Origin of the sequence: Akkermansia sp. KLE1798, from assembly GCF_001580195.1 — a bacterium.
Classification (GTDB): domain Bacteria; phylum Verrucomicrobiota; class Verrucomicrobiia; order Verrucomicrobiales; family Akkermansiaceae; genus Akkermansia; species Akkermansia biwaensis.
Genome location: NZ_KQ971088.1, coordinates 115702 through 173372 on the forward strand (window position 1 = coordinate 115702; position 57671 = coordinate 173372).

Here is a 57671-nt window from a genome sequence, read left to right on the forward strand (position 1 = left end):
GGTGCGCCCCCAAGTCCAACAGCGCCTACACCGCGTGGGGAGCCGCCCAAAAAGCCGCCAGGGAGCACGGTTCCCTGATGCCGCCCGCGCACATCCTGAACGCCCCCACCAGGCTGATGAAGGAACTGGGCTACGGCAAGGACTATGCCTACGACCACGATGCGCCGGACGCCTTCTCCGGACAGAACTACTTCCCGGACAAGATGCCCCGCCGCCAGTTCTACAAGCCGCCGGAACGGGGATTTGAACGGGAAATCAACAAGCGGCTGGCCTACTGGGACAAACTCCGCCGCCAGAGGAAAAATCAAAAGCCGGACTCCGCCGACGCCGGGGAAGCGTGAAACTCCCCGCATCCCGTACTGCGGTAATCCGTCACCTGCCGCCGGCAGGCCGCACGGACACTTCCGCCACTCCCTGCCCCGGAGCCGTCTGAATGCGGATATACCTGGCCCTGGAACCGGGCGGACAGTTCACGGCTGCGCCCGTTCCTGCCGGGTGGGGCTCCGCCTGAAGAACCTTCCAGTTTTTGCCGTCCAGGCTGGCCTGAACGGCGGGAATGTTGCCCTTCCAGTCTCCGGCGCCCTTCACTTCGATCCGGGAAAGCGGGAATTCGAACTCCATGTCCAGCCGCCACCACGGCGCCTTGTCGGCAGAGGACGGCATCCAGAAGGAGGAATCGTCCCCGTCGGAAGCTTTCATGGCGTCCTGAGCGTTGGAAGACGCGGCACAGGGGCGAAACGCGGCCAGATTCGGTTCTTCCCCGCCCTTTTCTTTCCCTCCGCGGGCCTGAAGCCGGGCATCCCTGTCCTGCACGGTAAAGCGTTTGTAAGGCCGTTCCCTCGTTTCCGCACTCTTTCCGGACACGTAGGCCGGAGCATTCCTGGAAACAATCCGGATAGCATCCCCCCTCAACCCGGGGGAAGAGGCGCGGATCACCGTTTCCCCCGCGTAATAGGACCTGAATTCAATGGCCGCACAGCCGTCAACGATATCGATATCCGTTCCGGGCTCAAACGTGATGCTCTTCCCGGTGGGAAACTCTCCGGGGCCGGACTCCACCGCCAGCGTCACGGGAACGGAATTGGAAAGCTGCCGCCCGGAGGCATCCGCCACCTTCACCATGACATGCACGTCGTCCGTGCCGTCCGCCGGGCTGATCACCTTCTTGTCCGCGGACAGCTTCAACTGCGCCGGCGTTCCCTTTTCCGGCCATTCGGGCGGGGGCACATTCCTGAACTCGTTCCTGTACCAGTACCAGGCGCGCTTGGGAATGCGGAAATAATCCACAATCCCCATGCGTCCGCCGGACGCCCAGATGCTGCCGTGGTCAAAGCCGCACCAGACGGCTTCCCCGATGCGCCAGGGGTGCGTGATTCCGGCCTCCTTGTCCTTCTGCATGTCTCCCCACCCGGGAGAACAGGCGCCGGGCCTCCGGCAGCTCACGGAACCGTACTCCGTCACCATGCTGGGCCGTCCCGGGGTCTTTTGGCGGGCGCCGTCCCCATTGAAGGCGGCCAGATCGCCCAGCCCGTCAAACCCGCTCCGCTGGCCGCCTCCGGCGCACACCGGGCGGGAGGGGTCCAGTTCCTTTACCAGAGCGATCAGCCTGGAACACAGGGCCCTGGATTCTTCCGTGTGCCTGGTGAAAAACGGCTCGTTGCTGATGCTCCAGATCACGACGGAAGGATGGTTCCTGAACTCCAGAACCATTTCCCTCACCTGGCGCACACAGCTCTCCTCAAAGGCGTCGCGGTTCTTTTCATCGGAGGGATAGGCATCGCAGTTCCAGTACCTGTCCTGCTCCTTGAACCCTCCCATGCCCCAGAAAATGCCTTCGTTCAGCATGCACATGCCCTCCCGGTCGCAGGCGTCCAGAAAGGCACGGGAATGGGGATAATGGGAACCGCGGATGAAATTGAACCCGGCCTCCTTCATCAGCAGAACGTCCCTGCGGGCCCCGGCATCCGTCACGGCGTCCCCCCACCCCGCATGATCCTGGTGCACGTTGGCCCCCTGCAGGTAAACGGGCTTCCCGTTGATGAGCATCCCCCGGTCCGCCGTAAGCTCCAGAGTGCGGAACCCGAGCGGATTCTCGGCACGGTCCAGGACGTTTCCCCGGTCGTCCGCCAATTCCGTCACCACGCGGTATAAATTGGGAGAAGACGGACTCCACAACTTCGGATTCACCAGGGGAGGAAGGTCCACCGACACCTGCACCGCCTCCCCGGAGGAAAGTTCCACTCCTTTTTCTCCGTTCAGCACGGTGCGGCCGCTCTTCCCTTCCCGCACGGTATGGCGCACCGTCACCTTCCTCACCCTCCCGGAATCGTTCTTCACATCCGTCAGGATGCGCACCCTTCCCCGCCCGGCGCCCGCCTCCGGAGTCTGCACCCAGACGCCGTGCAGGGGAATGTGCACGGGAGAAGCCGCATGCAGCCAGACGTTCCGGTACAGCCCCCCGGAAAAGGTGTGTTCCCCGGCTCTCGGGGCAATGCGGGGACTCCAGGTGTTGTCCACCCTTACCGCGATTTCATTCCGCCCGGCTTTCAGGAACGGAGTCAAATCCGTCCTGAATGACGTATAACCGCCTTCATGCCGCCCGGCGGCCCGGCCGTTAACCATCACCTCCGCCACCTGAAAGGCGGCTCCGCAATCCAGAAAAACCTTGTTCTCTTTCCATTCCTCCGGCATCACCAGCGTCTTGCGGTAGGTTCCGCGGCCCGTGTAAAAGGCGTCGGACATGAAATAGGGCAGGCTGAACGTATGGGGCAGATGCACCGTCCGCCACTCCTCCTTCCCCGGTTCATCCTCCAGACGGAACTCCCAGCCGCGGTTCCAGACCATTCTCCTGCCGACAAGCGGAACCTCTTCCGCAGAGGCGGCAAATGCTCCCGCCACGCCCGCCTGCAGGCACAGGGCGGCCACTCCCAGCATGAATGCAACAGTCTTCAGCATGGAAAGGCTACCCTGCCGCGCTTCCTTTTCTTTCAAACAAAAAACATTTCCGCCTCCAGGATATTCTTTACAAAGGAACTCCGGAAAGAAATGGAAACCGTTGATGGATAGACACCGCTTTTCAGCAAATTTCAGCCAATCCGGTATTCGCCTTTCATGAAATTCCCTGGCGGCGGGGATGCCTCCTCCGGCAGGGGCCATCAAGCCGCCCTGCCGGGAGAAACGCCCGCCTGCATCCCTCCGGGTCCGTCCCGGATGACGAAGCCATACCCTGGAACGGCAAGCCGCGCACCCCTTCCGGGATGCGCGGCAGGAAAACGCCTTTATCCAGAATCACGGCGCGCCGGGTACACCGGGCAACCCGTCACTGGGTAATGATATTCAGTTCGGCCACGGTGGCGCTCTGTTCCCCGCTTCTGACGGGAGACTTGGCATCCAGCTTGAAGTAGCGCGCCTCCACGGGCTTCCCGAAGTCAATGCGCTGTACGGCCGGATCCTTGCGGATATAATGGTAGGTGAACTGCCCCTTCTTGACTTCCTTCCAGTTCTTCCCGTCGTCGGAAATGGAGAAGGCGTACTGGCTGATGAGCCCCTTGTCCTTGTCCATTCTGGGCATGTAGATAAAGCCGGTGAACTTCATCCTGGTACCCATGTCCACGGCGATGGAGTGGGGGAAGCCCGGCAGGCCGTTGGTGTAGGAAGTGTGCCAGTAGGTGTCCGGCTTTCCGTCAATGGCGAAGTGGGCGAACCCGGTATCCGGCTCTTCCGAGGAAGCGCTGAGTATCTTCCATTCGGCCTGCCCCTTGATGAGGGGGAACTGCCGTTCGTCGGGAGACGTGGGAGCCGCACCGCCGGGTTTTCCGGCTGCGGCCCATGCCCTGACATTGCCCTCCGGAAGCTTGAAAGGCTTTTCATAAACCTTTTCCGGCCCCTTGTTGACGGAATACTTCATTTCCACGCCGGGCGTGGAGGAAGACAGGCTCACCATGCCGTCCCCGTCACGCTCGATCACGGGGGAATGGGGCACCAGCAGGCCGGAGCGGGCCAGGCTCAGCAGGCCGGACGTGGGAGCCAGCACAAAGCCCAGAGGCGTCGCCTCGCTCAATGTCTGGTACTTCACCAGCGGGCGCGGACCGCAGGAAGAGCCGCCCAGCCCCATCTGGAAGGCATCCAGATTCACGATCACCTTGTTCTTTTCCGGCAGCTTGTCCAGGCTCTTCGCATTGTTCAGTTCCCTGGGAGTATAGCGCAGAATGGAAACTTCCAGAGGAGCTCCAGGAGAGGCGGACCCCACCCACAGGGCCGGGGCGGACTTGGCCTTCGACAGGGCCACCCAGTCCGTTTCCATGCGGTTGCCCATGTCCTGCGGGCGGGAATAGGCAAAGAACATGGCGTCCACGGAAGTGCGGAACAGGTCCTTCCAGCAGCTGGTGCGGCGGTCCCTGTAATTGTCCCACGGCCCCAGTCCCAGATATTCCACCTGGTCGTACGCCGCGGGCATGCCGAAGGTGAAGCCCAGCCTGAGCAGTTCCTCCCCCTTGGCGGAAGGATAAATTCTGGCGGAGGCATTGATGATGCCGTTGCCGAAAACGGTCCAGGCGATCTGTCCGGACAGGGAGAGCTCGGAGCCCTTCGTCTTGAACTCCGCCGTCACGCGGGCCACGCCGGGGGAAATGACGGAAGCCTGGACATCGGAGCATTCCACCTTCATGTTCTGCATCTTCATCTTCCCCTCCACCTTGCTTCTGATCCAGGAATCGTTGTCCACGGGGGAGCGGTACGCCTGGAGCGTCACCGGGTAATCCGGCAGGATCAGGTCCTGGCTGCCGTACCGGAGTGCGGAAAGCATGCCGTCCTTGAAAGTGGCGGTAAAGCCCTTCCCCTGCACCACCACGGGATTCCCCTTCCTGACGGAAACGGCGGGGAGGGAAGCCGGAGCCTTGACGGCGGGAGCCTTGTCCGCCGGAGCCGGGAACCATTCATAGGCTTCACATTCGTCCACCACGTGTTCCAGCTGCTTGGCCGACAGTTCCTTCACGTCTTCCGGCAGCTTGAACCGGGCGTCCGCCAGAACCATCAGAGAACCGGACTTCATGGCGGCCGACGGCAGGCCGACCGTCACGGACTTGCCGGGAGCCACTTCCGGCAGGGGCATGCGCTCCACGGCATGGCCGCCGCCGGGTGTCAGGGAGACCAGGTAAAGCGTATAGCCCTTCAGCGGCTTGTGGAAATACTTGTTGCGCACGGCCAGCTTGCCGTCCCGGCGGTCAAAGGCCATGTACTGGTACACTTTCTTGACCTCCTTCGTCTTGGCCGTGGTGTTCCGGTTGCCCAGAATAATGCCGTTGTCGCAGAAATTGGCCTGGTTGGGCCTGTCTCCGAACATGCCGCCGTACGCCTGGGTCACGCCCTTGAACGGAGCGGGCTTGTAAATGCCGCTTCCTGCGGGATTGGCGCGGAGGGACTGGTCCACAAAGTCCCAGATGGCTCCGCCCACCATGCGGGGGGAGGACTCGAAAGCCTCCATGTACTCCTTGAAATTGCCCAGGGCGTTCCCCATGGAATGGGCGTATTCGCACACGAAGAAGGGGCGGGAGGTTTTCTCTTTCCCCCAGTTTTCCACCCGGTCCACGGGCGGGTACATGGCGGAATCCATGTCCACGGCCTTGTGGCCGTGCGGGAATTCGCAGTAATGCAGGGGGCGCGTGTCGTCGTAGGCCCTGATGGCCTCGGAGGCCGCTACAAAGTTGGGACCGTTGCCGGATTCGTTGCCCAGGGACCAGAAGACGATGGAGGGATGGTTCTTGGAGCGGTGCACCATGCTCATGTTGCGTTCCACGTGCGCCTTCTTCCAGGAGGGTTTTCTGGAAATGTCCATGCCGCTGTTGCGGATGCCGTGGGCCTCGCAGTTGGCTTCATCCATCACGTACAGGCCGTAGCGGTCGCACAGGTCGTAGAAATAGGGATGGTTGGGATAGTGGGAACAGCGCACAGTGTTGATGTTGTGCGCCTTAATGATCTGCACATCCTTCTCCATCACCTCCCGCGGAATGGCGCGGCCATAGTCCGGATGGGATTCATGGCGGTTGACCCCCTTGAACTTGACGGCCTTGCCGTTGACCAGCACGGCTCCGTCGTCAGCGATTTCCACGGTGCGGAACCCGATGTTGACGGAACGGGAATCCTTGCCGTTCAGGGAATAGGTCACCTTGTACAGGTTGGGCGTTTCCGCCGTCCACGGCTTCACGCCGGGATACTCCTTTTTCAGGGAAACCTGCACTTCCCCTCCGGCGGGAATGGCGGGCACCGTGAGCGTGCCGGAATCCAGCCTGCCCTTGTTGTCCGTCTTCACGCTGCCGGAACCGCTTTTGCCTTCCCAGTTCAGATTGGTGGAAACCCCGTCGATGGAATATTCCAGCTTCATCCCGGCGGGAATGTCCTTTTTCCCGGAATTGCGGATGGTGAAGGTTCCGTCCAGGGCGCCCGTGGTGTAATTCTTCTTGTCCAGCCCCGCTTTCAGGAACAGGTCGCGCACGTGCGCCTGCGGCTGGGCGAACAGGGTCACGTCCCGGAAAATGCCGGAAAGGCGGAGGAAATCCTGGTCCTCCAGATAGGAGCCGTCGCTCCAGCGGTACACTTCCACAGCGATGGTGTTCCTGCCGGGCTTCACATACGGCGTCAGGTCAAATTCCCCGCCCGTATAGGAATCCTGGGAATATCCCACCTTCCGGCCGTTCACCCAGACATAAAAGGCGGATTCCACCCCGTCAAACCGGATCATCACCTGCTCGCCCTTCCACGTGGCGGGCAGATTGAAATCCCGACGGTAGGAGCCCACGGAATTGCGCTCCTTGTACGCCGGCCAGTTCTTGGGCGGCTCTCCCATCACCTTGGGCGGATTCGGCTTGAAGGGATAGGGAACGTTCGTGTAAATGGCGGTTCCATACCCGGAAAGCTGCCAGTTGGAAGGCACCTTGATCGTGTCCCAGGAGGAGACGGAATAGGAAGGCTTGTAAAAATCGGCAGGGCGCTCGTCCGGCTTCATGGAAAACTTGAATTTCCAGTCGCCGTTCAAACTCATTGTCTTGTCTGCCGCCGGGAGAACGGCGGCGCGGGGCGCCTCCTTGTTGATTCCCGTTACCTCTTCATTTTCCCAGTCCGGAGCCTCCCCCAGCAGGGGAAGGGCCGGAGCCAGGCACAGCATGGAGAACAAAAAAGCTCGTGCCGATTTCATATGGATGCAGTGTTGCAAGCTGAATGCTTATTTATATTTTTTGATGGACGGGTCCTGATAGCGTTCCGAGCCTTTTTCCCCCTCCTTGCCGGGTTTCAGCGTCCACTTGCAGGAATCCGTGTAAGTCTTGCCGCCAATCGTGGCCGTGGCCGTAATGGTGTTGACGCCCGGCTTGAGAGCCACCTCGGGCCAGACGGCGCGCCTGAGTTCATCCGGTTTGGCGCTGCCCACGGCCTTGCCGTTGACGCTCAATTTCACGGAGGAGGCGTTGCTGTACACCTTCACGGGCACTGTTTTTTCCGTACGCTCCGCAAACCTGCGGGACGTGATGTAAACCGTGGGTTTGGGGCTCCAGTTGGCCCTGTAGAAGAAGTAGGCGTCCTTGGGCGTCTTGCGGTCGTAAGTCACCAGCCCCTTGTCGTTGATGCCGGGATTTTCCCCCTCAAAACGTCCGGCGGACCCGAAGTCGAACATGTTCCAGACAAAGGAGCCCCATACTTCCGGGCGTTCCTTGATGCACTTGTAGTTGATTTCATGCGCATGGGTCTGCCATTCCTCCGGATGCCAGAACCCCGTGGGAGAGGGGCGCTTGGGAGGATTCTCGTGCATGCCCGTGCTGGCGCCGTGGCCGTACTCGCTGATGGCGACGCCCTTGGAGGCATGGTCGCGGATGAATCCGTTCAGGTTCCCCTTCATGGTTTCCGGGCCGCCTCCGTACCAGCCGGGGTAGGAATTAAAGGCGATGTGGTCCGGAATATTGTTCAGCTTTTTGCGGCCGGGCTGGTTGCTGGCTCCCACCGTCATGCGGGTGGGGTCCGTTTCCTTCACGAATTTGTTCAGTTCGATCAACTCCGCCTCCATGTCCACCCCCTTGGTGGAAGCCTCCGCCTGGTGGCCGATTTCATTGAAAATGCCCCACATGCAGATGGAAGGGTGGTTCCAGTGCTGGTAAATCATCTCCCTTGCCTGAAGGCGGTTGTTTTCCCGGAATTCGGGGGTATCCCGCACCAGGTTGACGTTGGAAACCTCAGACCAGACGACCAGCCCCGTCTTGTCGCACAAGTCATAAATGTTCGTGGAAGCGGGATAATGCGCGGTTCTCAGGCCGTCCGCCCCCATGTCCGCAATCATCTTGATGTCCTGGGCTTCATCTTCCGGAGACAGGGCCCAGCCCTTGCCCTTACGGTCCTGGTGGCGGCTGACGCCCTTGATCTGCATGGTTTTGCCGTTCAGGACGAAGCCTTGCTGCGGGTCAATGGAAACGGTTCTGAGCCCCAGCGGCTGCACCATTTCATCCGTCTGGCCGTCCGCCGTCCGGATGGAAACCTTCACCTGGTACAGATACGGGTTTTTGGTGGCGTTCCACGGCACGGGATTGGAAATGGTCAGCACCACGGGAACCTCCAGGCTCTTCTTTTCCTCCGCGGAGGCCTTCACCGTCTTCCCGGCCACTTTCTTTCCCTGCTTGTCCAGAATTTCCACGGCAACGGCCACATCGCCCTTGGCTTCGGCGGCATTCAGCAGCGTTTTCACTTCCACCTCCGCCCTGGACTTGTCCAGGGACCGGGTGGTGATGAACACTCCCGGAGAAGCGTAAAAGAGCGGGTCTATGCAGACCTGGTCCGTCTCAATCAGCTCGATGGGGCGGTATAGGCCGCCGAACATGGAAAAATCCCCTCGCTGGGGCGCGATGTGGTCCCGCTGCGTATTGTCCACCATAACGGAAACGGTATTGCCCCCCTTTTTCAGCAGGGGCGTGATTTCATGGCAGAACGCGGTAAACGCCCCTTCATGCCTGCCGGCAGGCTTTCCGTTGACGGAAACCTCGGAAACGATGCTTGCCCCCTCTCCGCGGATAAAATACCTCTTGCCCGGCTTGGGAGTCACGGGCAGCGTGCGGGTGTAAACGGCGGCGCCGCGCTTGTAAACTCCGCTGTCCACGGATTTGGCATCCCCGCGCTTCCCTTTCACGCCATCCGCCGCATCCGACGCATTCCAGGTATGCGGCACGGTAACTTTTTCAGAAGGGCCTCCGTCAAAACGGTAATCCCAGGAACCGGTCAGGGGATACACTTCACGCGCATCCGCCATTGCCAGGAGAGAACCCAGAGCGCAGCACAGCCCCGCGCATGGCACAGTGAGAGAATGAATTCGGATAACCATGGTATGGATAATGAGTCTACTGCATACGTTCCCTGCCGTCAATATCTTTCATGATACCGGGCCGGCATTCCGCCAGGGGAAGCTTTTTACCGGAATAAGCGTTCCGGCGGCTTTACGCACGGAATTAAGGAAGGCCGCCGGCTTCCAACATTTTTCCCACTGCTTCTCTGGAACCTTGATTTTTCCGATCGGATCAAAGAAATCGGAAGTAACAACATAACCTTGATGGTTATGCGTTTTCCGATAGAAAACATAATTTTTCTTTACTATAAGAAATGCCTTTTTCGTTAAACCCGTGTTTGTGACAACACGTGAACCAATATGAGAAAAACACCGAAAACGAATAAATTGCGATATGTTGGAGCCGCGCTCCTGGAGGGTGAATCCGTCACTCTGATTCAGGCAGCCAGGCTGGTACTGGAAATCAAGGAGGCCCTGGGTGACGAAATTTGCACCATCAACAGATGCCGGGAAGTCGTTTCCCTGGGGCTGAACGCCATCAAGAACAAACATCATACGGTCAGCTTCGGGACAGCGGCGGTGGAATGCCTGCGCTCCAAAAGCCACCGCAGGCCCCGCACGCTGACGGACATCAGGAGCATCATCCAGAAGCTCAAGAAAAGCAATCCGGAGCTGGAACAGACACCCCTGCGGAACATCAGCGTGGAGGACTGCCAGAGCATCCTGATGAATACCTTCACCACCTCCCGCCAGAGGCACAAGGCAAGACTGATCCTGAGCGGCATCTTTTCCTTCTCCGTCAAACGCGGCTGGTGCGACGAAAACCCGATCCTGAGGGTGGACACGCCGTTCCTGAAGGAGCAGGAAATTCCCGCTCTGACGCTGAAGGAAGTGACACTCCTGCTCAAGACATGCATGGACGAATTCAACGGAACCTGCGTTGCCGGCGCGGCCCTGATGATTTTTGCGGGCATCCGTCCGCAGGAAGTGGAGCGCCTGCTCTGGGAAAACATCGCCATCCGGGACGGCTGCGTGATCCTGAATTCCAAACATACCAAGACGGGCGGCGCGCGCCACGTCACCATTCTGCCCGTGCTGGCCAAATGGCTCAAATTCTGCCGCGACAGGACAAAGCCGGGCCCGCTCACGCCCATCTGCCCGAAGGGATGGACGATCAAATGGCGCAAAATCCGCAGAAGAGCCGGATGGGGCAGCAGAAAAAGATCATGGGTGCCGGACTGCCTGCGGCATACCTACGCCAGCTATCACGCCAAGCATTTCAAGGACTACAACCTGCTGCAAATGGAAATGGGGCACCGCTCCTCCTCCCTGCTCCGCACCCGGTACCTGAACATGAAGGGAATTTCCGTCCAGACGGCCAACCGCTTCTGGGCCCTGACTCCGGCAAAGGTGATCGAGGAAATGGAGGCCCCTGCGGAAATGCCCCAGTAACCGTTGTTCCGGCAGGGTTCGGAAGAGTACGCCGCGCCGGAGCGGGGCTTTTCCCTACAGTTCGTAATAGGTATAGCCATTCAGCCCGGAACGGAATACTTCCAGGGCGCGGCGGCGTTCGGACGGCGTGATTTTTCCGGAAGCTACGGCCTGTTCCGCAAAAATGCGGAACTTGTTGACGAGTTCCTTGGGGTCATATTCCACGTAGGAAAGCACGTCCGCCACCGTATCTCCCTCCACCTCATGCGTGTACACGGGGCGGCCGCCTTCCAGGTGCACGCCGACGACGTTCGTGTCCCCCAGCAGGTTGTGCAGGTCCCCCAGGGTCTCCTGATAGGCTCCCACCAGGAACACGCCGATGTAGTAGTCTTCCTCGCCGGGCTTGATGGCGTGCAGGGGAAGGGCCGTGGCTACGTCTTCGCGGTCGATGAAATGGTCGATCTTCCCGTCGCAGTCGCACGTGATGTCCGCCAGCACGGCCTTGTTCGTGGGCCGCTCGTTCAGGCGGTGAAGAGGCATGACCGGGAAAAGCTGGCGGATGGCCCAGGAATCCGGCAGGGACTGGAACAGGGAAAAATTGCCGTAATAGAAGTCCACCATGGAGCAGGAAAGCTCCCGGAGGTCTTCCGGAATGGTTTCCATCTCCGCCAGCATCCGGGAAATGCGGCTGAGGATGTGCCAGTAATACGCCTCTCCCAGCCCGCGTTCCCGCAGGGTGGCGTTTCCGTAAAAGAACTGGGCCCGGAGCTGGTCCCGGTAATAACAGGCGTCATTGTAGCATTCCTGCATGTTTTTCCGGGCCAGGGTCCTGTCCGTGTCCGCAAAGGCCTTGAGCAGTTCGGGCGCGTTTTCCGGCAGTTCCGGGGGCGGTTCCTCCCCCGGGGCGCTGGTTACGTCCAGCACGTTGAACACCAGCACGGAATAATAGGCCACCACCGCGCGGCCGGATTCCGTCACTAGCGTGGGGTGCGGAACCTCGTATTTGGTGCACATGTCCCCCACCACTTCCACCACGTCGCGGGCAAACTCCGCAATGGAATAGTTGCAGGAGGAATGGAAGTTGGTCTTGGAGCCGTCGTAATCCACGGCCAGGCCGCCGCCCATGTCCAGCGTGCCCAGCGGAGCCCCTTCCCTGACCAGGTCCACGTAAATACGGGCGGCTTCCGTCAGCCCCTCGCGCACCACGGAAATATTCGGAATCTGGGAACCCTGGTGGTAATGGAGCAGTTTCAGGCAGTCCAGGGCCTCCATTTGCTTGAGCTTGTCCACCACGTCCAGCACCTGGGCCGCGTTCAGGCCGAAGACGGATTTGTCCCCGGCGGATTCATGCCACAGGCCGGATCCCTTGGCCGCCAACTTCACGCGGAGGCCCAGATTGGGGCGGATGTCCATCTTTTTGGCGCGGGCGAAGATGGCATCCAGTTCTGAAGGCATCTCCAGCACGATGAAAATATTCAGCCCCATCTTCTGGGCCGTCAGGGCCAGGTCGATGAACTCGTCGTCCTTGTACCCGTTGCAGATCAGGTAGGCGTTCGGGTTATGCATGTGCGCCATGGCCGCAATCAGTTCCGGCTTGGAGCCGGCCTCCAGCCCATAGTCGTACTTGGTGCCGTATTCCGCGATCTCCTCCACCACCTGGCGCTGCTGGTTCACCTTGATGGGGTAAACGCCCTGGTAATGGCCCTGGTAATCCGCCTCCTTGATCGCCTTGCGGAAACTTTCGTTCAGTTCCGCAATGCGGCTGCGCAGCAGGTCGCGGAAGCGGAACAGGACGGGAACGGTCGTGCCGCGCTCGTTCAGCCCTTCCAGCAGGTCGCACAGGCTGATGTCCTTCTTGCCGCCGTCTTCATCATTCAGGCGGACGGTCACCTCCCCTTTCTTGCTGATCCGGAAATAGCCGTTACCCCAGTCGTTGATGCCGTACAAATCCGCGGAATCATGATGGCTCCACCCCCGGACTTTCTGTTTAATGCCTTCTTTAGCTGCTGCCATGTCAATAGGTCTGGTCAAATGTTTCAGCCCAGGCGGGCTTCAAAATCCTCGTAGGAAAAACGGCGCACCGTCTCCACGGAGCCGTCGTGCTTCTGCACGGCTATGTCCGGATGGCGCACGCCGTTGAAAAAGGTGGTCTTCACCATCGTGTAATGGGCCATGTCGTCAAACACAAGCTCGTCTCCCGGAGAAAGGGGCTCCGCAAAGGAATAATCCCCCAGGCGGTCCCCGGCCAGGCACGTCGGCGCCCCCAGGCGGTAGGCGAAGGGCCCTTCACCCGGCTCCCCGGCCACGGCATAGCTTTCCCCTTCCATCACGACGGCGGGCTGCTGCCCGGACCGCAGGGAGGGGTTTTTCAAAATCTGGAACACATCCGGCCTGTAGGGCATTTCCAGCGTGTCCGGCATGTGGGCGGACGCGGAAACGTCCAGAATGGCGTGTTCCACCCCATCGGAGGAAAAAACGTCCAGCACCCGGCAGCGCAGCACGCCGGAATGGATGGCGACCGCCTCCCCCGGCTCCAGCCATACGTCCACGCCGTAGCGGGAGCGGATGCCGCGCACCAGGTCCGCCAGCAGTTCCCGGTTGTAGCCGGGCTTGGTGATCCAGTGGCCGCCGCCCATGTTCAGCCAGGTGATCTCCGGCCGGGACAGGATGGAGCCGAAATACTGTTCCACGGCTTCCAACGTATCCGCCAGGTCCTCCGCGCTCTGCTCGCACAGGGTATGGAAGTGAAGCCCGGAAATTCCGGACAGGTCCGCGCCCCGCATCAACTCCGGCGTCACACCCAGACGGGAGCCGGGCGCGCAGGGATCGTAAAGGGGCGTATGGCCCGTGGAAAATTTGGGATTGATGCGCAGGCCGCACTTCAGTTCCCCGGACAGGAAGCGGGGACGCGCCGTCACCTCCTCCCGGAAGCGGTTCCACTGGGTCAGGCTGTTGAAATCAAGGTGGTCGGAAATCTCCGCCAGTTCCGCAATCTCCTCCGGGGCGTACGCGGGGGAATAAGTCAGCACATGCTTGCCGAACCTGCGCCGGGCCAGAAGGGCCTCCCACAGTCCGGACGCGCAGCAGCCGTCCAGCAGGGGGCGCAGGCCCTCAAAACAGGGCCAGGTGGAAAAACCCTTCAGAGCCAGCACGACCCGGCACCCCGCGGCATCCGCTACTTCCCTGAGGATGCGGGCGTTGCGTTCCAATGCTGGCTGGCTGACGATAAAGGCGGACATGAAGCAACGACAACCTAAGCGATCTGCAACTATTTGCGAGAAAAATTTTAGTAATTTCCCATCATACCTCCAATTTAAGATATACCAAAGACTTCCGGCCCCGGCGCCCCGTTTCTCCAGCAAGCGGAACCGTAAAAAAACGCCATAAAACGGCACAACCCGCATTCTTTTCCTTGAAATGGGGTGGATTTTCCTCTTTTATAACACAACCATTGCGATTGCCATGACTAACATTCATCCCTTCACCACAGCAGCAGCCTGCATCCTGACCGCAGGGACAGCGCTCTTCACCAGCTCTTGCCAACCTACCTCTCCCGAGAGCTACGCCCGCCAGTTCGCCACCGCGCAGAACGTATCCGTGCACGGGTACAACGGCCGCGAAACGCTGACCAGCAGAGTATATGCGGACTGGGGCGGCATGCCGGCCAACGCGCGCCGGGCCATGACGGAATACATCAAGGGAGCGGAATGGAAAAAGGCCGACTATATCCGGCCGCAGTACTTCGTCCAGGTGGACCGTTCCTTCTGGGTCATCTGCATGGACAACGACGGCAACCTCGCAGGCATCATTCCCTTCCGCAACGGCAAGGACGCGCGCAAGATTTCCGTCAACAACCACTTCAACATGCTGGTCAACACCACGGACAAGGCTCCGGCCCTGGGCTACGCCATCCTGAAGAACCTGGCCTATGCCGACGGACTGCGCGTCAGCACCCGCAAGGCTGACGGCCTGACCACCCCCATCCCGGCGCCTCCCGCCGTCAAAGTAGTCGTTCCGCCCAAGGAAGCCGCCCCGGCAGCTCCTGCCGGCAAACCTGCCGCCGCTCCGCCGGCCGCTAATGCCGATGTCAATACGGATGTGGAAGATGCCGACAACGCGGCTGAAACGCCCGCCGACGACGCCACGGCAACCGACACGGAAGATACTACCGCCACGGATACTCCGGCTGCGGACAATGCCGCCGAAGGAGACGCCCCCGCTGCGGACGCTCCCGCCGACGACTTTTAAGACAGCCGTCCCGCCGGGAAATCATCCCTGAACAGGCACTTTGCATCAACAGCCCCGCCCGGTTTTCCGGAGCGGGGCTGTTTCCTATCCTCCGGACGGGGATAAAAACACCGCACGGAGACGAAACACCGAAGAGAAACCGGCAGTGGAAACCAGAGGGAAACCTGTTCTACTCTGGGCAGAAAATCTCCACGGCTCCACGGAACCATGGAGCTGCGCAAGAAAAACAGCTTGCGAGGACAGCGGCGGAACACTGCACTTCCACACAGGAAATACGGAAGCGGAAGCACAGCAACCCGGGAAAACTACCGCTTCATCCGCATGAACAACGGCATGTCCTCCGACTCCGCTGCCGGAGACCGGAAAACATGCCGCCTAGCGTCTAAAGCGGATATGGCACTCTCCGCGCAACAACGCCGGAGAAACCTCCATGCCTGGACTACTTCACATGGTCAGGCCACGGCACCGGGGTGCCCTCGGCCACTCCCAGGGAATTCCCTTTCTTGTAAGTGGGCATCAGGGCCTTCCTCTCCCGGAGCAGCTTGCCCATCATGGAAGCCATTTCCTTCACTTTCTTAGGTTCCGTGGAAGCCAGGTTGTTCTTTTCGCTGATATCCTTCCTCAGATTGTACAATTCAAAACTCTGGTCCGCATGGCGGTAAATCAACTTCCAGTCTCCACGGCGCAGTGCGGTGGAAGCGCCGTACTGCCGCGCGGAGTTGCTGCCTTCCCCCCAGTTGTTGGGCTGGTGGAACAGAAGGGGCCGGTCGGCGGGGAACTGCGCGCCTTTCAGCAGGGGCACCAGACTGAGGCCGTCCAGCTTCTGCGGCGTTTTCAAATTCCTGCACCCCGCCATATCCAGCAGAGTCGGCAGAAAATCGTCAATGATGACCGGCACGGAGCACCGGGAACCTCCCCTGGTGACACCCGGCCAGGAAACGATCATCGGCTCGCGGATGCCGCCCTCCATGCAGCCTCCCTTGCCGAAGGCAAGCGGATAATTGGAATCCACATTGCCAAGCCTTCCGGAGAGGGCCAGCCCCCCGTTGTCAGACATGAACACCAGCACCGTATTTTTATCCAGGTTGTTGTCCTTCAGGTACTTCATAACATCCCCCAGGCTCTTGTCCATCCCTTCGATCAGGCCGGAGTAATGTTTTTCCTTCTGGGACCATGCGTGGCCGTCATGCGGATCCTTGTAGGCATCCGCAAACCTCTTGTCATAGGCGCGTTCATCCAGCGGGGAATGAAGGGCATACTGGGCCAGGTACAGGTAAAAGGGCTTGCCCGCTTCCCTGGGATTGTTCCTGATGGCGTCCAGCCTCTTGATGGCCTCCTGGGTCAGCGCCTCCGTCAGGAACACGTCGTCCTGGTAATAATTATTTTCATCCAGCCCGCGCACATGGTTGAAGCCCGTTCCGTAATGCTTGGCGCCGCGGTAATCCGCCGGATGCCCGATTTCCGTGCCGGCGATATTGTAGTCAAACCCCATGTTCAGCGGGTTGGAGCCCGGCGTTCCCTGCGTACCGAAATGGGCCTTTCCGCAGTGCACGGTCACGTAGCCGCACTTTTTCAGCAACTGGGGCAGCGTGGCCGCCGTGGCGAAGGGGCGGGTCATGTTGTAGTGCATGTCCTCCCCGGAAATGGGGCGCTTCGTCACTCCCTTGGCGGGAGTTCCGACCGGCTGAAGGCCGTTGAGGGCCCAGTCCGGAGGCTGGAGGTTCTTGTTATTCTGGTCTGTCGTCTGGTTTTGCTGCCTGACCCAGTTGGTCACCCGGTGGCGGCTCGGATTCATGCCGGACATCAGGCTCACGCGCGACGGCGTGCAGAGGGGGTGTGCATAGGCATCCGTAAACGTCATGCCCTGGGCGGCCAGCTTCTCCATGTTCGGCGTCCGGTAGCGCTTGTTCAGGAATGTTTTGATCGGCTGGCCCTTTTCATCCGTCCAGAACGGCAGGGACGTATCCTGCCACCCCATGTCATCCACCAGGAAGACGATGATATTGGGCTTTTTTCCGGAAACGGCACGGGAGGAATCCTGGGCGGACGCCCCCGCAAGCAGGGAGACGGCGCCGCAGGCGGCGGAGAGGAGGCAGGCTGTGAACTTCATGGTTTTCTAGTTAATAACGTCAGGAAAAACCTTTCAATGTCAAAATACGCCTCATGCGTCCCTGATCTTTCTTTTTTTCCGAAAAAAGGGATTCATCCACCTGAAAGGTCCGGAAACGCCTGACGCCGCCGGGGTTTAGGCTTGATCGCCCCCCGACCGGAGTATACATTTCTCCGCATCATGTCCGAGCGCAAGAAACCATATCCTTTTGACGTCTTTGAGCCCAAATGGCAGCAGATCTGGGACGAACGGAAGACCTTCAAGACAGGCAACCCCGGAGACGAGGGATTTGACGCTTCCCGGCCCAAGTGCTACGTGCTGGACATGTTCCCCTACCCCAGCGGCGCGGGCCTCCATGTGGGCCATCCGGAAGGGTACACCGCCACGGACATTGTGGCGCGCTTCAAGCGCATGAACGGCTTCAACGTGCTTCACCCCATGGGCTGGGATTCCTTCGGCCTTCCTGCGGAGCAATACGCCATCAAGACCGGGCAGCATCCGGCCATCACCACCTTCCGGAACATTGACAACTTCCGCCGCCAGCTCAAGATGCTGGGCTTTTCCTATGACTGGGACCGGGAAATCGCCACGACGGACCACGAATACGTGCGCTGGACCCAGTGGATCTTTCTCCGTCTTTACAACTCCTACTACAACAGGGAACTGAAAAAGGCGCGCCCCGTCTCCGAACTGGAGGCCCAGGGCCTCACCCGCGAGGAAATCGACCAGCGACGCCTGGCCTACGTAGCGGAAGTGGCCGTAAACTGGTCCCCGGACCTGGGCACCGTGCTTGCCAATGAGGAAGTGGAGGAATGGAAAGCCAAGGGCCACCACGTGGAACGCCGCCCGCTGCGCCAGTGGATGCTGCGCATCACGGACTATGCCGAACGCCTGATTGACGAACTGGAGCCCCTGGACTGGCCGGAATCCATCAAGCTGCTCCAGCGCAACTGGATAGGCAAGTCGGAAGGGGCGGAAGTGGACTTTGAGCTGGGCGGGGAAACCATCACCGTTTACACCACGAGGCCGGACACCCTCTTCGGCGCCACCTACATGGTCCTTTCCCCGGAACACCCGCTGGTGGACGCCGTCACCACGCCGGAACGGAAAGAAGCCGTGGAGCAGTACCGCGCCCAGTGCGCCTCCAAGAGCGATCTGGAACGCACGGACCTTTCCAAGGAAAAAACGGGCGTTTTCACCGGCGCGCATGCCGTGAACCCGGTCAACGGAGAGCAGATTCCCGTCTGGATTGCGGACTATGTGCTGATGGGCTACGGAACCGGAGCCATCATGGCCGTTCCCGCCCACGACGAACGCGACTTTGAATTTGCCGGAGTATTCGGCCTTCCGGTCCTCCAGGTGGTGCAGCCACCCGCCGAAGATACCGACTGGCGCGGCTACTGCGGATATGAGGGCACCAGCGTGAACTCCGGCTTCCTGACCGGGCTGCCCACGCCGGAGGCCAAGGAAAAAATGATCCTGTGGCTGGAAGAGCGCGGAAAGGGACGCCGCAAGGTGAACTACAAGCTGCGCGACTGGCTCTTCTCCCGCCAGCGCTACTGGGGGGAACCCTTCCCCATCGTCTGGGAGGACGGCCGCCACCGCGCCATTCCGGAAAACGAACTCCCCCTGCTCCAGCCCGCCCTGGACGACTTCGCCCCCACGGGAGACCCCCGCGGACCGCTGGTCAAGGCCACGGAATGGATCGCCTACACGCCCACGGCGCACCGGGAAACCAACACCATGCCCCAGTGGGCCGGCTCCTGCTGGTACTACCTGCGTTATCTGGACCCGAAAAACAACGAACGCTTTGTCAGCCGCGAAGCGGAACAATACTGGATGGGCTCCGCAGGCACGCCCGGCGGCGTGGACCTGTACGTGGGCGGCACGGAACACGCCGTGCTCCACCTGCTTTACGCCCGCTTCTGGCACAAGGTCCTCTTTGACCTGGGCTACCTCAGCACCAACGAGCCGTTCCAGAAACTCGTCAACCAGGGCCTGATCCTGGGCGAAGACGGGCAGAAAATGTCCAAGTCCCGCGGCAACGTCGTCAACCCGGACGACATCGTGCGCGAATACGGAGCGGACGCCCTGCGCCTGTATGAAATGTTCATGGGCCCGCTGAAAGACGTAAAACCCTGGGCCACCAAGGGTGTGGAAGGCATCTCCCGCTTCCTGGCCCGCGTCTGGCGCGTGGCCTTCCAGGAAAATCAGGAAGGGGAATGGGAAATCAATCCCAAGCTCGTCTCCGGAGCGCCGGAAGCCTCCGTGCTGCCCGTCCGCAAGGAACTGCACAAGACAATCAAAAAGGTGACGGACGACATTGAAAGCATGTCCTTCAACACCGCCATCGCCAAAATGATGGAATGCACCAACGCCATGACTTCCGCAGACGGGGTAGACGTGCAGGACTACGTGGCGTTCCTGACGCTGCTCAACCCCTTTGCCCCGCATATCACGGAAGAAATCCATGCACGCCTGCAGGAAGGTTTCCCCGCCCTGCCGGAAACGCAGCTCTGCCAGAAAAACTGGCCCGCCTGCGACGAAGCCCTGCTGGTGGAAAACACGGTGCCGATGGTCATCCAGGTCAACGGCAAGCTGCGGGACAAACTGGAAGTGCCCAGGGACATCTCCCGGGAGGAACTGGAAAAGCTGGCCCTGGCATCTTCCAAGGTAAAAGTCTTCCTGGACGGCGTGACGGTGAGGAAAGTCATCGTCGTGCCAGGGCGCCTCGTCAACATCGTAGCCAACTGACCTTTACAGGAAAGGACTCCCCGACCATGACCATGATCGCCCCGTCACTGCTGGCCGCCGACTTCACCAGAATAGGGGAAGAAGCGCGGCGCGCGTTTAAAGCAGGAGCCGACTGGCTGCACCTGGACATCATGGACGGCCACTTTGTGGACAACATCTCCTTTGGTCCGGAAATCTGCGCCGCCGTCAGAAAGGCGGTGGGACCGGACCGCTTTCTGGACGCCCACCTGATGATCGAACGGCCGGACCACTATTTTGACCGTTTCGTCAAAGCGGGCGTCAACCTCATCTGCTTTCATGTGGAACTGGGGGATGAATACTACATCCGCGACACCCTCAGGCGCATCCGCAAGGCGGGTGTGAAAAACGGGCTGGCCGTCAACCCGGCCACGCCCTTTGAAGCCGTGCTTCCGTTCCTGAGAGAAATAGACCTGCTGCTGGTCATGTCCGTAGTGCCCGGATTCGGCGGCCAGTCCTTCATGCCCTCCGTTCTGGACAAGGTGGTGAAAGCCGCGGAATGGAGAACGGAACACCGCTCCTCCTTCCTGATCCAGATGGACGGCGGCATCGGCAAAAACAATGCCGACCAGTGCGCGCTGGCGGGAGCGGACGTTCTGGTGGCGGGATCCTCCACCTTCAAGGCCGCGGATATGGCCCAGGCTATTGCGGAAATGAAATAACTGCCGGAGAACCCGGCACGTTTCCTTCCTTCCCCCTCATTTTTCCTCTCTCCCCTTTCGTGACGGTCTATTAATAAAAAACGGCATCCCTCCACGAGGAATGCCGGACTTGGCAAAACAAGCTGCGAACAGCCGTCAGGCTCTGCGCCTGCGCATCAGCAGAGCCGCCAGCCCCAGCATCCCCAGAGAAGCGGTTGCTGGTTCCGGAACGGGCGCCACGGTCACTTCCGCCTTGAAGGACGGTGCCCAGTCTCCCGACTGGATGCTTGTAAACCCTGCGTTCGTATAAACATCTCCAATGGCCACTCCGTCGGCTTCCTTCCCAATCCTCAGCCGGGCAGTGACAAAATTCACACCATCCCAGACGGTGTCGTCCGTAATCTGCACCGTGGTGAAAGCCACGTAATAAGTCACTCCGCTATTGAGCTCAAGATTATCGAAAGAGGCATTCTGCCATGAAGCGGCTCCATCCCCCGCGCCCTCCCCTGCCATGTCGATCGTCGTGGTGGACTGGCCTACAAACGTAGTGCCGTTCTTCGTGGTGGCGGAGGAAAAAATCGTAACGTACAAGCCGTTATTGGCATCCGTCCTGTTGGTGGCCTTGGCGATATCCAGGGACTGGAGGTACACCGTTGAATTCTGGGCAATGCCGGACCCGGAGGAAACAAGCATATGGTCCAGATCAAAGGAAAAACCGTAATAGGCGCCATATCCCCCGGAAGTCAGGGTGGAAGGATCATCCTTGGTCGTCGTGCTCAGAATGGTGGCGGCCTGTGCCGTTGCCAGGGACGCCAGTATGCCGAGAATGCATAAACATTTCATAACCTTTATCTATAGGGGGGGTTAAATACGGAAAAATACCGCAACAAGAAGAAAATAACGGATTCCTAATCCGTTAACAACGTGAATTGTTAACGATGAATGCCTTGTTTTTTATAAAACATTGAAAATGATCACTCTAATTTGGGTCTGGTCTTTTTTTACCATCTCTCTTTGTCCATGATCTTCTTGAAGTTACACGGGCGGCAAACGGTAAAGTAAATATACGGATTAGGAATCCGGGAATGCCGTTTCACTCCCTTTCTCAGGATATCTGCCATTAAACAGACTTACCCATCATATCGCCCTGACGAGCAAACATCTCCATACCTTCTCCTGTTTTTTCCAGCAGATCGGAAGCCAGTCTGATTCTACCCGGTTCAAAAAAGCACATCACCGTGGAGCCGCCAAACGCAAAATATCCCTTTTCCGCCCCCCTGGCGGCAAACTCTTCCGGAACATAAGTCTCTTCAATAAGACCCACCCCGGTGGCGCCCACTTCCAGCATGGCCACCTGGCCCCAGGACTCCGACTGGACGAGCGTCAGATTCCGCTTATTCGTCCACAACCATGACAGGCTCCGGCTCAGGCAATACGGAGACACGCTGGCCAGAGGGCCGCCCATTCTCCTCCACCTGCCGGGAATTCCGGAAACGGGAAAATGGAAGCGGTGATAATCCGTAGGGCACAGGCGGGAAAGAACAACGGCGCCTTCCGCATACCGCTCCGCCAGGGAGGCATCCCCAAGCAGCGCGGGAAGATCAAAACGCTGGCCTTTCACAAAAACGCCGCTGATCCGGTCCGCACGCTCCCAGCCCATGTGGCGGGCGTCCGCCGGAAAAACAGCCGTCTCCTCCCCGCCGGACAGCGGACGCGCTCCGGGCTTCAGGCGGCGGTAGAAAAAATCGTTGAAATGCTTGAACTCTCCCAGCCCCTTGAGGGACTCCTCCATGTTGATGCCGTACTCCTCCACAAAGGCAGGAATGCCTTTGGCGCTGGAAGGCCGGTTCTTCCACCACCCCATCAGGGCGGAAAACACGCCGCGCTTGATCAGAGCGTGCAGAGCCGCCCGGCCCGTAGAAGTGCCGTAAATCCATTGCAGGTACTTCTCCCCCAGCACCTGTTCCCGTTCTTCCCTGCCCGTGTAGCGGTTGTAATAGCGTATGCCCTCCATGAAACGCCTAGAGTGTCGTCCGCTCGCTTATTTGTCCAGCCGAAAGAGGCACGCCGCTTCCTATTTCCCCTGCGCGCGCTCCGGATTCTCCTCCGTACCGGAATCCTTTCCTTCCGCCGCGCGGTCGTACCATTCCCGTGCAAGATTCAAATCCTGAGGAACTCCATTGCCGTGTTCATAACAGGCGGCCAGCAGGTACTGGGCGTCCCTCTCGTCCGCCTCCGCAGCCTTACGCAGCCAGTGCATGAACAAATCCTCATTCTTCTCCACCAGGCCACCTTCCCGGTATTCCAGGGACAGGTCAAACATGGCCTCCGGCTTGCCCTGCTCCGCTGCAAGCTGCAGCCAGTTCAGGGCCTGCGTATCGCTCTTCTCCACACCCAGGCCTTCATGAAAACAATCATACAGGTCAAAGGCGGCATCCGCATCCCCCGCATCCGCCTTCTGCTTCAACCCGGGCAACGCCCTGTGAAACCACTCCTCCGCCCGGTCCGGATCCTTCTCCACGCCGTCCCCCTCCTGGTAAATGCGCCCCAGACGGAACTGGGCGGAGGGATTTCCGGCTTCCGCCTGCCGGACAATCTTACGTTTCCACTCATCCATAAACTTCTTCAGCCTGCCGCTCCTCCATTTCAGCGCCACCAGAAAAACGACCGCTACCAACACCATCAGCAGAATAGGCGCCCATTCCAAAAAATCATTCAACCAGTCTATGTGCATCTTATCTTTATATTGGATTGCTCCGGCCTCATCCATCACAAACTGTGAACGCGGAAAAATATCCCATGCCGCAGGAAAACAAATTTCACTTCATTTCCAGAATTAACACAAATATTTAAAAATCAACGTTCAACAACAAAACAAAAACGTAGTGAAGAAAATGCCGGGCAGCAGTAAATGAAGACGTCACGCCCCCGCTCCCCGTAACACAGATTAATCACACGATTTCTTATCCCCCACGGCAGCCTGGTACTCATTCCACAGTTTATCCACGTCATATTGTTCACCCAGCACATACTTGATGGCGCCATCAAATGACCAGGGGATGACTTCAAGCGTGCTCCGGTTGAATTTGCGGAGAAATTCAGGATCTTTATTGTCGCGCAACCACACAAAAAAATACCCCGCATAGCGGTAGCCATCCATATAATTGCCCCCTTTGGGGCGGTCAGCCTCACCGTGGAAGCCTCCGTTGGCTATGCGCACGGCGTCAGCCATGCCTTCGATAAATGCCCAAAAGACCCTGTTCTTTTCATAGGAGCCTATTCCCTGCGGTTTCAGTTGATAGGCATGGGTTAGCTCATGGAGCAAAATACCGCGGGTTTCAAAGTACACTTTTGACTTATCATTGTTTTTAAATGATTTCTCAATATGCCGCGTGCTGTAGAAAATGGATATTTCTCCATTGTCTCCACTTTTGGCAGAGATGCCATCAGTATCCTTCAGCGTATAATACAAATGGTGAACAGGAGTGATATGGTCTGAAGGACCATGATACAAGGTATGGAGCACGTCACAGGCCTGCCGGCGGATATAAGCTTCTGCATCCGGAATCAACTGGTGATAAATGCGTGATCCTTCACTTTGAGGAGCTTTGTCATTAAACAAAATACGGCCCATGGAATAATCCTTCCAGACAACGAGCGCTTCCTCCGTTGCGGAACCAGAAGAATCCATCTTCTTCTCATGCTCCGCAGCTTTTAGCGCACATGAGAACATTCCCATGCACAGGAATAATCCTGCAGCCAAATAATATTCTTTCATCCCGTTTTCATTACTACTTCCCCAATTCCGGTTTCTATCAGTCGGAGAGAAATTTCATCCATGGGTTCGCGGAGAAGCCATGGAATAGCTGGGAACAAAATCCCGTTTTTTATTTTCAAAAAAATGGGGAGGCATGCTCCATTATCCGCGCATTGGAATAAAAGTTGCGGCCGCACCGGGATGAAAAAGGGGCCGTCCTGAAAGACGGCCCCATGGAGGATGAAAGCTCAGCAGCGATATCCACGGACCTTACAGGGCCGTCGGGATTTCCTTGCCGAGTTCGGACGCCTTTTTGGCAGTGCCGTCTCCGGCGATGCGTTCCAGGATCACGTCCTTGTAGCTCATGCCGCCCAGAATCATCGGCAGAACATGCACGTCATGGGGAACCATCACGTCCAGAACGTATGCCTCCGGGGATTCAATCATGCGGGTGATTGCTGCGGGAAGTTCCTCAATGCGGAGCACACGCTCGCATTTGACGCCGAACCCGGCGCAGATGAGCGGATAATTCGGGTAGATGATCTCTTCCGTCTTGTGGGTGGGGTCGTAGTCGTCGTGCGGGTCCGCCAGGAAGGTCTGCGCGCGGTTGGAGTCGTACTTCAGATCTTCCCACTGCACCACCATGCCCAGATGCTGGTTGTTCAGGATGATGCATTTGACGGGCATGCGCTCCACGTGGATGGTCGCCAGCTCCTGAATGTTCATGAGCATGGAGCCGTCTCCGTCTATGTTGACCACCAGCTTGTCCGGATAGGCCAGGCAGGCGCCCATGGCGGCGGGGAGGCCGTAGCCCATGGTGCCCAGGCCGCCGGACGTAGCCAGGCGGCGGGGCTTGTCAAATTTGAAGAACTGGGCGGCGAACATCTGGTGCTGGCCCACGCCGGTGCAGATGATGGGGTCCTTGTCCGCCGTCTGGCGGTAGAGTTCCTCAATCACGGACTGCGGAGCGATGTAGCCCTTGCGGTCTTCATAGGAGAAGGGGTACTGTTCCTTCCAGCCTTCGATCGTCTTGAACCATTCCGGCGTACGGGTGAAGCCGGAGGATTTGCGTTCCCACCCCTTCCCTGCCAGGGCCGCGTTGAGAACGCCGAGGGCGTCCTTCACATTGGCGCGGATGGGATGGGCGACTTTTTTGTTTTTGTTGATCTCGCACGCGTCAATGTCAATGTGGACGATAGTGGAGTCCGGACAGAACATGCTGACGGCTCCCGTCACGCGGTCGTCAAAGCGTGCGGCCAGGGCGATGACCAGGTCCGCTTCATTCACGGCATTGTTGGCAAACACGGCTCCGTGCATGCCCAGCCAGCGGAGGGAGAGCGGGTGAGTTTCCGGCATGGCCCCGATGCCCATCAGGGTGGTGGCCACGGGAATCTGGGTGCGTTCCGCGAATTCCAGCAGGTCCGCGGAGGCTTCCGCGGTGATGATGCCGCCGCCGGCATAGATGACGGGACGGCTGGCGTTTTCAATAAGGGGGATGAGGGCTTCCAGCTCTTCCGCGGGAACGGGCAGCACCGGGTTGTAGCCGGGGAGGTCCATTTCCATGTCGAAGTCCGGAGTGAAGACGGCTTCCTGCACGTCCTTGGGCATGTCAATCACCACAGGGCCGGGACGGCCCGTGGAAGCGATGTAAAAGGCTTCCTTCATGATGCGGGGCAGTTCTTCCGGTTCCGTGACCAGGTAACTGTGCTTCACGATGGGGGCGGTCATGCCGAACACGTCCGTTTCCTGGAAGGCTCCGCGGCCGATCAGGGAGCGCATGACCTGCGCGGTGATGGCCACCAGGGGCGTGGAGTCCAGATAGGCGTCCGCAATGGAGGTGATCATGTTGGTGGCGCCGGGGCCGGAAGTGGAGATACAGACGCCCACCTTGCCCGTAACACGGCCGTAGCCTTCCGCTCCAAACGCTCCGCCCTGTTCGTGGCGGGGGAGGATGGTCCGGATTTTGGGCTGATGGCTCAGGGCCTGGTGAATCGGCATGCTGGCGCCGCCGGGATAGGCAAAGACGACGTCTACACCTTCACGCACGAGGCATTCCACGAGCACTTCGGCTCCTGTCATGCGGGTTTTCGTCGGGGCGGATGATGTTTTGTCGTTTGTACTCATGTGCAAATAATATTTTATTTGTTGCGTAGGAAAAGAGGTTCTAGCGCATTCCGCGCGCAATGTGAAGCCTTTTCATCGAAAAGTCAGAGGCGCGCCGCCTGCGGGAATACGCCGGGAAAAGACGCCGCAGCACAGGCGCGGCGGACAATATCAGGAGAGGGACGGCCTGCGCACCCGCACGCAGTCCATGCCTGCGGCGGCAGCCGCGGCAATGCCCGGAACGGCGTCTTCAAACACCACGCAACGGGAGGGGGCGGCCCCCAGCCGTTCCGCGGCCAGCAGGAACATGTCCGGAGCCGGTTTGCCGTGTTCCACGTCCTCAGGGGTTAAAATCACGTCGAACAGTCCCGTCAGCCCGGCGGCGGCCAGGGTGCGGCGCGCGCCGGGAATGGCGCTGCCCGTGGCAATGGCCTTGGGGGCATCCCCCAGGGAGTGCACGAATTCCAGCACTTCCCCGATGGGCTGCATGCCTTCCTCCTCCAGCATTTCCAGATAGATGCGGCGCTTGTCCGCCGCGGTGGATTCCGCATCCATCACCAGCCCGTAGCGTTCATTCAGGAAGTACACCACGTCATTGGCGGATTTTCCGCCGCAGGAGTAGAATTCATCCTCCCGGAAGACGGATTCGGGAGCGCCTGCGCGGGCCAGGGCCTTGCGCCATGCCTTGTAGTGGAGGGGCATGCTGTCCACAAGAGTGCCGTCCAGGTCAAAAATATATCCTTCATATTTTTTCTCAGGCAAATCCACGCGCTTGTTCATGACGGCGCTTATGATGCCACACCTCCGTTTTCCGGTAAAGCCCGCAGTCTGACCGCATGCGGCCGGAATGGCTTAAAAAATACATCCGGAGCTTGACATTTTATCCTGTTATTCTAATGTTTCTGCCACCTCGAAACGAAAACCGAACCTTTTTTCGAACATGGCCAATACCAAATCCGCACTCAAGCGCATCCGTCAGACCGCAACCCGCACCGCCCGCAACCGCGCCACGACTTCCAAGCTGAAAACTCTCCGCAAGAAGATTTCCACCGCTGTTGAAACGGCTGACAAGGAAGCCGCCGCCGCCGCTTACAACACGTTTTCCTCCGCAGTTGACAAGGCCGCCAAGGTAGGCACCATCCCCGCCAACCGCGCCGCCAACTACAAGAGCAAGGCCGCCAAGGCCATCGCAAAAATCGCCTAAGTCTTCACTTCGGTTTTCTGTCGATCTTATGGCAAGCCGCTCTGTTCAACTGAGCGGCTTGTTTTTATTATGACTCCCATGCAGCAATCCCGCCTGGATAAAGCCAAACTGATCATCGACCGCCCCGCGGATTTCAAGGTCTGCGAAGCCTGCGGCTCCATCGTGTCCGAAACCACTGCGGCATGCCCCAACTGCAACGCGTACCGCTTTGACGCCAATCCGGATTACGTTGTGGAACAGGCCGTGCTGCTCGCCTCCCGCGAGCAGCGTTCCGTCACGCCGGAAGATCTGGAAAAGTAGGACTTTCGCCGCCCGGCCTTCCTTCCGGGCTCCATTCCGCGTCAGCAGTTTTTTCAGGAGCCTCCCTTTCCGGGGCAGGCTCCTTTTTCATCTCTCCATGCAGGGACGGCAGGCCGTTTTTATTTGCGGAGGTCCGCAATGCGCAGGATAGTCGCCTCAATCAGGTTGGCCGGACACGAGGCTCCCGCCGTAATGCCCACTTTCAGGGATTTGCCCAGATTCTGCACTACGGGTTCCGTGGTCATTCTCCGGACTTCCCGCGTTTCCGTATCAAAGGCGTCCACATACTGGATGGATTTGATACTTTCAGCGGATTCAATGAAGTAGGTGGGGACGTGTTTCCTGGCGATGTCTACCAGATGCGTGGTATTGGAGCTGTTGTAGCCGCCCACCACAAACATCACGTCCAGGGGGTTTTTCAAGAGATCGTACAGCGCGTCCTGACGGTCCTGGGTAGCGCCGCAAATGGTATCGAACACATAGAAGTTGTCGTCGTCACCGTCGCGCTGGACGATGGCGTCCCTGATCATTTTCTGGAGCGTCTGGGTTTCCGTCTTGAGCATGGTCGTCTGGTTGGCGATGCCCACTTCCTCCAGATCGCGGTCCGGGTCAAATCCGGGGGAACAGCAGCCTTCAAACCGTTTCATGAAGGCCTCCCGGCTGCCTTTGCCGAGGATGTAGTCGCACACGGCGGCGGCATCCTCCAGGTCATAAACCACCAGGTATTTTCCCCTGCCCTTTTCACCCAGGGCGCGGGAAGCCGTCGCGCTGGTTTCCTCATGGGTGGCTTTGCCGTGAATGATGGAGGTGATGCCCATGGAGGCGTAGTTTTTCACCCTTTTCCACACTTTCATGACGTCCCCGCAGGTCGTATCCACGATCTGGACTCCCTTTTCCTCCAGCGCGTCCATGAAGGAGGTGGGAACGCCGAAGGCGGGAACGATCACCACGTCGTCCGCGACAATTTGATCATAGGAGGCGTCCAGATGCTTCCAGGGAAGTTTTTTAATGCCCTTCCCCTCCAGCTGGCGGTTTACCTCCGGGTTGTGGATGATGTCGCCGATCAGGTAGATCTGCCGGTCCGGGAAAACCTTGCGCGCCGCATAGGCGATGTCGATGGCGCGGCGGACGCCGTTGCAGAATCCGAATTCCCTGGCCAGGAAGAATTCCGTATGGCCCAGGTTGTACACATTGCCCGCGGCGCGGATGTGGGAAATCAGTTCGCTCTGGTAATGCTGCTGGATTTCCTTCTCCACCAGTTCCATCACCTCGGCGCGTCTCACGTTCACTCTGGCTTTGCGGGTTGAGTCCTGATTCATGCTCACAGCTTCCACACTTTCCTTCTTTCGTCAAGACAATCACAGCTTGCCAAGCCGGGCTTTTCACGGTATGCACAAGCCCATGCTGCTGGCCCTAGCCCCGATGAAAGACGTTACGGACCTGGCTTTTATCAAGACGTTGAACGACTTGAATTCCCTGCCGGATTATTTCATTACGGAGTATTTCAGAACGGTGGCCCATCACAAAAAGATGGATCCGTACATCATGCGCTCCATAGACGAAAACCCGACCGGGCGCCCCATTTACGGCCAGCTGGTGGGCCAGGAGCCGGAGTACCTGGTCCGGGATGCCCTGAACCTGATGAACCACGCCTGCGCCGGGGTGGACCTGAACATGGGCTGCCCCGCCCCCATCGTGTGCAGGAGGGGTGCCGGAGGCGGCATGCTGCGCTCCCTCCGGGCCATGGATTCCGCCCTGGGAGCGCTCCGGGATTCCCTGCCCGCCGGAGCCTTTTCCGTCAAATGCCGCCTGGGCTACGAGACCCCGGACGAGTTTGAACGCATTCTCCCCGTCATCGCCCGACACGCACCGGACCGGGTATGCATTCATGCCCGCACCGTGCGGGAGGGCTACCGCTCCCCCGTGCATCCGGAGTGGGTCAAATGGGCGGCGGAAACTCTGAAATGCCCGGTCATTGCCAACGGGAACATCGTGGACACGCAGACGGCGGAGGCGTGGGTGAGGCTGGCGGCTCCGGCCGGCCTGATGGCTGGCAGGGCCGCCCTGCGCAATCCGTGGATTTTTTCCCAGCTGCGCTCCCACTTCCGGGGAGAAGCCGCAACCGCCCCCACGTACCGGAACCTCCTCCGCTACATCCGCAGCCTGTACGAACGCACGCTGGAAATGCAGGACCATTACGTGGAGGAAAAACACATCCACCGGATGAAAAAGTATCTGGTCTATACCGCCCGGGGCCTCCCGGAAGAGTTTGACCACCACATGAAACGGGCCAAAACCTCGCGCGATTTCATGCACATCTGCGAGGAGATTCTGGATAACGATACCCCCTTCCCGCCCACCCCTCCGGAAGATACCCACCTGTTCGCCCATTTCAACGCCCTTCTTACCCAAGAGAAGGCTTGTCTCCCCGCCGGAATTCAGCTATGAATGGCGACGTTCATGAATCCGCTGCCGCATGTCTTTCTGCTGGGCGTGACTGCCGCCCTTTGCTCCGCTCATGATTCCGTCACCCAGGGCATGGAGTTTTTACGCGCCTACATGCCGGAACAGGACAAGCCGGTGATTACGGAAGAGCGGCTGAAGAGAGAGGTCAGGCTGGCCCTGGACGTCCGCAGCCGCTTCCCTTGGGCGGGCAAGGTTCCCTGGGAAGTTTATGAGAACGACGTGCTGCCTTACGCCGTGGTCAACGAACCGCGCGACGAATGGAGGGAGCAGTTCCGCAACCTTTTCGCTCCGCTCGTCTCCTCCTGCAAGACGGGGCGGGAAGCCGCCCTCACTGTAGCCGCCTGCATCCAGAAAACGCTGAATGTCAAATATTCCACGGAGAGGAGAGTTCCCCACCAGGGTGTGAAGGAGTCTCTGGAGTCTGGCAAGGTTTCCTGCACCGGGCAGAGCATTTTGCTCATTTGCGCCCTGCGCTCCATCGGCATTCCGGCCCGCATGGCGGGCGTGGTCACCTGGAACCACGTCCGGGGCAACCACAACTGGGTGGAAGCCTGGTGCGACGGAGAATGGCGGATGCTGGAATACAATGAAAAGGACTTCAATACGCCCTGGGTCATGTCCGCCATCAGCATGCTGGACCCCCGGAAGCCGGAGAACGCCATTTACGCCACATCCTGGAAGAAGAAGGCGGAAGGAATGTTTTTCCCCCTGGTCTGGGAGGCCCGCTACGACAGGAAAAGGAACGCGCTGGAGTTTCCCCCTGAAAGCCGGATTGTCCCTGCCGTCAACATCACCAAACGCTACATGAAGCTGGCTTCCTCCTGGGCGGCTTCCCAGCCGGAATACGTTCCCGGCAGCAAGCTGATGCTGGACATCACGGAGGATGAGGGAGGCAAGCGCCGGAGACTGCCCCTCCATGTCTCCCTCAAAACGGAAGAAGGAGAAGTTCTGGCGGAAGGCGTCACACCCGGTCCGTCCGACGACATGCGGAAGTTTCTGGAAATTACGCTGCCGGAGAAAGTGAGCCGGGGCATGCTGGAATTCCTCCTTCCTGACGGGACCGTGCGCAGGGAAGCTATCACGCATACGGAGGCTCCGGTGCAGATTCTGAATCTTTCCGCAAGTCTCCGATGAAGATTCCCCTGTTCTTCAACAACACGGCGCGCAGCGCCAGGGCGGGACGCTTCCGCCGGTGGCTGGAGAGATATGGCTCCGTTTTCGACGTCATGGAGCCGGAAAGCAGCGAGGACATGCTGAACCGCCTGGCTGCCCAGGCGCGTTCCGGGGCGCCCGCCGTAGCCGTGGCGGGCGGCGACGGCACGCTGAGGCTGGCGGCCCGCGCCCTCTGCAATACGGATACGGCCCTGGCCCTTTTCCCTGCGGGAACGGCCAACGTTTTTTCCCGTGAAATGGGATTCCGACAGAATTTCGACCACGCCCTGCACGTGCTGAAAACGGGCCGGACCAGGGAGGTCGATTTGTTTGCCTTCAACGGCCAGCCTTTTCTTCAAATGGCGGGCATCGGGGCGGACGGACGTTCCGTGGAGCTGACGACATGGGAGATGAAGAAGAAGTGGAAGGCCTTCGCTTACGTAATCGCAGGAGCCAGGGCTTTCACGGAACGGCAGCCGCTCCTGACCCTGACGACGGATGACGGCAGGGTGCTGGAGGGGCGCTCCATCATCTTCGGCAACGGCCGCAGGTACGGAGGCCCCATGAAGCTGTTTGCGGAGGCAAGCAATGAGGACGGCCTTCTGGATGCCGTGGTTTTCAAGCATGCCGCTTCTTCCATCCTCAGGGAGAGCCTGCTGGCGACCGTTCACGGAGGGTTTCATTCCCTGCGATACGGCGGTTTTGAATATGTCCGGATGACGGGAGGGCATGTTGCCGCCATCGGCCACGCGGCTTGTGAACTGGATGGAGATTACGCGGGAAACGCCCCCGTGCAAATCACGCGCGCCGGGAAGCTCAAGGTGTTCGCTCCGTGAAGGTCCCGCCGGGAGAAAAAACGCCCCGGCCCCTTTGCCCGTATCGGGAAAATGCGTTTACACCGCCCTACCAGAACAGGAGGCGCGAGAACGTATCCAGAATATGGGAATAGTGAAGAACATGGTTTTCCGGCAAGCCGAAGAATATCAGAATGAGGACAATATCCAGCACGGCCGCGATGGCAACCCATTTGATGAAGGCAGGCAGCAGGGAGGAAGAATCATGCAGCATGATCCATTCCTGCATCACGAATGAATAGTCCGCTCCGGAATCAAAAAGGCGGAATTCCTCAGACAGTTCCTCAAAGGTCATCTCGCGGGGGCAAATGTAATTCTGGGTCTCTATTCCCACCCCGCAGCAATGCAGCCCGCTTCCCGCCAGAGAAGCTTCCATATAGGCGCCCTCCCCGTTGAGCAGGGAAATACGGGAGTCATGGGCGGCCATACGGTATTGGTTCAGCATTTCCTCCAGGCTGCTGCATGCCTCTCCGTTATATGAATAACGATGGGGGACTGTCACGTTTGGACTTTAATCAACCGGAAAGCGGCATGCAAGATTTTTTTGTCCTGAATACAGGAACCCCGGCCCTTTCATCCCGTTTGGCCTGAAAAAGGCCGTGCCGACAAGCGGCACGGCCCCAAGGGAAAATAAAATCAGGGAGCGTTACATGCCCATGATCTGGTAGCCTCCGTCCACGTAAATCACCTGGCCGGTGATGGCGGCGGCGCCGTCGCTGGCCAGGAATACGCCGGTAGCGCCCAGTTCCTCGCCCGTGCAGGAACGGCCCAGGGGGGCGTGTTCCTCATAAACCTTGAACATGGTGGAAAAACCGGAAACGCCGCGGGCCGCAAGCGTCTGCATGGGACCGGCGCTGATGCAGTTGACACGGATGCCGCGGGAGCGGCCCAGGTCGTACGCCAGGTACCGGGTGCAGGCTTCCAGGGCGGCCTTGGAAACCCCCATCAGGTTGTAGTTGGGCACCACCTTTTCAGCACCCAGGTAGGACATGGCCAGGATGCTGCCATTGTCGGACATCATCGGCTCCACGGCACGGGAAAGCGCCACCAGGGAGTAGGCGGAAATATCCAGAGAAATCTTGAAGGCGTCCCGACCCGTTTCCAGGAAACTGCCGCCGCCAAGGGCTTCCTTGGGAGCAAAGGCTACGGAATGCAGCATGCAATCCACCTTGTCCGTGTGCTTGCGGACGTTTTCAAAGAAAGCATTGATGGATTCGTCACTGCTCACGTCCAAATCGTAAACGGGAGCGTCTTCACCGAAGTTTTCACGAATCAATTTGATCACGCCGTCCTTGAGGCGTTCGCCCTGGTAGTTGAAGATGAGCTTTGCGCCCGCTTCATGCCATGCCTTGGCAATCGCGAAAGCGATACTGCGCTTGTTCGCCACGCCGACTACGACACCAACTTTGCCTTCGAGTATTTTACTTGACATAATGGTAAGTGAATACTGCCCTACTTTCCCGCTTTTGACAAGAAAAACGGGCGTCACCGGAAACGGGCTACGCTCCCGTCTGCTGGCGGCAGGCCTTGACCGTGTTGGCCATCAGCATGGCGATGGTCATCGGCCCCACGCCTCCGGGAACGGGCGTGATGGCGCGGCATCTGGGCGCCACCTCGTCATAGGCCACATCCCCCACGATGCGGTAGCCGCGCTTGGCGGACGCGTCTTCCACGCGGTTGATACCCACGTCGATCACGACGGCGCCGTCTTTCACGAATTCCGCCGTTACAAAGGAGGGGCGGCCGATAGCCGCAACGATGATATCCGCGGAACGGCAGAGTTCCGGCAGGTTTTTCGTGCGGGAATGGGCTACGGTCACCGTGGCGTTGGACTGCTTGGACATGAGCAGATGGGCCATCGGCTTGCCCACGATCATGCTGCGGCCGATCACCACGGCATTGGCGCCCGCGGTTTCAATGCCTGCCGCTTTCAGCAGTCTGATGCAGCCCAGCGGCGTACAGGGCACAAAGCCGGATTCGTCTTCCATCACCAGCTTGGCGACGTTTTCCGGATGGAAACCGTCCACGTCCTTGGCGGGGTCTATTTCCAGCACGACGGCAGCCTCGTCAATATGGGGAGGGGGCGGGCTCTGCACCAGAATGCCGTGGATGGAGGCATCCGCATTCAGTTCCCTGATGACCTCAAGCAGTTCCTCCTGGGAGGCATCCGCGGGGAGAACGATTTTCCGGGAATGCATGCCCAGTTCTCCGCATTTCTTCACCTTGGAATTGACATATACCTGGGAAGCGGGGTCATCCCCTACCAGGACCACGGCCAGGCCCGGCGTAATCCCGGCCGCCTTGAGCCGGTCAATGTCTCCCTTAACCTCTTCCAGAACCTGGGAGGCCACTAGCTTTCCGTCGATGATTTGCATAATTTTGATTGGGTAAGTGGAGGAAAGTCCGGGACACCTTCCTGCATCATGCCGGCCAGCAGCCGGCCATATTCCGCAACTTGTTCATCCGTGATGCCCGGAGGGATGAACAGCCTTTTTTTCCAGAGAATGTTCACGTTGGAACCCGGCTTCGGGATGGCGTAATGATCCCATGCCTTGTTCAGACGCCAGCAGCTTTCATATTCTATGCAGACGGGAATAATGGGCAAGCCCGTTTGGGAGGCCAGCCTGATGATGCCCGGCTGCACCTGGTACATGGGCCCCCGCGGACCGTCCGGAGTGAAGCAGAAACAGACGTTTCCCTCCCGGATTTTCCGAAGCATTTCCATATAGGCTACAGCACCCCTGCGCCCGGAGGAACCTCTGACGGCTTCCAGGCCGAAGTATTTGCAGACGGCCTCCACCAGGGCCCCATCCTTGCTGGCGCTCGTGAGCACGCACATGTTGAGCGGCTTCTGGGCCAGGGACCAGGCGTATCCCGGCACGACGGTGCGGTTGTGCCAGAGAGCCACCAGGAAGGGCGTCGTGTACACGTCGTCGTGCTCCTCCTTGATGGAGCGGATATTCAGACTCATGCACAAGGGCTGCAGGAGCGACCACAGGCCCAGCCCGGCCATCTGCGTCCACCAGCGGGTCCGCTTTTCAGTCGTTTTCCGTAAATTGGGAAGGGGGGGAAGCATGAAACGGCACCAGTATTACATGAATCCGTCCACGGTAATGCGGCCGGGAGACGGAACAGGAGAAGCCGGAGAAGAACCATTTGTCCCGCCGGACGGATAGGCGGGAGGCAGAATGCCGGATTCCGCGGCGGATTTCAATTCCTGAAGCATGCCGCCGGAATTATCCGTGGGTGAAGCCGACGTCCCGGAAACCTTCACGGGGATAACAAAGTCATGTCCGTCCTGCGTGACTCCTTTCGGAATGCGGCGGCCATTCGCCATGTAGGAGGGCAGCTTGAATACAAGCTCCCCGGATATATTGGAACCGCTGCAATGCAAGTTGCCCGTAACGCCCAGGAAGCTTTGCTCAAACAGGGATATATCCTTCAGGGAAACGGACTGGTCCGTACCGTCGCTTTCCAAAACAAAGGAACCGGACGAGAAGACGGGGGAGGAATACGGCAGGCCGGTTTCCATTCTGCGTTCCGTCATGGCCTTCAAAAGCTGGAACACGGGAAGGCGCATCATGGAAGCCTTGATGACGGAACCGCTGGTGCCCTGCAGGGACGGCCTTTTCCGTTCCGGTCCTATGGGGAGGGAGAAGGTCACGCTCAATTCTCGCTTTTCCTCCACGGGCTGCTCGCCCATGCGCACCCTGATGAGGGAAGAGAAGCATTCCCCAACGAGCTGGGACAGGTCAAAGTTTCTGCCGGTCAGCGTCCAGTGACGGTGGCGGAAATCGTTGTCCAGGCGCATGCTGCCCGTAATCATGAAGGGGCTCAGGTCCGTAGGCTTGTTGAACATGACCCCCTTGTCCACAAAACCGGAGAAGGTGAGCTGCTTGATGCCGAAACTGTCCAGAATGACGGAGCCCGCATCCATGGCCAGCAGGGGCCACCCCTTGATTTTCAATTTTTGCTGGGAAAGGTCCAGGACGTATTCCGTGGATGCTCCGCCAGCCCTGGAAGTACGGATGTAGGCTTCCGCCGTCAGATAAAAGGGCCCTTCGTTTTTCTCCAGGGTGAAGGGCTCCCGTTCATGGGCATAACCCACTTCCAGACGCGGAGCCGTATAGCGCTGAAAAGCGAACGGCAGTTCCTTCCCCGTCCGGGGCAGCGAGAATTTGGTGTATCCCGGACGCAGGCCGATGGTGGCTTGTGACACGTTCAGGCTTTCCCCCTTCACCCTGCCCAGGAAAAGGGAAATCGCGGAGACTTCCCCGGAGACCCCGTTCAGCGTGATGAAGGAAAGGCAGGAGTCTTCCGGGAAGGTGATCCTGATGCGGGAGGCTTTCAGGGAACGGCCGTCCATGGCCATTCCGGAAACTTTCACATCCCCCCCCCACGCAGCGGACAGTTCCTCCTGCATGCGGTTGGAAAATTCCACCGTATTGAATGAAGTGAGCCGGTACATGTACGTTCCCACCAGCCCTCCGACGACAAGCAGAATCAGAATGCAGAGGCCGATCAGGAAACGCTTGTTTTTCAAGGCGGCCTTTTTGTCGTTCTGGTGGTCATCACCATAAGAGCGGCGGCGCTTTTCCACACGGATGACCTTGGAGCCGTCCGGGCGCACCACCACTTCCCTTCTCCGCTCCACGCCTTGGGAATCGGAGTCATGCAGCTGGCGCATGATGTTCCCCGCACCCTGGGGGAATTCAGGATCAGAATCGCTGTTTTTCACAGGCTTGATTTTTTTAAAGGTTACTCAACGGCACTGAGAGCGGGAAGACCGGCACCGCCTTCCGGGGTTTCCGGAGCGGGAGTATTCGGCGTGTACAGTTCCTTGCCTCCCGGATCCACCACTTCCGCCTTCACCATGATGATGATGGCCTTGCGCTGTTCCTTGGAACCCTGGGAACGGAACAGGCGCCCTACCCAGGGGATATCCCCCAAAATGGGAATTTTGTCCTCATATTGGACGGAGGTAGCTTTTTTCAAGGCACCGATCACCAGGGTATTGCCCGTGATGACGCGGACGGAAGAGGTCATGCTGCGCTTGGAAAATACGGGCTGGAGAATGAAGTTGTCCGACGCTTTGGCCATGGTTACTTCATCCTTCCCTTTTTCCTGGGATACCAGAGGCAGGAAAATGGGAGTACCATAGTTGATGAACCCGTCAAAATCCACGAGTTCCGGAGCAACCGTAAGATCCACCATGGACTTGTCCTCACTGATGCCGGTCACCTCCACATTGAATATGGTACCCAGTTGCCTGGTTTCAAATGCCGTAGGATGAGCGGGCGTCATCGGCATGATGGGAATGCGTTCGCCTACGTCGTCATCGTCGCCCCAATAGTCGTCATTGTTGTAGTCCCTGCCGGTGCTGTTGGGAATTTCGGGCGGATCATATTCCGTGGGGTAAATCAGTTCCCTGCCGCTGAAGAAGGTTGCCTTTTCTCCGGGGCGTACTACCACGGAAGGATGCTGCATGATGTCCGTGCCTTTTTTCTGGCTCAGGCCCCGCATGATCATGGTGACGTCCGCCTGGCTCCACATGCCGCGCATGGTCAGGATGCTCGGCGCTCCGCCGGGGGTGTAAACGGCGTCCGAACTTCTGGCGGAAGTGCCGCGTTCGATCATCCCGTCAATGCTGTCTTCCGTAAATACCTGGTTGCCTGACCTCAGGCCGCCCACTACTCCTGCGGGAGATGCGGCCCCGGCCACTCTGGCAGCACTGTCCAGTACGGTATTGTTATAATCGTTCTTATTCGTCCCTGCCCCGCCCATGAACCATTTGTTGGGGTCAAGGTTGAGGTTCACGATCCAGTTGAATCCCAGTTCTTCCAAATCCGCCTGGTTGACTTCCAGAAACGTGGCGCTTACAATTACTTGCAGGGGCTGGGCCGCCGACTTGGCAGCCACCAGTTCTTCCAGGAAGTTCAGGTCCCTGGGAGTTCCATGGAAAAAGAGTGTGGAGTTGCCCGCGTTGTATTTCACAGAGCTGCCGGCCGGCAATTTCAACCCCATGGCAGCCAGCATCTTCTGCGGGTCCACCCGCTTCAGCGTCATTCCGGAGGAACCGGAATCACCGGAAGCGAACGGGTCCAGATCGTCCGAACCTGATGAGGAATCCGTCCCGGAGAAGAAACCGGGAGGAACGGGAATGGTCTTGGAGACCATGTAGGACGTTCCGGCGGATGGAGTGACGAGTTCCGCGCCATAGGCGTTCGTGCGGAAAATCAGCCCGGAGGCGCGGGCTACGTACTGCAGGGCTTCGCGCAACGGAATGTTTTGAAGATTCAGGGTGATCTTCTTGGCGGCGATATCCTTGGCAGTAACGCTGTCCGGAGGACCGGGGTCCAGGGAAATGTTAATCCCCCTCTCGGCCTCGGTCTGGGCCATTTCATCATGCACCCGGGACTGGTTGCGGAGGTAGTCCACGGCTTCCTCCACCGTGGCCTGTTCCAGCTGCACCCTGGGCAGACGGATCATGCCCAGCTTCCGGTCCACGCTCACCACGGGATTTTCCAGGGGCTGGGAAAAGGATTCCGGCTCCTCGGGAACTTCCGTAACGGAAGGACGGCGTTCCCAGAGGCTGCTTACCTCCGCCAGGGCGTTCCCGCGGGTTTCGTCCCGCGCAGAGGAAAAATAGCTGGTGCGCGCACGGTTCACCTGTTCCATGCCGCGCCGCGCCGCCGTATTGTAGGGGTCAATGAGAAGGACGGAGTTAAATTCCTTCAGAGCTTCGTCGTACTGTCCCAGCTCATAATACCCGAATGCCAGGCGAAGAAGGCCGTTGACCTTTTCCACGTCCACGGCATGCTGCGGCGTCAGGGCGGGGTTCGTCCGGATCGGGTCCTTGAGCAGTTCCAGAGTACGCTTGGCCAAGGCATGGTTCGGAGTCGTTTTCAGCGCGGATTCCAGTAGTTCCGAGGCTTCGTCATAACGTCCCACCTTGATGTATTCCTGGCTCACGGCCACGCTGGCATCCGCAATACTGGTTTCCAGAAAGCGCCGCCGGGTCTCCATATTGGGAGCCTTGGGCAAGGTATTCAGGCTTTTACGGTAAAGTTCCAGAGCCTCCTGGTACTTGCCCTCGGAATATTGCTGACGCGCCTGATTCAGAAGCAGCATGGAAGCCTGCGCCTGTTCTTCCATCCGGGCAGCAGCGCGGCGGGCGGCGCCTGCGCCGTCCTGCGCCAGGGCAGGACAGGCTCCGGCAACGGCAAGCGCCAGAGCAATCTGCTGAATGGTAGACATGGAGTAAGGAAAACGTCTAGTCATAGGAATTTTCGGGACTATAACGAATTAAATTCCGTCCGTCATTATAAAAACGCCCAGAGGAGCAAAAAATATCGAATGTGAAGAAGAGGGCTCCGCGCCCCGGCTCCTTCTATGCTCCGGACAGTTCCAAAACCCCTACTTCTCCCGGTTTCAGAGGATAGGGAAGTCCCCTCTCCATCAGTTCGCTCCTGTCAAAAAACCTGTCTTTCCCATCTTTCTTCATCAGGTTTCTGGCGCGCACTTTCGCCGTCTGGATGCCGCACCAGTTGAACGCATGCTGGGGAATGGAGATGCGGAGGTTATAAAAATTGATAGTCGGAGAAAGATTTCCCACCACCAGCACCGTGGAATGGGCATGGGCATGGTACCTGAGCATGGCATACACCCAGTGTCCGGAAGTGTCTTCCGCCGGTTCCCTGCCGAAGGTGGTGTTTTTCATATTGGCCCAGTTCAGGCCATAAAAATCCCCGCGGTCCAGTGCGGGATGCTGGAGGAGGGGCAGCAGCCGCGCGTGGAAGTCCCTCAATTCCGCGGAATCCTCGTCCAGCAGGGAGGCGTCAAACCTGCCGCCGGCCACCCACGGCTGCAACTGCGGCAGGCAGGTATAGTCAAAGATGCTGGTCCGGCCGTTATGGCCGCCAAAGCCGCCCGGAGCTTCCGCGCGTTCCCCCACCTCCTGCCCGTTGTACACCAGCACGGGGCCCTTGCCGGAGGCATACACGAGCGTCATGATGGCCGGCAGAATAGTGCGCCCCGTCCCGCCCCACGCTATCGGCGAGCAGACACGCTTTTCATCGTGGTTTTCCACATAACGGACGCCGTGGGTCAAATACTGGGGCTCACTCCGGAAGAGGCGGTCAAAATCGTTGGCCCAGTTCCCCCGCGTATAGACATGTTCCGCCAGATGGTAGCAATCGGCGTCATAGACGGCATTGAATCCGGATTCCAGCAGGGCGGTACAGGGATCGCCCGGAGTGGTTTTCAGATGGTCATTGTACGCCTCCGCCATGAAAAACACGTCGGGCAGACGCACGCGGGAGCGGGCAATCGCCCATTTCCAGAACGCCATGGGAATCATCTGAGCCATGTCGCACCGGAACCCGCCGATTCCCAGCCCCTGCCAGAATGAAAGGATATCGTCCATGATCCTCCATGTCTTGGGGACCTTCTGCTTGGGACTTGTCCAGTCCGGCAGCAGGCGCAGGGCCGGGAGCCCCGCCAGAAAGTTATAGCCGTAATTGAGCTTTACCGTTTCATACCAGTCGCACCGGTCCGGCTCCCACGTCACCGCATTGTTCCCCGTCACCCTGCCGAAGGTCATTTCCCCTTCGAACAAGCCGTCCGGGAGGCGCAGGGGGGGACCGTCGCCGGGGCTGTTGGAGGTGAGGTAGAAATATCCCTGCTCCGGTGAAAAAAAGGTATGGTGGTCGTCTCCTTCTCCAAAGTCGTCATGGCCGTCCCAGTCCGCCAGATAGGCGCGGGAGACATGGTTGGGGACAAAGTCCATGAGAGGCACCAGTCCCACGGTCCGGCACCGCCTGACCAGGGCCTTGAATTCCTCCATCCTCAATTCCGGAACGGACCCCAGGTCAGGGTCCACGTCAAAGTAATCCAGAACCGCATAAGGACTGCCGGCCAGCCCTTTCACGATGGATTCCGGCTGCGCGGGCAGCCCGGGGTGGGCCGTCTGGGTGGCATGCCTCAGCACGCCCGTCAGCCAGATGTGGGTAAAGCCCATCCTGGCAATTTCCCGCAGAGCCTTGTCCGTCACCCCGTTAAATGTGCCGCAGCCGTTTTCCTCCCGACTTCCCCAGTCCACTCCGTGTATTTCCATGTTGGAGAAGTGGCGGACAAACAGTTGATAGATGACCGGACGCATGAATTGAAATGACTTGATGCAGCCCTTCCCCGGAAAAGAAGAGGACAGGCGATGCCCTCTTCCTTCCGCAGGAAGGGAGTCCGTTTATAATGCTAGTTTTTCCAGGTACTCTGCAAGTGTATTCTGATCCACCGGGGCAATTTGGCCCAGCCGCAGCAAGGCCTCCCTCCTGTTCCGCAGCGTGCCTTCCAGTTGAAGTTCCTGGATATGGGAAAGCCATTTTTTGAAATCCGGTCCCGGAGAAAATCCCAGAGCCATCAGGTCGCGCCCGGTCACCAGGGGAGGCGGCACCAGGGGTTCCTGCCGGTAGGATTCCCTGGCGTCCCGGACGAATTGCCAATTATCCATCAATCCATTGGAGGAAAGGCAATCCAGCCGGTGCAGCTCCAGTTCGTCCCGGAAGAAGGGGGAATTCATGAACATTCTCAGGGTGGATTTCTTCATCTGCCGGACATGCATGAAGCGCATGTGGCGCTCCACCATGTCCGCCACGGCATCCACCACGGCATTGGAGTATTTCAGCCTCCGCAAAATGACACGGGCCAGCGCAGCGCCTTCCTTGTCATGACCGGAAAAGCGGATTCTTCCCGTTTCATCCACCTCCCGGCAGGCGGGTTTGCCGATGTCATGCAGCAGCACGGCCAGGGCCAGTTCCAGGGAAACGGGGCCTCCGTCCGTCCCCAGCGCTTCCAGCATCATCAGGGTATGCGTGTACACATCCCCTTCCGGGTGCCACTGGGGGGGCTGCCCACAATCCACCATTGCATACACTTCCGGGATGATGTGTTTCATGAGGCCTGTTTCCACCAGCATTTCCACCCCTGCCCTCCTGCGCGGAGCCAGCAGTATCCTGTCCAGCTCCTCCCGGATGCGCTCCGGGGCTATCCGGGCCAGCAGGCCGGAGTTCCTGCAAACGGACGCGTACGTTTCCGCTTCCATGGCCACTTCCCGGGTGACGGCAAAGCGGACCGCCCGCATCAGGCGCAGGGAATCTTCCTCAAAGCGGCAGTCCGGATTCCCGATCGCCCGCAGAATTCCCGCCTCAATGTCCGCCACGCCATCCACATAATCCACGATGCCGCCGGGAGGGTCGGAAAAAGGTTCTTCAAACAGGCCGTTCATCGTGAAGTCACGGCGCCGGGCGTCTTCACGCGCATCCGTAAAATAGACAGTATCCGGGCGGCGGCCGTCGCTGTAATTTCCGTCCCTTCTGAACGTGGCCACCTCAAAGCAGAAGCCCTTGTGAAGAACCAGCACTACGCCGAAGGCGGCACCCACCTCCCATGAACCGGGAAAAAGGCGCAAGACTTCGTCAGGCCGGGCGGAAGTGGCAATGTCTATATCCTTCACGGGATATCCCATCAGCCGGTCCCGGACGCATCCCCCGGCAAAATACACCAGGTGTCCGGCCCGGGCCAATGACCGCGCCACGGCTTCCGCCGCCGCTCTCATCGGGGTTCTTTCCATGAAACGGCTATTCCGGAATGGGACGCAGAGGGGGAGCGGATACGGGAGGCGCCGCCGGAGCCGCCGGACGGACGGGCTGCCGTGAAGCCGGGAGCGGACGGGACGCGGGAACACGCGTATCCGGTGAATTGATTCTTTCCGGGATCACGACGGCAGGTGCGGCCGGAGGAGCCTGGGGGGCTTTTTCATCCGCCTTCTCTCCGAATTTGTTCATGGCGGCATAAAGATTGGCGTCAAACAGCATATCCGGGGTGCCCCGCATCAGAATCTTCCCCTTGGGGTCCAGCAGATATACCCGGGGAGTATGAGCCACACGGTAATCCTTGAATGCAACCGCCTGGGCGTCCACCAGGGAGGGAATGTCCAAATTCAAATTCAGCAAGGCCTTTTTCACACCTTCTTCGGAAACCGGAGCTATGGGCATCACCGTCATCCCCGGAAATTCCTTGCGCAGGGAGGCCGCCTTTTCCAAAAACTTGACGGACATGGCATCCCGGGGGTCCCAGAAAACCAGCAGAACGGGCTTGTCTCCGGAGGGAATTTCCACCCAGGTTCCGGTAGCGGAGGAAGGCAATTTGATTTTAGGCCCCGTCTGGCCGATGTTGAGATTGAGGATTTCATACAGTTCCTCCTTGACCAGGTCCTGGACGGGAACGGGGCCGAATTTGGCATCGTAACACTTGATGATGGCGTCCTTCAGAAGCCTGCCCCTGGCGGCGACAAGGCGGGAGTCATCCTGCTGCATCCCGGAACTTTCCTTCATGACCATCGCCAGCCCCAGGGAAGCCAGCCCCTGATCTTCCGGGAACTGGTTCAGATCCTTGATCTTTTCCAGGATGGTGCGGCAGCGCAAATCGCGCGAATTGCTCAGCGCGTGGGCCGCCTGTCCCGCTCCCTTTTCCATCACCATATTGTTTTCCAGGGCATTCAGGCAGTTCAAGACGATTTTCCTGGCAGCATCTCCGTTGGGAAATGCTTTCTCAAGGGCCTGCGGATGGTCCAGGAACCAGACAATGGCCGGAAGGGCATAAGGCTTGGAGAGATCGCGGCCCACCTGCCTCCACAAGTCCCTGGCTGCGGACACGGCGTCCGGCTGGCTTTTCAGCAGTTCCGCCCTTTTCGCGTCCGTCTCAGCTATCTTGAACGCGGATTCCCAGTCCGCCTGCCTGCTGTTCCAGACGGACAGGACATTCTTCATGCCTATCTCGTCCGCAGAAGCCCATCCGAGCAAACCGCATGTACCGGCGATCACGCAAAGCACTCTCTTCATACCGCGCCACTATGCCCTGACAGATACTCCGCGTCAATCAAACGTAACGACAATTCATGATGAAACCGTTCAGGCAAAAACGCACCTGCCATTTCCTCCAATCCGTAACATCTCCGGCACATCCCCATGCCCTGTTCCGTTTCCAGGGACAGTATCCACCGCATTCCCTCCCGGATTATATTCCTGCCGTTCCCCCTTTTTCCTTACAGGAGCCATCAACGGGCGGCAACTCATGCATTCCTGTGAAATGCTCCGCCGGAAATATGTTTTTCCACCTGAACAGCAGAAAAGAAGCATCTTTTTCCCTCACAGGAAAAGATTTTTGTCACACCACGGCAGTCTTTGACAACCTCCGGACGATCGCAAATATTGATTTATTCCGGAAGGAACAGCGGCAGCCTATTTATCATAGGCAGCAAATGTCCCCGTGCAGATTTTTTCCACAACGTCATGGCCAGGCTGAATACCTGACGGCTATGTTGACCCAACTTCATGAGAATCCTGCCTTAAAAACGAACAAACCCCGGCGAATCACTTCGCCGGGGCTGCTGTTCAACTAACTACCTATGAAGACGGAGAGATCCTTGGTGGATGAAGTGCTCTCTCTTTCACTGCATCCGGATCGTAACCGTTATGGGTGAGACAGCCGGGAAGCGAATATGTTCAAACATTTCTCTTTTTTGTATGACACAAGCTTGAAACAATAACTCTGAACGGAAAAACGGCTGCGGAAAAAAATCCGCAGCCGTTTTTCCTAATTCATTGTGAAATCAATGCTGTTCAAAAAAGAAAAGGGGGTCCGTTCTCTCCGTTGCCGAATGATTCTTTTCTTTCAAAATAACTGGGAAAAAAATGATTCAACACTATCCCGCCTTTCCTGAAAAAACAAGGGAGGGCCGTTCCCCTTCCTCAAATATCCCGCTTACGCCGCCACGAAATTCCTTTCATCATTCGTCAGCGCGCGCACCTGGACCGCCATGAATCTCATTTCATTGAGCATGTTCAGATACAGCAGGGAGGAACGCGTGCGCGTCTGGTTGCGCTGGGTTCTCTTGATCTGACGCTTGGTGGCCTTGGCCACAAGCTGGAGCAGTTGCTCCTGCGCCACCATCGTGTAGTCGAACTGGGTGTAAGTTCCCGTCTGGAGCATTTTGCAGTATTCGTCCAGCAGTTTCATCAGGGCCGTGTGGACTTCCCTCAAGTCGCCCACCTGGTCAATGGTGAAGGGCGTATGGTTGTTGTCCACATAGGTAAAGATGGATTCGGAGAACTGGGCCAGGCTCTGCGTGGCTTCATTCAAATGTTCCAGCGCCTGGACAAAGTGATAGCCCATGTCCAGGGAACGGGACTGCATCTTGTAAAGGATGGGAAGAATGTCGTACTTGTGGTGCTCGCTGCTGGTGAGGGCCAGGCGTTCCGCTGCTTCCGACAGTTCCTTGAGCGCCTTGCGGTCTCCCTGGAAGAAGTTTTCCACGGTGTCGTTGTATATTTCCCGGAGCTTGAGCGTGCTGTCCACGATCTGGTGGCTGCACACGTCCAGAATGTTTTCTTCCGTGATCTGGTCGAACCGTTCGGTGGAAAGCTTGTTTTCCCGCTTGCGGTGCATGACGGTGGATTTCACCAGAATGACGGCCACCAGCGCCAGCAGGCCGAAGATGGCATATACCTGGCCGTAATGCAGCACCGTAGCCATGATGGCGGCCAGCGTGAAGGCAGCCAGGCCCGTCATGAACCAGCCGGAAATGACCGTAAGCACGCCGGTAACCCGGTAAACGGCGCTTTCCCTTCCCCATGCCTTGTCCGCCAGGGAGGAACCCATGGCTACCATGAACGTCACATACGTGGTGGAGAGCGGAAGCTGCTTGCCGGTGGCCCAGGCGATCAGCAGGGAAGCTACGGTCAGGTTCACGGTGGCGCGGATCAGGTCAAACGCGACGCGGTCCTTGGGATTCAGGGGCTGGGGAGCGGGGTCCCACTGGTGGTTCATGCGCACCAGCATGCGGGCGGGAATAAGTTTTTTCACACCACGCCCCAGGGCAATGGCGCTGCGCACGATGGCGCGGGCCGGAGGCACGGAACCGAAGCGCTCAATGCCGCCCTCCCCCTGCCGGGAGAGTTCCACGCCGGTGGCGATGACCGTCTTGGCCTTTTTGGAGAACCATAGCGCAAAGATCATCATGCAGCCCGCCGCAAAGAGAATGTAATGGTTCACGGGACCGCCCTTGCCGGGCATCAGGCATTCCATGGCTGTGATGGAGGCCGTGCTTCCGCCGTCCGCCACCACGCCCCGGGCGTACTGGAAGGAGTCCAGGCCGCCCATGAAAACGCCGATGAAGTTGACCAAGTCATTGCCCGCAAACGCCAGGGCCAGGGAAAAGGTTCCCGCCAGGACGGTCAGGCGCAGGATATTGGTCATGAACAGGTGCTGAAGCAGGAACATGAGCAGGGAGAAGCCCGCGAAGGCGACCAGGACCGCCAGCCCCAGATTCTGGTCAATGTAGGCAATCATGCCGCGGTCAAGCAGGGTGGATTCCTTCAATCCCTTGAATACCGCAAAGTAGGCGATGGCCGTCATGGCAATGCCGCACCAGAAGCAGCCGAACCATTTGAAGCGGGACTGGTATTTGAACGTGAACGCCAGGCGGGAAATCCACATGACGATGGTACCCACCGTGAAGGCGATGGCTACGGAGAGAAGAATGCCGGTGACGATTTCAAACGCCTTGTCCGTGTTGATGAAGTCCCACACCGTTTCCGTCATATGGAGCTTGGAAATTTTGAAAAGGGCCGTGGCCACGGCAGCGCCGAGAATGCCGAATACCAGGGAAACCGTGGTGGAGGTGGGCAGGCCGAATGTATTGAAGGTGTCCAGAAGAATCACCTCGCTGATCATCACCCCCAGGAACAACAGCATCACTTCATGGTAGCTGAACATGTTGGGATGGAAGATGCCGTTGCGGGCCACTTCCATCATGCCCCCGGAAAAACACGCGCCCACCAGGACGCCGATGGAGGCCACGGCAAGAATCGCCCGGACGGGGGCGGCCTTGGAACCGATGGCGGAGTTGAGGAAGTTGACGGCGTCATTCGCGACGCCATTGATCAAGTCAAACGCCGCCAGAAGCAGCAGGGCTACGATAATAATCCAGTAAATTGAGTCCATAACTGTCTCTTGTGTATGGTGGGCGGAGGGCATCCGCGAGCTGCACCACCGCCTCTTTACACGGAAAAGGGAGATTTTGCCACTGTTTTGTTACAGAAAATTCACCCTTCCCGGACCGTCAGCGGGAGGGACGCAAAAAGTCCAGTTCGGAAGGGTCCGGCCACTGGTGCCGGGGGTAGCGCCCGGCCAGGTCTTTTTTCATCTGGCCGTACCCGTTGCGCCAGAAACTTTCCAGGGAGCCGGTCACCTGCCACGGTCTCTGGCTGGGGGCCAGCACTTCCACTTTCACGGTCACGGCGCCGCGCGCAATGCGGGGGGATTCCGCCACGCCGAACAATCTCTGCACCGTCAGGCCGATCACCGGCGTGGAATCCTCCTCATACCGGACTTTGGCATGCTGCCCGTTGGGGAGCGTGAGGCTTACCGGGGCGTAGTCGTCCAGCGCCTTCGCCTGCCAGCCGGAAAGCCAGTCCCGGAGCACGGGCATGATCTCCCGCTCCTTGATGTCCTTGTATCCCACGGCGCCTTCACAGACCATGGCGATGGCCACCAGCTTGTCTTCTTCCCCGAACAGGGGCAGTTCCAGCTCCGGCATCCAGCGGCTCAGGCCGTTCAGACGGCGTATCCACTGCTCCACGGCGTGGTCCCACTTTACCAGCTTCAAGGTGCCGTCCACCACTTTTTCCGCCAGAATGGGAGCGGCCAGTTCCGCCGGGGCATCCCCGCGGTCGCGGTCTTCCAGCACCAGGTCTTCATACATCAGGCGCTGGTGCAAGCGCACGCGGCGCAGGCCGGAGTCAAAAACGGACGCCTCCCCGCCGGAAAAACGTTCCGGCCATACGGCGCGCAATTCTTCCGGGGTGATGAGCGTGCAGCGGCCTATGCGGGTTTCCACCGCCTTTCCGGACAGTTCCGCCATTTCCGCGGCCACAAAGTGCAGGCCGCGCAGGGCCACACTGCCTTCGGACAGCCTGCCGCCCACGCCGCCCGCCATACGGCACGTGTTGGCCGCCACTCCGTTCCGGACGCCCACATGGTCCGCAAATCCTTCCATTAATGCCCGGACGACGGAAGAACGCGCCGCCAGGAAATCCGGCTCCAGCACTTCCCGTGAATGCCCGCGGCTGCCGATGGACAGCAACTGCCGGTAAGCCATCCACACTTCCCGCGCACCGCGGGCGGAAATGCCCAGGCGGCCGCACACTCCCGCATCAAAATGGGAATCCAGGGCCTTCCCCACGGCGCGCCATTCCGCCTGAAAGTCCGTATAGTCGCCGGAATCCCGCAGGTCATCGTTCAGGCCGCCCTTCGCTTCCACGCCTTCCCCCTGCATCAGCGCCGCAATGGCGGCCAGTTCCACTACACACCGTTCATCCTGCCCGGCCACAATCAGGCGGGCCAGCCGAGGCGGCAGCGGAAATGCCGTCATCCTCCTGCCCGTCTCCGTCAGGCGTCCCTCCCCGTCCACGGCTCCCAGGGAGGCAAGGAGATGGCGCGCCCGCTGAAGAACCAGAGGGTCCGGCCTGTCCAGCCAGCGGAATTCCTCCGGGTCCGCCACGCCCCAGGAACACAGGTTCAAAACGGCTCCGGACAAGTCCACCCGGAAACACTCCGGAGGGTCGAATTCCACCTTCTTCGCTTGTTCGGCCTCACTCCACAGCCGGAAGCAGCGGCCTTCCGCCACGCGGCCCGCACGGCCCGCACGCTGGGCGGCGGACGCCTTTGAAATCCTGACCAGGTGCAGGGTGTCCATGCCCCGGTACGGGTCCCATCCGGACTGGCGCACCCATCCGGTGTCAATGACGGTTCTCACTCCCTCGATCGTCAGGGAGGTTTCCGCCACATTCGTAGAGACGATGACGCGCGGCCGCCCTCCCTTTTCCACCGCGCGGTTCTGCTGTTCCGGACTCAATGCCCCGTACAAGGGGAAAATGTCCCAGCCCCCCAGCCACGGTTTTCCCTCCAGCAGTTCCACCGTGCGCCGGATTTCGTAAACGCCCGGCATGAACAGGAGAATGTCTCCGCAAGCGGCATCCTTCACCGCCTCACGGACAGCTTCCGCGGCCTGGTCCCAGACGGGCGGAGGCGTCACCCGTCCACGTTCGTCGCTGACCGGCCGGGAAGGACGGTACGTGATTTCCACCGGGTACTGCCGTCCGCAGGCTTCCAGCTCCCGGCAGGATTCCCCCATGTATTCCCTCAGGCCGGACATTTCCAGCGTGGCGGACATCACCACCACGGCCAGGTCCGGCCGCGGGCCTTCCTGAAGGTCCAGCACACGCCCCAGGGACAAGTCCCCGGAAAGGCTCCGTTCATGGAATTCGTCGAAGACCACTGCGCTCACCCCTTCCAGGCAGGGGCGGTCGGTCAGCCAGCGTTCCAGCACGCCGTCCGTCACGTACGCAATACGGGTACGGGAGGATATGTGCCGCTCAAAGCGAACCATGTACCCTACTTCCCGCCCCAGTTCCGAGCCGCGCAGCCTGGCTACGTGCCGGGCCAGCAGGCGGGCCGCCATCCGGCGCGGCTGAACGACGACGATGAGGCCGTTTTCCCCCAGCCCCGCGTCATCCATCATCGGAGGGATTCCGGTGGATTTCCCGGAACCCGTGGGCGCTTTCAGCAGAATGCGGGGGGACGCCCCCTTCAGAGCCTCCAGAAATTCCCCGCGGATTTCCTCAATGGGAAGGGACGTACCAGACATGCGGCTTTACAATTTTTTCTTGTCCGGCTCTTCCGTTCAATACACTACCGTCATCATCAGAAGACACAGGAACGGGACGGTGAAGGACGGACTGTCAATGAGATCGAAGAGGCCGCCTATGCCCGGCAGCAGGGAGCCCGAATCTTTCACGGACAGGCTGCGCTTGACCAGGGAACCCGCCAAATCCCCATAAACGGCCAGAATAAAAATGAGGGTGATACCCAGCACCAGCATCAGGACGGATGCCGGAGAAAGCGACGCCGTGCCGAACATCGGGAACACCAGGCCTATCCCCGCGGCATTCGTCAGCAGCCAGGAGCCGATGATACCCTCCCACGTTTTTTTGGGACTGATATGGGGAATTAATTTTTTAGTGAAGAATTTTCCCCCCAGCAGCAGTCCGCTGACGTAGGCGAAAATATCGGTCATCTTCGTCACCAGGATCACCCACAACACCATCATCACAATGCGCGGAGACTCGGCCCCCACCTCCAGGTAGCCCAGATGGATGGCGGGAATGGCGAAGGCGAACAGCCAGCCGGGATAAATGAAAGACAACAGCGTGGTAGCGACGGAGCGGAGCGCGCGGCTCCCGACGACGGGACGGTTCATCTCCCGGATGAAGGCCACCACGACCAGGATCACCGGAGCCGCCACAACCAGCAGCAGGGGGTCCGGCATCATCCGGAATTCATCCCGCATCGTGAGGCGGAATTTGTTGAAAAAACACGCCACGGACAACAGCACCGGATAAGCCGCCCCGAACAGGAAACTCAAACGGGCCTGCCCCGCTTTGCCGGACCGGATGAGCATGTGGCGCCATTCCCACGCGGTCAGAATGCAGAAGATGCAGACCAGCCCATAATAGCCGGCTTCACGGTTCCAGACCAGGGCGCCGGCCAGCAGGCCCAGAAGGACAAGAGTGCTGAACAAACGCTGGAACAGCACGCGCATCTTGCTTCCGGCAGGGGCATTTTCCCGGGGTGGTGTGGTCATACTCGCGCAAAGTGTACAGAAAACGTCCCTGACCTCAATACTGAATTGGCTCAGCGCAACGGCTTCCTCCGGAAAGCCGCCCTACGGAAGGGGTGCCGGAACAGGAAGACATGGCCTTTTCCCCCGTTATTTTTTTTCATACATGCGAAAGAGTCCCATTTTCCCCATTTTAAAAGGCTTCCGGGAACGCCGGCAAAAATAGCGTCATGTGGACGTTTTATGAGATAGACATTCACACGCAAATCAGTAACACTTACAACCCAGCAATACATCCCTCCGGGAATGGAGGGATTACGCACCATTTTTCCCCCATGAACACGCACTCATTCCGTTGGATCAGACTTACAGCGTTTTCGGCCCTTGCCGCGGCAGCCATCACTTCCTGCGCCTCAGCGGCCACCGATTTCAACCAGGTAGGCAAGCAAATGTCCCTGCTGCTTCAGAACTTCCACTTTTCCCGCAAGGAATTCAGCGACGACCTTTCCAACAAGTTTCTGGAAACCTATCTGCGCAAGGTGGACCCCAGCAAGATTTTCTTCACCCAGCAGGATGTGGACGCCCTGAAGAAGAAGTACGGCAAGGAATTGGACGATTACCTGATGTCCGGCCAGATGATGGACGCGGCCAAGGCCATGCACGCCTTGTACCGCCAGCGCGCCATGCAGCGCATTGCCTATGCGCGCGATCTGCTGAAACAGGGCGGCTTTACGTTCACGCAGGACAAGACCATTGAACGCTCCCGCCGCAAGATCGACTCCTGGCCCAAGGATGAAGCGGAAATGCAGCAGGTCTGGAAAGACATGGTGGAGGAACAGCTCCTGTCCGAGACCCTGCGCCGCGAGACCGTGGCGCGCCTGGCCAAGGAGCAGAACAAGCCCGATCCGCTGGCCAATGAAAAGCCTGTGGAAGAAAAGCTCCTCATGCGCTATGAGCGCATTCAGCGCAATATCCAGGAAACGGACCTGGAAGACGTGGCGGAAACCCTGCTGAGCGCGGTGGCCCTGACTTATGATCCCCACACGGACTACATGGGCGCCCGCCAGGTGGACCGTTTCAAGATTTCCATGAGCCCGGAACTCACCGGCATCGGCGCCCTGCTGGGCGGCGAGGACGACGGTTCCACGAAGATCAACGGAATCGTCGTGGGAGGCCCGGCGGACAAATCCGGAGAACTCAAGCTCAACGACCGCATCGTGGCCATTGACTCCAACAACAGCGGGGAGATGGTAGACATCCTGTTCATGAAGCTGGACAAGGTGGTGGACATGATCCGCGGCTCGGAAAACTCCCAGATCCGCCTGAAGGTGGAACCGGCGGACGCTCCCGGACAGGCCAAAATCATCACGCTGACCCGCTCCAAGGTACCGTTGAAGGACGAACTGGCCAAAGCGGAAATCATTGAATTGAACGGAGCTCCGGACGGCCAGAACCGCATCGGCGTGCTGAGCCTTCCTTCCTTCTATGCGGACATGGACGGCGGCGACCGCCGCTGCGCCGCGGACGTCAAGAAGCTCCTGGAACGGATGAACAGGGAAAAAGTGGACGGCCTCGTGATCGACCTCCGCAACAACGGCGGCGGCTCTCTGGAAGAGGTGCGCCTGATGACCGGATTTTTCACCGGGCGCGGCCCCGTGGTGCAGATCAAGGACACCCGCGGCAACGTGGACGTGAAAACCGCCAACAACCGTGAAAAACTCTTCAAGGGCCCCATTGTGGTGCTGATCAACAAGCTCAGCGCCTCCGCGTCGGAAATTCTCGCCGCCGCCCTTCAGGACTACGGCCGCGCCGTCATCGTGGGGGACACTTCCACCTTCGGCAAAGGAACCGTGCAGCAGCCTGTGGACATCGGGCAGTACCTGCCCTACTTCTCCGCCAGGGACCGGGCCGGCCTGCTGAAAGTCACCACGCAGAAGTTCTACCGGGTGCCGGGCGGCTCCACGCAGTTGAAGGGCGTGGAAAGCGACATCCAGCTTCCCACCGCCACGGCGGCCTTTGAATTGGGAGAGGAAATTCTGGACTACGCCATGCCCTACGACCAGATTCCCCCCTGCCACAATTACAAGAAGGACTCCGCCATCGCCGGCATGCTCCCCGCCCTGAAAGCGGCCAGCGCCGAACGCGTGGAAAAGGACCGCGACCTCCAGATTGCCAAGGAAGACATCGCCATGATGAAGCAGCGCATCAAGGACAACAAGCTCTCCCTGAACAAAAAGGTGCGCGAGCAGGAAAACGCCTCTCTGGAAGAGCGCCGCAAATCCATCAACCAGGAGCGGAAAACCCGCTTTGCGCAGATGGCCAAGGACGACGCCGCGAAGTACAAAATCTACCGCCTGACGCTGGACGACATCAACGCGCCCGAACTGCCCCTGGCCAATCCTGAAAAGGACAATGAACAGTTCATGCACGTGGCGGAAGACCCCACGGCGGAACTGGACGACTCCCCGGAATACCCCTCCGGCCTGGATCCCGAACTCCGGGAAGGTATCAACATCGTCCAGGATATGCTGAAACAGCAAACACCCGCCAAATAAGGGAGAGACTCCCCGCTCTTTAAAAAGCGCCCCGGTTTCCGCCAGAAGCCGGGGCGCTTTTCATTATTCAAACGGCGCTTTCGGAAGCTTTAAAATGGAATGATTCAATTCTTCATCCCGGACTTGCCAGCCGGAAAGAAATGAGGCAGAATATTTCCCCGCCAGCAATATGCACCATCATGAATACGACATTTAAAATTGCCATCGGCTCCGACCACGCGGGAGTCGACCTCAAGGAAACCATAGTAGAGCTCCTCAAGGCATGGGGTCATGAAGTGACCGACATGGGTACGGAAACCAAGAATTCCTGCGATTATTCCGACTACGCCAATGCGGTCGCAAGCAGCATTGCTGACGGCACCAATGAACGCGGCATCCTGATCTGCCGCTCCGGCATCGGCATGAGCATTGCCGCCAACCGCTGGGTAGGCGTGCGCGCCGCCCTCTGCCGCACGGCTCCCGCCGCGGCTCTTTCCCGCCAGCACAACAATTCCAACCTGCTCTGCCTGGCTTCCGCCTACGTGGACAATGAAAGTGTGGAAGACGTGCTGGACGCCTGGCTGCACGCCGACTTTGAAGGAGGCCGCCACGAACGCCGCGTCGTCAAGTCCTCCGGCAGCCCCCTGCAATGGAGCGATCCGGAACTGGCCGCCTTCATTGAAGAAGAGGGGCGCCGCCAGAGCAACAACATTGAACTGATCGCCTCGGAAAACTTTGCCTCCCCCTCCGTGCGGGAAGCCCAGGGCTCCCTGCTGACCAACAAATACGCGGAAGGCTATCCCGGCAAGCGCTGGTACGGCGGCTGCGAAGTGGTGGACAAGGTGGAACAGCTCGCCATTGACCGCGTGCTGAAGCTCTTCGGCGGAGAGCATGCCAACGTGCAGCCCCATTCCGGCTCCCAGGCAAACATGGCCGTTTACTTTTCCGTCCTGAAGCCTGGGGACACCATCCTGACCATGGATCTTTCCCACGGCGGCCACCTTACTCACGGCCACCGCGCCAACTTCTCCGGCAAGCTGTACAACGTCGTGCATTACGGGGTTTCCCAGGAATCAGAGGCCATTGACTATGACGCCTTGGAAAAACTGGCCATGGAAGTGAAGCCCAACATGATCACGGCCGGCGCCAGCGCCTATTCCCGCACGATCGACTTTGAACGCATGGCGAAAATCGCCAGGGCTTGCGGAGCCTACCTTTTTGTTGACATGGCCCACATCGCCGGTCTCGTGGCTGGGGGACAGCATCCCAACCCGGTTCCCCATGCGGACTTTGTGGCCTCCACCACGCACAAGTCCCTGCGCGGCCCCCGCGGCGGCTTCATCATCTGCAAGGAGGAGTATGCCAAAAAGATTGACGCCGCCGTGTTCCCCGGCATGCAGGGCGGCCCGCTCATGCACGTCATTGCCGCCAAGGCCGCCTGCTTTGGCGAAGCCCTGAAACCGGAATTCAAGGACTATGCCGCCCAGGTCGTGAAAAACGCCCAGGCCATGTCCAAAAAAATGACGGAGCTGGGCTTCCGTGTCGTTTCCAACGGTACGGACAACCACGTATTCATGGTGGACCTCCGCAACAAGGGCATCAATGGCGCGGAAGCCCAGGAAGCCCTGGACCGCGTAGGAATTACGGTGAATAAAAACGCCATTCCGTTTGACACCGGCTCTCCCATGAAGCCCTCCGGCATCCGCATCGGCACCCCCGCCGTTACCACGCGCGGCATGAAGGAGCAGGACGTGGAACAGGTGGCGGAATTCATCGCCCGCGCCCTGGCCCTGCACGTGGGCGAACAGGTTTGCCCGAATCCGGAAGGCTTTAGCCAGCTCAAGAAGGAAGTCTCCGCCTTCAACAGAAACTTCCGTCTGCCTCATTAAATAAAACAGGCTTTTTTCAAGGGGCTGCCTCCCGCCAGGGGGCAGCCCCTTTTCTTTTCAAATCCAGCGAAACCCGGCCGATGACCAGACAGGAACGGCGTCTTCCGTCCACGTCAGAGACCACAGCCACGGTTCCGTCAACACAACGGGGATGGGGATAGAAGCGGAACCTTCTCTGACTTCCGCATCCGGAAGAATTGTGAATAACTCTTTCCGGAACGGGCGGCAGTTCCGCAGATAACAACACTTTCACACTCTCCTTCACGGAGGAAATTCATTCGCCTGCTTCTGGTTTAATATGTACCGGATATTCCGTTATGGAAAAAACGGCAAGTCGGGAAAGACGAACCATCTCCATGTTCCCCAGAGAACTCCCTGACCTGTCCATCATCACCGCATCGGGAAGGGCTGGCGCATCCTTCCCCGCTGCTGAACTTATGAAATAACTTCATTCACGTTCCTTCCTTGAAGGACTCAGAAACTTATGGAAGGGGTTCATTTGACTTGTCACGCGATAGCCACGGACGCCTCTTTTGAACAGTCAATATTCTCCGGACCGCACCCCCTTGCAAACCGTGCTGACAAAATATGGATCACGGAGATTTCCCGGCCCCACCCGGCAGAACTGTGAAAGCCCTCCGGACAAATGCCGTACAAGGAGCCAAACTTGCAAATGCCCCGGTGACATTAGAGAAGAGATAGTTGGATCGCTCTTCATCCAGTTCTGTTCTTCCGGTAACAGCTTATTCTCCTGAACTAACACAGAAAATAGATGAAAACCAGTTTGTTCCTTCTGCAAGGCAGAGTAGAAAAGCAATGACGGAAACTCACAATAAATATTCAGTTTTCTTATTATTTACTGTGATTTTCTTCCTTCAATCATACGGTACTTTACATTATTTTGTAGAAAGTCGGATTTAAAATCCGGAGAATAGATAAATTAAGACCAGTCCATATCTAACATATTGTCAATAATACTATTGAAAAGTTGTTTCCATCATCCTTTTCCATCCCGCTGTTCTTTTCATCTTCCCCCTTAACTTTTCTAAGACATTTGCCATCAAAAATTGTCATTGACTCCGGATTTTAAATCCGTTAACTTCTAATAAAAATATATTTTTGTAAACATTTATTATTCATTATCAATAAATTACAAAATCATGCGTCCGCATTTACCTCTCCCTCTCCTGTCGGCTCTTCTGGCCTGTTTAGTTTCTCCGTCATGGGCTAACTATACATTAACCGGTAACGGAGAAACAACGATTTCCTTTGCCGACGACCAGTATGTCATTACGCTCCCAACAGGAGATCCGGTGACTCTGACAGAATCCCCCGAAATCATCTATTTGACAGATATTACGGCTACCGGTACCTACGAAGGCGGCTATGAACGCACATTGAATTTGGAGGGGGGAACTTACTCCGGAATTCAGGTGTATAATGTAGCCGGGAATGCGGGGGAAAGTGTCACGATTGAAAATCCGTGTCATTTTACGCTCAACATCGGCGCCGGAACATCCTTTCTGAACAGCGTTCCCAATCAAAATTTCATGCTATGGAGCAGTAATGACCGGATAATCCCCGGGAATTTTACGGTGAATGTGGATCGAAATGCAGGCACGATTAACGGGTTTTCCATCATAGGGGATGGAAATATGCAGAATGCTTTTCAGACAACCGGAACCTATACGGTCAATATTCACGGCGGAAACTGGAATGGCGTTTCAGTCGGTAATCCAGACAGCAGCTGGTGCATAGGACTGGGGCAGGAATCATTTCTGCATACGGGAGATGTGATTTTTACGATTGATGGCGGCACTTTTGCCCAGATGGTGACTGCTGGATCAACGCGCGGAGCTGGAGCTGCATCAACGGGAGCACAAATTGTCGGCAATGTTTCCTTGAATTTGGACGGAGGAACATTTAACGGCATTATTGCCCTGTTGGGAAGGGGCCATCTTCAATTGGGAAATGGGACTGATGCCTATACGGCCAAGCTAACCATTACCGGGGGGGAATATAATGCTAATGTCTATGGTTTGTCTGACGGGTTGACCGGGGCCAATAGCCCGACTATTGCGGCTAATTCGTCTGCTTCCATTGAAATTACAGGCGGCACGTTTGCAGAGAGCCTTTTTGCCCAGGGACTGGCCACCACCAT

General features: G+C 58.6%; 39 protein-coding genes (2 of these 39 only partly in view). 14 read left to right on the top strand and 25 right to left on the bottom strand.

What is annotated here, in order from left to right; all coding sequences use genetic code 11:
• A protein-coding gene (locus HMPREF3039_RS09170) for a replication-associated recombination protein A (RefSeq protein WP_067569996.1) crosses the window boundary here: on the top strand, positions 1-341 show its 3' end. Its footprint begins 1000 nt before the window's first position; only the last 341 of its 1341 coding nucleotides appear in the window; its start codon lies off the left edge, out of view; the stop codon is at positions 339-341.
• Positions 342-372: 31 nt separating this feature from the next.
• On the opposite strand, the gene HMPREF3039_RS09175 is transcribed toward HMPREF3039_RS09170, so the two are convergent.
• From HMPREF3039_RS09175 to HMPREF3039_RS09185, 3 genes are all read right to left on the bottom strand, one after another.
• Entirely contained in the window at positions 373-2955 is a 2583-nt protein-coding gene (locus HMPREF3039_RS09175; protein WP_167506784.1) for a glycoside hydrolase family 2 protein, read from the bottom strand.
• A gap of 364 nt (positions 2956-3319) precedes the next feature.
• On the bottom strand, positions 3320-7189 hold the full coding sequence (locus tag HMPREF3039_RS09180; protein WP_082770202.1) for a glycoside hydrolase family 2 TIM barrel-domain containing protein: 3870 nt from the start codon (positions 7187-7189) through the stop codon (positions 3320-3322).
• 27 nt (positions 7190-7216) lie between these two features.
• Positions 7217-9352 (bottom strand): glycoside hydrolase family 2 protein, encoded by a 2136-nt coding sequence (locus HMPREF3039_RS09185; protein ID WP_067570002.1) that lies wholly within the window; start codon positions 9350-9352, stop codon positions 7217-7219.
• A 321-nt stretch (positions 9353-9673) separates the two neighbouring features.
• Between HMPREF3039_RS09185 and HMPREF3039_RS09190 the strand changes: the two genes are divergently transcribed.
• Positions 9674-10765, top strand: a complete 1092-nt coding sequence (locus HMPREF3039_RS09190; protein WP_067570004.1) for a tyrosine-type recombinase/integrase — start codon at positions 9674-9676, stop codon at positions 10763-10765.
• Between the two features lie 54 nt (positions 10766-10819).
• On the opposite strand, the gene speA is transcribed toward HMPREF3039_RS09190, so the two are convergent.
• Both speA and nspC read right to left on the bottom strand, forming a co-directional pair.
• A complete protein-coding gene (gene speA / locus HMPREF3039_RS09195; protein WP_067570006.1) occupies positions 10820-12757 on the bottom strand; it encodes a biosynthetic arginine decarboxylase in 1938 nt (645 codons plus the stop codon).
• Positions 12758-12780: 23 nt separating this feature from the next.
• Positions 12781-13983 carry a carboxynorspermidine decarboxylase gene (gene nspC, locus HMPREF3039_RS09200; RefSeq protein ID WP_067570008.1) on the bottom strand — a complete coding sequence of 401 codons (1203 nt, stop codon included), beginning with the start codon at positions 13981-13983 and terminating at the stop codon, positions 12781-12783.
• A 223-nt stretch (positions 13984-14206) separates the two neighbouring features.
• Here nspC and HMPREF3039_RS09205 point away from each other — a divergent pair, with 223 nt between their 5' ends.
• Positions 14207-14992, top strand: coding sequence for a hypothetical protein (locus HMPREF3039_RS09205; RefSeq protein ID WP_156473613.1), 786 nt, complete (start codon positions 14207-14209; stop codon positions 14990-14992).
• A gap of 439 nt (positions 14993-15431) precedes the next feature.
• Here the strand turns inward: HMPREF3039_RS09205 and HMPREF3039_RS09210 are convergent, their stop codons facing one another.
• Positions 15432-17102 carry a sulfatase gene (locus tag HMPREF3039_RS09210; protein ID WP_067952090.1) on the bottom strand — a complete coding sequence of 557 codons (1671 nt, stop codon included), beginning with the start codon at positions 17100-17102 and terminating at the stop codon, positions 15432-15434.
• A 180-nt stretch (positions 17103-17282) separates the two neighbouring features.
• Between HMPREF3039_RS09210 and leuS the strand changes: the two genes are divergently transcribed.
• Positions 17283-19856 carry a leucine--tRNA ligase gene (leuS, locus tag HMPREF3039_RS09215; RefSeq protein ID WP_067570012.1) on the top strand — a complete coding sequence of 858 codons (2574 nt, stop codon included), beginning with the start codon at positions 17283-17285 and terminating at the stop codon, positions 19854-19856.
• A 26-nt stretch (positions 19857-19882) separates the two neighbouring features.
• A complete protein-coding gene (gene rpe / locus HMPREF3039_RS09220; protein ID WP_067570014.1) occupies positions 19883-20536 on the top strand; it encodes a ribulose-phosphate 3-epimerase in 654 nt (217 codons plus the stop codon).
• Positions 20537-20671: 135 nt separating this feature from the next.
• On the opposite strand, the gene HMPREF3039_RS09225 is transcribed toward rpe, so the two are convergent.
• The 6 genes from HMPREF3039_RS09225 to HMPREF3039_RS09250 all read right to left on the bottom strand — a co-directional run bounded on the left by HMPREF3039_RS09225 (position 20672) and on the right by HMPREF3039_RS09250 (position 27155).
• Positions 20672-21358, bottom strand: a complete 687-nt coding sequence (locus tag HMPREF3039_RS09225) for a PEP-CTERM sorting domain-containing protein (protein ID WP_067570016.1) — start codon at positions 21356-21358, stop codon at positions 20672-20674.
• 277 nt (positions 21359-21635) lie between these two features.
• Positions 21636-22529, bottom strand: a complete 894-nt coding sequence (locus HMPREF3039_RS09230) for a phosphatidylserine decarboxylase (protein ID WP_067570018.1) — start codon at positions 22527-22529, stop codon at positions 21636-21638.
• A gap of 60 nt (positions 22530-22589) precedes the next feature.
• A complete protein-coding gene (locus HMPREF3039_RS09235) occupies positions 22590-23249 on the bottom strand; it encodes a tetratricopeptide repeat protein (RefSeq protein ID WP_167506783.1) in 660 nt (219 codons plus the stop codon).
• Positions 23250-23462: 213 nt separating this feature from the next.
• Positions 23463-24293: a basic secretory protein-like protein gene (locus HMPREF3039_RS09240; RefSeq protein ID WP_067570022.1), complete on the bottom strand. Its 831-nt coding sequence runs from the start codon at positions 24291-24293 to the stop codon at positions 23463-23465.
• A gap of 249 nt (positions 24294-24542) precedes the next feature.
• Complete coding sequence (gene ilvB, locus HMPREF3039_RS09245; RefSeq protein WP_067570024.1) at positions 24543-26396, bottom strand: biosynthetic-type acetolactate synthase large subunit; 1854 nt, start codon at positions 26394-26396, stop codon at positions 24543-24545.
• 150 nt (positions 26397-26546) lie between these two features.
• Positions 26547-27155 carry an HAD family hydrolase gene (locus HMPREF3039_RS09250; RefSeq protein ID WP_067570026.1) on the bottom strand — a complete coding sequence of 203 codons (609 nt, stop codon included), beginning with the start codon at positions 27153-27155 and terminating at the stop codon, positions 26547-26549.
• Positions 27156-27315: 160 nt separating this feature from the next.
• Between HMPREF3039_RS09250 and rpsT the strand changes: the two genes are divergently transcribed.
• Both rpsT and HMPREF3039_RS09260 read left to right on the top strand, forming a co-directional pair.
• Entirely contained in the window at positions 27316-27579 is a 264-nt protein-coding gene (rpsT, locus tag HMPREF3039_RS09255; protein ID WP_067570028.1) for a 30S ribosomal protein S20, read from the top strand.
• Positions 27580-27648: 69 nt separating this feature from the next.
• Complete coding sequence (locus tag HMPREF3039_RS09260; protein WP_067570030.1) at positions 27649-27879, top strand: hypothetical protein; 231 nt, start codon at positions 27649-27651, stop codon at positions 27877-27879.
• A gap of 119 nt (positions 27880-27998) precedes the next feature.
• On the opposite strand, the gene HMPREF3039_RS09265 is transcribed toward HMPREF3039_RS09260, so the two are convergent.
• Complete coding sequence (locus HMPREF3039_RS09265) at positions 27999-29198, bottom strand: 4-hydroxy-3-methylbut-2-enyl diphosphate reductase (protein WP_067570032.1); 1200 nt, start codon at positions 29196-29198, stop codon at positions 27999-28001.
• A gap of 70 nt (positions 29199-29268) precedes the next feature.
• Here HMPREF3039_RS09265 and HMPREF3039_RS09270 point away from each other — a divergent pair, with 70 nt between their 5' ends.
• Genes HMPREF3039_RS09270 through HMPREF3039_RS09280 form a run of 3 tightly spaced genes read left to right on the top strand, consistent with a single transcriptional unit; the run spans position 29269 to position 32333 of the window.
• Positions 29269-30327 carry a tRNA dihydrouridine synthase gene (locus HMPREF3039_RS09270; RefSeq protein WP_067570034.1) on the top strand — a complete coding sequence of 353 codons (1059 nt, stop codon included), beginning with the start codon at positions 29269-29271 and terminating at the stop codon, positions 30325-30327.
• A 12-nt stretch (positions 30328-30339) separates the two neighbouring features.
• Positions 30340-31479 (top strand): transglutaminase-like domain-containing protein, encoded by a 1140-nt coding sequence (locus HMPREF3039_RS09275; RefSeq protein ID WP_167506781.1) that lies wholly within the window; start codon positions 30340-30342, stop codon positions 31477-31479.
• Entirely contained in the window at positions 31476-32333 is an 858-nt protein-coding gene (locus HMPREF3039_RS09280) for a diacylglycerol/lipid kinase family protein (protein ID WP_067952092.1), read from the top strand. The genes HMPREF3039_RS09275 and HMPREF3039_RS09280 overlap by 4 nt, the downstream gene beginning before the upstream one ends.
• A 67-nt stretch (positions 32334-32400) precedes the next feature.
• Here HMPREF3039_RS09280 and HMPREF3039_RS09285 read toward each other — a convergent pair whose 3' ends face one another.
• From HMPREF3039_RS09285 to HMPREF3039_RS09325, 9 genes are all read right to left on the bottom strand, one after another.
• A complete protein-coding gene (locus tag HMPREF3039_RS09285) occupies positions 32401-32778 on the bottom strand; it encodes a hypothetical protein (protein ID WP_067982448.1) in 378 nt (125 codons plus the stop codon).
• Between the two features lie 219 nt (positions 32779-32997).
• Positions 32998-33783 (bottom strand): enoyl-ACP reductase FabI, encoded by a 786-nt coding sequence (locus tag HMPREF3039_RS09290; RefSeq protein WP_067570040.1) that lies wholly within the window; start codon positions 33781-33783, stop codon positions 32998-33000.
• Between the two features lie 67 nt (positions 33784-33850).
• Positions 33851-34726: a bifunctional methylenetetrahydrofolate dehydrogenase/methenyltetrahydrofolate cyclohydrolase FolD gene (gene folD / locus HMPREF3039_RS09295; protein WP_067570042.1), complete on the bottom strand. Its 876-nt coding sequence runs from the start codon at positions 34724-34726 to the stop codon at positions 33851-33853.
• A complete protein-coding gene (locus HMPREF3039_RS09300) occupies positions 34702-35427 on the bottom strand; it encodes a lysophospholipid acyltransferase family protein (RefSeq protein WP_067570044.1) in 726 nt (241 codons plus the stop codon). The genes folD and HMPREF3039_RS09300 overlap by 25 nt, the downstream gene beginning before the upstream one ends.
• A 15-nt stretch (positions 35428-35442) precedes the next feature.
• Positions 35443-37038 carry a hypothetical protein gene (locus HMPREF3039_RS09305; RefSeq protein WP_147549953.1) on the bottom strand — a complete coding sequence of 532 codons (1596 nt, stop codon included), beginning with the start codon at positions 37036-37038 and terminating at the stop codon, positions 35443-35445.
• A gap of 71 nt (positions 37039-37109) precedes the next feature.
• On the bottom strand, positions 37110-39608 hold the full coding sequence (locus HMPREF3039_RS09310) for an Amuc_1098 family type IV pilus outer membrane protein (protein ID WP_067570048.1): 2499 nt from the start codon (positions 39606-39608) through the stop codon (positions 37110-37112).
• A gap of 133 nt (positions 39609-39741) precedes the next feature.
• Positions 39742-41511, bottom strand: a complete 1770-nt coding sequence (locus HMPREF3039_RS09315; RefSeq protein ID WP_067570050.1) for an alpha-amylase family glycosyl hydrolase — start codon at positions 41509-41511, stop codon at positions 39742-39744.
• A gap of 84 nt (positions 41512-41595) precedes the next feature.
• The gene (locus HMPREF3039_RS09320) at positions 41596-42978 is read right to left on the bottom strand and encodes a CCA tRNA nucleotidyltransferase (RefSeq protein ID WP_067570052.1); all 1383 of its coding nucleotides are present in this window, start codon (positions 42976-42978) and stop codon (positions 41596-41598) included.
• A 7-nt stretch (positions 42979-42985) separates the two neighbouring features.
• Entirely contained in the window at positions 42986-44248 is a 1263-nt protein-coding gene (locus HMPREF3039_RS09325) for a TlpA family protein disulfide reductase (protein WP_147549950.1), read from the bottom strand.
• Positions 44249-44304: 56 nt separating this feature from the next.
• Here HMPREF3039_RS09325 and HMPREF3039_RS13840 point away from each other — a divergent pair, with 56 nt between their 5' ends.
• Positions 44305-44808, top strand: a complete 504-nt coding sequence (locus HMPREF3039_RS13840; RefSeq protein WP_147549947.1) for a hypothetical protein — start codon at positions 44305-44307, stop codon at positions 44806-44808.
• Between the two features lie 362 nt (positions 44809-45170).
• Here HMPREF3039_RS13840 and HMPREF3039_RS09335 read toward each other — a convergent pair whose 3' ends face one another.
• From HMPREF3039_RS09335 to HMPREF3039_RS09345, 3 genes are all read right to left on the bottom strand, one after another.
• Positions 45171-47411: an inorganic phosphate transporter gene (locus tag HMPREF3039_RS09335; protein WP_067570086.1), complete on the bottom strand. Its 2241-nt coding sequence runs from the start codon at positions 47409-47411 to the stop codon at positions 45171-45173.
• Between the two features lie 118 nt (positions 47412-47529).
• Positions 47530-50115, bottom strand: a complete 2586-nt coding sequence (hrpB, locus tag HMPREF3039_RS09340; protein ID WP_067570058.1) for an ATP-dependent helicase HrpB — start codon at positions 50113-50115, stop codon at positions 47530-47532.
• Positions 50116-50151: 36 nt separating this feature from the next.
• Positions 50152-51111 carry a phosphatidate cytidylyltransferase gene (locus tag HMPREF3039_RS09345; RefSeq protein WP_067570060.1) on the bottom strand — a complete coding sequence of 320 codons (960 nt, stop codon included), beginning with the start codon at positions 51109-51111 and terminating at the stop codon, positions 50152-50154.
• 311 nt (positions 51112-51422) lie between these two features.
• On the opposite strand from HMPREF3039_RS09345, the gene HMPREF3039_RS09350 reads away from it, so the two are divergent.
• From HMPREF3039_RS09350 to HMPREF3039_RS09360, 3 genes are all read left to right on the top strand, one after another.
• Positions 51423-53642 (top strand): carboxy terminal-processing peptidase, encoded by a 2220-nt coding sequence (locus tag HMPREF3039_RS09350; protein WP_067570062.1) that lies wholly within the window; start codon positions 51423-51425, stop codon positions 53640-53642.
• 179 nt (positions 53643-53821) lie between these two features.
• Positions 53822-55510: a ribose 5-phosphate isomerase B gene (gene rpiB / locus HMPREF3039_RS09355; RefSeq protein ID WP_289024507.1), complete on the top strand. Its 1689-nt coding sequence runs from the start codon at positions 53822-53824 to the stop codon at positions 55508-55510.
• A gap of 1160 nt (positions 55511-56670) precedes the next feature.
• Positions 56671-57671 carry part of the coding region annotated (locus HMPREF3039_RS09360) for a hypothetical protein (RefSeq protein ID WP_147549944.1) on the top strand (this coding region is incomplete at its 3' end). 398 nt of the annotated region lie beyond the right edge of the window, so 1001 of the 1399 annotated nt are shown.

Excerpts from the sequence above, each read along its gene's own strand:
- folD (WP_067570042.1), bottom strand. The coding sequence starts at position 34,726 with ATGCAAATCATCGACGGAAAGCTAGTGGCCTCCCAGGTTCTGGAAGAG.
- HMPREF3039_RS13840 (WP_147549947.1), top strand. The coding sequence starts at position 44,305 with ATGATGAAACCGTTCAGGCAAAAACGCACCTGCCATTTCCTCCAATCC.
- HMPREF3039_RS09260 (WP_067570030.1), top strand. The coding sequence starts at position 27,649 with ATGACTCCCATGCAGCAATCCCGCCTGGATAAAGCCAAACTGATCATC.
- rpsT (WP_067570028.1), top strand. The coding sequence starts at position 27,316 with ATGGCCAATACCAAATCCGCACTCAAGCGCATCCGTCAGACCGCAACC.
- nspC (WP_067570008.1), bottom strand. The coding sequence starts at position 13,983 with ATGTCCGCCTTTATCGTCAGCCAGCCAGCATTGGAACGCAACGCCCGC.
- HMPREF3039_RS09325 (WP_147549950.1), bottom strand. The coding sequence starts at position 44,248 with ATGAAGAGAGTGCTTTGCGTGATCGCCGGTACATGCGGTTTGCTCGGA.
- speA (WP_067570006.1), bottom strand. The coding sequence starts at position 12,757 with ATGGCAGCAGCTAAAGAAGGCATTAAACAGAAAGTCCGGGGGTGGAGC.
- HMPREF3039_RS09290 (WP_067570040.1), bottom strand. The coding sequence starts at position 33,783 with ATGTCAAGTAAAATACTCGAAGGCAAAGTTGGTGTCGTAGTCGGCGTG.
- HMPREF3039_RS09235 (WP_167506783.1), bottom strand. The coding sequence starts at position 23,249 with ATGCACATAGACTGGTTGAATGATTTTTTGGAATGGGCGCCTATTCTG.
- HMPREF3039_RS09210 (WP_067952090.1), bottom strand. The coding sequence starts at position 17,102 with ATGAAGTTCACAGCCTGCCTCCTCTCCGCCGCCTGCGGCGCCGTCTCC.
- HMPREF3039_RS09310 (WP_067570048.1), bottom strand. The coding sequence starts at position 39,608 with ATGTCTACCATTCAGCAGATTGCTCTGGCGCTTGCCGTTGCCGGAGCC.
- HMPREF3039_RS09320 (WP_067570052.1), bottom strand. The coding sequence starts at position 42,978 with ATGGAAAGAACCCCGATGAGAGCGGCGGCGGAAGCCGTGGCGCGGTCA.
- HMPREF3039_RS09240 (WP_067570022.1), bottom strand. The coding sequence starts at position 24,293 with ATGAAAGAATATTATTTGGCTGCAGGATTATTCCTGTGCATGGGAATG.
- rpiB (WP_289024507.1), top strand. The coding sequence starts at position 53,822 with ATGAATACGACATTTAAAATTGCCATCGGCTCCGACCACGCGGGAGTC.
- HMPREF3039_RS09190 (WP_067570004.1), top strand. The coding sequence starts at position 9,674 with ATGAGAAAAACACCGAAAACGAATAAATTGCGATATGTTGGAGCCGCG.
- HMPREF3039_RS09230 (WP_067570018.1), bottom strand. The coding sequence starts at position 22,529 with ATGGAGGGCATACGCTATTACAACCGCTACACGGGCAGGGAAGAACGG.
- HMPREF3039_RS09280 (WP_067952092.1), top strand. The coding sequence starts at position 31,476 with ATGAAGATTCCCCTGTTCTTCAACAACACGGCGCGCAGCGCCAGGGCG.
- HMPREF3039_RS09225 (WP_067570016.1), bottom strand. The coding sequence starts at position 21,358 with ATGAAATGTTTATGCATTCTCGGCATACTGGCGTCCCTGGCAACGGCA.
- HMPREF3039_RS09350 (WP_067570062.1), top strand. The coding sequence starts at position 51,423 with ATGAACACGCACTCATTCCGTTGGATCAGACTTACAGCGTTTTCGGCC.
- HMPREF3039_RS09300 (WP_067570044.1), bottom strand. The coding sequence starts at position 35,427 with ATGCTTCCCCCCCTTCCCAATTTACGGAAAACGACTGAAAAGCGGACC.
- HMPREF3039_RS09185 (WP_067570002.1), bottom strand. The coding sequence starts at position 9,352 with ATGGTTATCCGAATTCATTCTCTCACTGTGCCATGCGCGGGGCTGTGC.
- HMPREF3039_RS09315 (WP_067570050.1), bottom strand. The coding sequence starts at position 41,511 with ATGCGTCCGGTCATCTATCAACTGTTTGTCCGCCACTTCTCCAACATG.
- HMPREF3039_RS09275 (WP_167506781.1), top strand. The coding sequence starts at position 30,340 with ATGAATCCGCTGCCGCATGTCTTTCTGCTGGGCGTGACTGCCGCCCTT.
- HMPREF3039_RS09250 (WP_067570026.1), bottom strand. The coding sequence starts at position 27,155 with ATGAACAAGCGCGTGGATTTGCCTGAGAAAAAATATGAAGGATATATT.
- HMPREF3039_RS09285 (WP_067982448.1), bottom strand. The coding sequence starts at position 32,778 with ATGGCCGCCCATGACTCCCGTATTTCCCTGCTCAACGGGGAGGGCGCC.
- HMPREF3039_RS09305 (WP_147549953.1), bottom strand. The coding sequence starts at position 37,038 with ATGCGCCAGCTGCATGACTCCGATTCCCAAGGCGTGGAGCGGAGAAGG.
- HMPREF3039_RS09270 (WP_067570034.1), top strand. The coding sequence starts at position 29,269 with ATGCACAAGCCCATGCTGCTGGCCCTAGCCCCGATGAAAGACGTTACG.
- HMPREF3039_RS09175 (WP_167506784.1), bottom strand. The coding sequence starts at position 2,955 with ATGCTGAAGACTGTTGCATTCATGCTGGGAGTGGCCGCCCTGTGCCTG.
- HMPREF3039_RS09180 (WP_082770202.1), bottom strand. The coding sequence starts at position 7,189 with ATGAAATCGGCACGAGCTTTTTTGTTCTCCATGCTGTGCCTGGCTCCG.
- rpe (WP_067570014.1), top strand. The coding sequence starts at position 19,883 with ATGACCATGATCGCCCCGTCACTGCTGGCCGCCGACTTCACCAGAATA.
- leuS (WP_067570012.1), top strand. The coding sequence starts at position 17,283 with ATGTCCGAGCGCAAGAAACCATATCCTTTTGACGTCTTTGAGCCCAAA.
- hrpB (WP_067570058.1), bottom strand. The coding sequence starts at position 50,115 with ATGTCTGGTACGTCCCTTCCCATTGAGGAAATCCGCGGGGAATTTCTG.
- ilvB (WP_067570024.1), bottom strand. The coding sequence starts at position 26,396 with ATGAGTACAAACGACAAAACATCATCCGCCCCGACGAAAACCCGCATG.
- HMPREF3039_RS09335 (WP_067570086.1), bottom strand. The coding sequence starts at position 47,411 with ATGGACTCAATTTACTGGATTATTATCGTAGCCCTGCTGCTTCTGGCG.
- HMPREF3039_RS09345 (WP_067570060.1), bottom strand. The coding sequence starts at position 51,111 with ATGACCACACCACCCCGGGAAAATGCCCCTGCCGGAAGCAAGATGCGC.
- HMPREF3039_RS09265 (WP_067570032.1), bottom strand. The coding sequence starts at position 29,198 with ATGAATCAGGACTCAACCCGCAAAGCCAGAGTGAACGTGAGACGCGCC.
- HMPREF3039_RS09205 (WP_156473613.1), top strand. The coding sequence starts at position 14,207 with ATGACTAACATTCATCCCTTCACCACAGCAGCAGCCTGCATCCTGACC.